The organism is Cupriavidus sp. 86D6 (assembly GCF_057815095.1).
This window is the reverse complement of sequence record NZ_JBYPSB010000010.1, coordinates 1-57,671: the sequence shown is the minus strand read 5'-3', so window position 1 is coordinate 57,671 and position 57,671 is coordinate 1. Positions and strand designations below refer to the sequence as shown.

At 64.7% G+C, this 57,671-nt stretch carries 44 protein-coding genes and 3 pseudogenes (1 of these 47 running past the window's edge); 30 read left to right on the top strand and 17 right to left on the bottom strand.

All coding sequences use genetic code 11. The annotated features are described in order from the left end of the window. The 6 genes from AC3G88_RS20560 to AC3G88_RS20535 form a co-directional block, all read left to right on the top strand. Positions 1-4,413, top strand: partial view of an AAA family ATPase gene (locus tag AC3G88_RS20560; RefSeq protein ID WP_488773825.1) — the 3' portion only. 1,170 nt of this gene lie to the left of the window's left edge; the window shows 4,413 of its 5,583 coding nt (coding positions 1,171-5,583); its start codon lies beyond the left edge, outside the window; the stop codon is at positions 4,411-4,413. 138 nt (positions 4,414-4,551) lie between these two features. Next, a complete protein-coding gene (poxB, locus tag AC3G88_RS20555; protein ID WP_488773826.1) occupies positions 4,552-6,285 on the top strand; it encodes a ubiquinone-dependent pyruvate dehydrogenase in 1,734 nt (577 codons plus the stop codon). Positions 6,286-6,536: 251 nt separating this feature from the next. Beyond that, the gene (locus AC3G88_RS20550; protein ID WP_488773827.1) at positions 6,537-7,769 is read left to right on the top strand and encodes a cytochrome c; all 1,233 of its coding nucleotides are present in this window, start codon (positions 6,537-6,539) and stop codon (positions 7,767-7,769) included. Further along, positions 7,766-8,254, top strand: coding sequence for a (2Fe-2S)-binding protein (locus AC3G88_RS20545; protein ID WP_488773828.1), 489 nt, complete (start codon positions 7,766-7,768; stop codon positions 8,252-8,254). Before AC3G88_RS20550 ends, AC3G88_RS20545 begins: the two co-directional genes overlap by 4 nt. Beyond that, the gene (locus AC3G88_RS20540; RefSeq protein WP_488893822.1) at positions 8,254-10,527 is read left to right on the top strand and encodes a xanthine dehydrogenase family protein molybdopterin-binding subunit; all 2,274 of its coding nucleotides are present in this window, start codon (positions 8,254-8,256) and stop codon (positions 10,525-10,527) included. The genes AC3G88_RS20545 and AC3G88_RS20540 overlap by 1 nt, the downstream gene beginning before the upstream one ends. A 58-nt stretch (positions 10,528-10,585) precedes the next feature. Continuing rightward, positions 10,586-11,752 (top strand): FAD binding domain-containing protein, encoded by a 1,167-nt coding sequence (locus AC3G88_RS20535; protein WP_488773829.1) that lies wholly within the window; start codon positions 10,586-10,588, stop codon positions 11,750-11,752. A gap of 27 nt (positions 11,753-11,779) precedes the next feature. On the opposite strand, the gene AC3G88_RS20530 is transcribed toward AC3G88_RS20535, so the two are convergent. Both AC3G88_RS20530 and AC3G88_RS20525 read right to left on the bottom strand, forming a co-directional pair. Next, a complete protein-coding gene (locus AC3G88_RS20530) occupies positions 11,780-12,472 on the bottom strand; it encodes a response regulator transcription factor (protein WP_488773830.1) in 693 nt (230 codons plus the stop codon). A 263-nt stretch (positions 12,473-12,735) separates the two neighbouring features. Further along, the gene (locus AC3G88_RS20525) at positions 12,736-12,975 is read right to left on the bottom strand and encodes a hypothetical protein (RefSeq protein WP_153947029.1); all 240 of its coding nucleotides are present in this window, start codon (positions 12,973-12,975) and stop codon (positions 12,736-12,738) included. A gap of 397 nt (positions 12,976-13,372) precedes the next feature. Between AC3G88_RS20525 and AC3G88_RS20520 the strand changes: the two genes are divergently transcribed. The 6 genes from AC3G88_RS20520 (at position 13,373) to AC3G88_RS20495 (ending at position 19,547) form a co-directional block, all read left to right on the top strand. Next, entirely contained in the window at positions 13,373-14,425 is a 1,053-nt protein-coding gene (locus AC3G88_RS20520) for an alpha/beta fold hydrolase (protein ID WP_488773831.1), read from the top strand. 10 nt (positions 14,426-14,435) lie between these two features. Beyond that, the gene (locus AC3G88_RS20515; protein ID WP_228770844.1) at positions 14,436-14,579 is read left to right on the top strand and encodes a MarR family transcriptional regulator; all 144 of its coding nucleotides are present in this window, start codon (positions 14,436-14,438) and stop codon (positions 14,577-14,579) included. A 238-nt stretch (positions 14,580-14,817) separates the two neighbouring features. Beyond that, a complete protein-coding gene (locus AC3G88_RS20510; protein WP_488773832.1) occupies positions 14,818-16,086 on the top strand; it encodes an SfnB family sulfur acquisition oxidoreductase in 1,269 nt (422 codons plus the stop codon). A 1-nt stretch (position 16,087) separates the two neighbouring features. Further along, positions 16,088-17,338, top strand: a complete 1,251-nt coding sequence (locus AC3G88_RS20505; protein ID WP_488773833.1) for an SfnB family sulfur acquisition oxidoreductase — start codon at positions 16,088-16,090, stop codon at positions 17,336-17,338. 5 nt (positions 17,339-17,343) lie between these two features. Beyond that, positions 17,344-18,711, top strand: a complete 1,368-nt coding sequence (locus tag AC3G88_RS20500; protein WP_488773870.1) for an LLM class flavin-dependent oxidoreductase — start codon at positions 17,344-17,346, stop codon at positions 18,709-18,711. A 23-nt stretch (positions 18,712-18,734) separates the two neighbouring features. Continuing rightward, positions 18,735-19,547: a MetQ/NlpA family ABC transporter substrate-binding protein gene (locus tag AC3G88_RS20495; RefSeq protein WP_488773834.1), complete on the top strand. Its 813-nt coding sequence runs from the start codon at positions 18,735-18,737 to the stop codon at positions 19,545-19,547. 58 nt (positions 19,548-19,605) lie between these two features. On the opposite strand, the gene AC3G88_RS20490 is transcribed toward AC3G88_RS20495, so the two are convergent. Next, on the bottom strand, positions 19,606-20,592 hold the full coding sequence (locus AC3G88_RS20490) for a chemotaxis protein CheB (RefSeq protein ID WP_488773835.1): 987 nt from the start codon (positions 20,590-20,592) through the stop codon (positions 19,606-19,608). A 75-nt stretch (positions 20,593-20,667) separates the two neighbouring features. Beyond that, complete coding sequence (locus AC3G88_RS20485) at positions 20,668-24,843, bottom strand: chemotaxis protein CheB (RefSeq protein WP_488773836.1); 4,176 nt, start codon at positions 24,841-24,843, stop codon at positions 20,668-20,670. Between the two features lie 237 nt (positions 24,844-25,080). Between AC3G88_RS20485 and AC3G88_RS20480 the strand changes: the two genes are divergently transcribed. Further along, the gene (locus AC3G88_RS20480; RefSeq protein ID WP_488773837.1) at positions 25,081-25,326 is read left to right on the top strand and encodes a hypothetical protein; all 246 of its coding nucleotides are present in this window, start codon (positions 25,081-25,083) and stop codon (positions 25,324-25,326) included. Between the two features lie 30 nt (positions 25,327-25,356). Here the strand turns inward: AC3G88_RS20480 and AC3G88_RS20475 are convergent, their stop codons facing one another. Then, positions 25,357-26,448 (bottom strand): Bug family tripartite tricarboxylate transporter substrate binding protein, encoded by a 1,092-nt coding sequence (locus AC3G88_RS20475; protein ID WP_488893813.1) that lies wholly within the window; start codon positions 26,446-26,448, stop codon positions 25,357-25,359. A 179-nt stretch (positions 26,449-26,627) separates the two neighbouring features. On the opposite strand from AC3G88_RS20475, the pseudogene AC3G88_RS20470 reads away from it, so the two are divergent. Beyond that, positions 26,628-28,082, top strand: a pseudogene (locus AC3G88_RS20470) (serine/threonine protein kinase); the annotation flags it as partial. Between the two features lie 426 nt (positions 28,083-28,508). On the opposite strand, the gene AC3G88_RS20465 reads toward AC3G88_RS20470, so the two are convergent. Further along, on the bottom strand, positions 28,509-28,940 hold the full coding sequence (locus AC3G88_RS20465) for a hypothetical protein (RefSeq protein WP_488893812.1): 432 nt from the start codon (positions 28,938-28,940) through the stop codon (positions 28,509-28,511). A gap of 229 nt (positions 28,941-29,169) precedes the next feature. Between AC3G88_RS20465 and AC3G88_RS20460 the strand changes: the two genes are divergently transcribed. Beyond that, positions 29,170-31,857, top strand: a complete 2,688-nt coding sequence (locus AC3G88_RS20460) for an ATP-binding protein (protein ID WP_488893811.1) — start codon at positions 29,170-29,172, stop codon at positions 31,855-31,857. Between the two features lie 23 nt (positions 31,858-31,880). Here AC3G88_RS20460 and benD read toward each other — a convergent pair whose 3' ends face one another. From benD to catA, 5 genes are all read right to left on the bottom strand, one after another. Next, positions 31,881-32,657: a benzoate diol dehydrogenase BenD gene (gene benD, locus AC3G88_RS20455; protein ID WP_488773840.1), complete on the bottom strand. Its 777-nt coding sequence runs from the start codon at positions 32,655-32,657 to the stop codon at positions 31,881-31,883. Next, positions 32,654-33,676 carry a benzoate 1,2-dioxygenase electron transfer component BenC gene (gene benC / locus AC3G88_RS20450; RefSeq protein WP_488773841.1) on the bottom strand — a complete coding sequence of 341 codons (1,023 nt, stop codon included), beginning with the start codon at positions 33,674-33,676 and terminating at the stop codon, positions 32,654-32,656. Before benC ends, benD begins: the two co-directional genes overlap by 4 nt. Positions 33,677-33,714: 38 nt before the next feature. Further along, positions 33,715-34,203, bottom strand: coding sequence for a benzoate 1,2-dioxygenase small subunit (gene benB / locus AC3G88_RS20445; RefSeq protein WP_153947017.1), 489 nt, complete (start codon positions 34,201-34,203; stop codon positions 33,715-33,717). Beyond that, complete coding sequence (locus tag AC3G88_RS20440) at positions 34,200-35,558, bottom strand: SRPBCC family protein (RefSeq protein WP_488773842.1); 1,359 nt, start codon at positions 35,556-35,558, stop codon at positions 34,200-34,202. The genes benB and AC3G88_RS20440 overlap by 4 nt, the downstream gene beginning before the upstream one ends. Positions 35,559-35,659: 101 nt before the next feature. Further along, complete coding sequence (gene catA, locus AC3G88_RS20435) at positions 35,660-36,595, bottom strand: catechol 1,2-dioxygenase (RefSeq protein ID WP_488773843.1); 936 nt, start codon at positions 36,593-36,595, stop codon at positions 35,660-35,662. Positions 36,596-36,769: 174 nt separating this feature from the next. Here catA and AC3G88_RS20430 point away from each other — a divergent pair, with 174 nt between their 5' ends. The 4 genes from AC3G88_RS20430 to AC3G88_RS20415 all read left to right on the top strand — a co-directional run bounded on the left by AC3G88_RS20430 (position 36,770) and on the right by AC3G88_RS20415 (position 41,309). Then, positions 36,770-37,693: a LysR family transcriptional regulator gene (locus AC3G88_RS20430; RefSeq protein ID WP_488893810.1), complete on the top strand. Its 924-nt coding sequence runs from the start codon at positions 36,770-36,772 to the stop codon at positions 37,691-37,693. Positions 37,694-37,783: 90 nt separating this feature from the next. Beyond that, the gene (locus tag AC3G88_RS20425) at positions 37,784-38,884 is read left to right on the top strand and encodes a branched-chain amino acid aminotransferase (RefSeq protein WP_488773845.1); all 1,101 of its coding nucleotides are present in this window, start codon (positions 37,784-37,786) and stop codon (positions 38,882-38,884) included. Positions 38,885-39,294: 410 nt separating this feature from the next. After that, the gene (locus tag AC3G88_RS20420; RefSeq protein ID WP_488773846.1) at positions 39,295-39,738 is read left to right on the top strand and encodes a cupin domain-containing protein; all 444 of its coding nucleotides are present in this window, start codon (positions 39,295-39,297) and stop codon (positions 39,736-39,738) included. 794 nt (positions 39,739-40,532) lie between these two features. Beyond that, entirely contained in the window at positions 40,533-41,309 is a 777-nt protein-coding gene (locus AC3G88_RS20415; protein WP_488893809.1) for a J domain-containing protein, read from the top strand. A 182-nt stretch (positions 41,310-41,491) separates the two neighbouring features. On the opposite strand, the gene AC3G88_RS20410 is transcribed toward AC3G88_RS20415, so the two are convergent. Beyond that, positions 41,492-42,106: a TetR/AcrR family transcriptional regulator gene (locus tag AC3G88_RS20410; RefSeq protein ID WP_488773847.1), complete on the bottom strand. Its 615-nt coding sequence runs from the start codon at positions 42,104-42,106 to the stop codon at positions 41,492-41,494. Between the two features lie 110 nt (positions 42,107-42,216). Here AC3G88_RS20410 and AC3G88_RS20405 point away from each other — a divergent pair, with 110 nt between their 5' ends. From AC3G88_RS20405 to AC3G88_RS20365, 9 genes are all read left to right on the top strand, one after another. Then, positions 42,217-43,509 carry an NAD(P)/FAD-dependent oxidoreductase gene (locus tag AC3G88_RS20405; protein WP_488773848.1) on the top strand — a complete coding sequence of 431 codons (1,293 nt, stop codon included), beginning with the start codon at positions 42,217-42,219 and terminating at the stop codon, positions 43,507-43,509. Beyond that, the gene (locus AC3G88_RS20400) at positions 43,506-44,264 is read left to right on the top strand and encodes a DUF1365 domain-containing protein (RefSeq protein ID WP_488773849.1); all 759 of its coding nucleotides are present in this window, start codon (positions 43,506-43,508) and stop codon (positions 44,262-44,264) included. The genes AC3G88_RS20405 and AC3G88_RS20400 overlap by 4 nt, the downstream gene beginning before the upstream one ends. A gap of 115 nt (positions 44,265-44,379) precedes the next feature. Continuing rightward, complete coding sequence (locus AC3G88_RS20395; RefSeq protein WP_488773850.1) at positions 44,380-45,537, top strand: class I SAM-dependent methyltransferase; 1,158 nt, start codon at positions 44,380-44,382, stop codon at positions 45,535-45,537. Between the two features lies 1 nt (position 45,538). Then, positions 45,539-46,078, top strand: coding sequence for a chalcone isomerase family protein (locus AC3G88_RS20390; RefSeq protein WP_488773851.1), 540 nt, complete (start codon positions 45,539-45,541; stop codon positions 46,076-46,078). Next, positions 46,075-47,373 carry an MFS transporter gene (locus AC3G88_RS20385; protein ID WP_488773852.1) on the top strand — a complete coding sequence of 433 codons (1,299 nt, stop codon included), beginning with the start codon at positions 46,075-46,077 and terminating at the stop codon, positions 47,371-47,373. The genes AC3G88_RS20390 and AC3G88_RS20385 overlap by 4 nt, the downstream gene beginning before the upstream one ends. Beyond that, the gene (locus AC3G88_RS20380; protein ID WP_488773853.1) at positions 47,370-47,906 is read left to right on the top strand and encodes a DUF3833 domain-containing protein; all 537 of its coding nucleotides are present in this window, start codon (positions 47,370-47,372) and stop codon (positions 47,904-47,906) included. Before AC3G88_RS20385 ends, AC3G88_RS20380 begins: the two co-directional genes overlap by 4 nt. A gap of 10 nt (positions 47,907-47,916) precedes the next feature. Continuing rightward, positions 47,917-48,705 (top strand): SDR family NAD(P)-dependent oxidoreductase, encoded by a 789-nt coding sequence (locus AC3G88_RS20375; protein WP_488773854.1) that lies wholly within the window; start codon positions 47,917-47,919, stop codon positions 48,703-48,705. After that, positions 48,702-49,163 (top strand): nuclear transport factor 2 family protein, encoded by a 462-nt coding sequence (locus AC3G88_RS20370; RefSeq protein ID WP_488893808.1) that lies wholly within the window; start codon positions 48,702-48,704, stop codon positions 49,161-49,163. Before AC3G88_RS20375 ends, AC3G88_RS20370 begins: the two co-directional genes overlap by 4 nt. A 68-nt stretch (positions 49,164-49,231) precedes the next feature. Next, complete coding sequence (locus AC3G88_RS20365) at positions 49,232-49,609, top strand: response regulator (RefSeq protein WP_488773856.1); 378 nt, start codon at positions 49,232-49,234, stop codon at positions 49,607-49,609. Between the two features lie 92 nt (positions 49,610-49,701). On the opposite strand, the pseudogene AC3G88_RS20360 reads toward AC3G88_RS20365, so the two are convergent. The 3 genes and pseudogenes from AC3G88_RS20360 to AC3G88_RS20350 all read right to left on the bottom strand — a co-directional run. Further along, positions 49,702-50,691 (bottom strand): annotated as a pseudogene (locus tag AC3G88_RS20360) (cation:dicarboxylate symporter family transporter); the annotation flags it as partial. A 157-nt stretch (positions 50,692-50,848) separates the two neighbouring features. Beyond that, positions 50,849-51,841: a tripartite tricarboxylate transporter substrate-binding protein gene (locus tag AC3G88_RS20355; protein ID WP_488773857.1), complete on the bottom strand. Its 993-nt coding sequence runs from the start codon at positions 51,839-51,841 to the stop codon at positions 50,849-50,851. A 33-nt stretch (positions 51,842-51,874) separates the two neighbouring features. Beyond that, entirely contained in the window at positions 51,875-53,041 is a 1,167-nt protein-coding gene (locus AC3G88_RS20350; protein ID WP_488773858.1) for a mandelate racemase/muconate lactonizing enzyme family protein, read from the bottom strand. A gap of 112 nt (positions 53,042-53,153) precedes the next feature. On the opposite strand from AC3G88_RS20350, the gene AC3G88_RS20345 reads away from it, so the two are divergent. Continuing rightward, positions 53,154-54,086: a LysR family transcriptional regulator gene (locus AC3G88_RS20345; RefSeq protein ID WP_488773859.1), complete on the top strand. Its 933-nt coding sequence runs from the start codon at positions 53,154-53,156 to the stop codon at positions 54,084-54,086. A 538-nt stretch (positions 54,087-54,624) separates the two neighbouring features. On the opposite strand, the gene AC3G88_RS20340 is transcribed toward AC3G88_RS20345, so the two are convergent. Beyond that, positions 54,625-54,831, bottom strand: coding sequence for a hypothetical protein (locus AC3G88_RS20340; RefSeq protein ID WP_488773860.1), 207 nt, complete (start codon positions 54,829-54,831; stop codon positions 54,625-54,627). 188 nt (positions 54,832-55,019) lie between these two features. Beyond that, positions 55,020-56,264: an alkaline phosphatase family protein gene (locus AC3G88_RS20335; RefSeq protein WP_488773861.1), complete on the bottom strand. Its 1,245-nt coding sequence runs from the start codon at positions 56,262-56,264 to the stop codon at positions 55,020-55,022. 544 nt (positions 56,265-56,808) lie between these two features. Between AC3G88_RS20335 and tnpC the strand changes: the two are divergent. Beyond that, positions 56,809-57,518: pseudogene (tnpC, locus tag AC3G88_RS20330) on the top strand (IS66 family transposase); the annotation flags it as partial. Between the last annotated feature and the right edge of the window lie 153 nt (positions 57,519-57,671).

The window sequence follows — 57,671 nt, the reverse complement described above, 5'->3', positions numbered from 1 at the left end:
GATGCCTTCCGCATGCTGGTTCATCAGATCCTCGGCCTGCCCGAAGAGGCGGTGCGGATGTGGCAACTGCGGCTGGCGCAGGGCCTCGGCAGCTACGGGCAGGTTGCGGCGCGCATCGCGCCGGCCTTGCGACTGCTGGTCGCCGATTTTCCGGCGCCGCCCGCCGCGCAAGGCGCCGATGCCGATGTGCACGTCGGCATCGCGATGCGCCAGCTGGTGCAGGCGTTTGCGCAGCCAGACCTGCCCTTCGTGCTGCTGATCGACGATATCCAGTGGATCGACCAGCCGTCGCTGCAGCTTCTGGCGCGCCTGGCCGATGCCTCGACGCCGCTGCCCATGCTGCTGGTCTGCAGCGCGCGCACCGCTGACGCGTCGCCGCTGGCCGCACTGCGCCAGCGGTCCGCCGTGCGGGACATCGCCGTGCCCAACCTGTCGGTGGCATCGGTCGCCACGTTGCTCGCCGAGGCCCTGCGCATGCCCGAGCCGGCCGTGCAGACCCTCGCGCAGCGGGTCCACGCCAAGACGCTGGGCAACCCGTTCTTCGTCAGGCAGTTCCTGCGGACGCTGGCCGACGAACGGCTGATCCACTGCTCGCCCCAGGGCGACAGCTGGCAGTTCGACCTGGTGGCCATCGAGCAGCGCAGCTACACCGACAACGTGGCCGAACTGTGCCTCCAGCGGCTGCACCGGCTGCCGGCGGAAACGCGCGACTGCCTGCGCGGCATGGCGTGCCTGGGCAGCCATTCTCCGGTCGCACTGCTTTGCGACATCTTCGACCTGTCCGAACGCGCACTGCATGCGCGGCTGGCGCCGGCGCGCGCCGCGGGGCTGCTGATGCTGGCCGAGCAGGCGTACTTCTTCACGCACGACCGCATCCAGGAAGCCGCACACGACGGCCTCGACGCGACCGCACGCGCCCGGCTCAGCCTGCGTGCAGGACGCCTGCTCTCGCAATCGACCGGGCGCGATGGGCGCGACGACCTGCTGTTCCGTGCCGCAGACCTGCTGATGCACGGCGAGACGCAGCAGACGTCGATCGACGACGCCCGTGCGATTGCCACGCTGTTTCTGGACGCCGCGCGGCGCGCTCGCAGCACGGCCGCCTACGCCGCGGCGCTGCAGTACATCGACAGCGGCCTGCGCCGCGCGTGCGGGCCGGGCATGCCGTCCGCTGCCGCAGACGGGCTGGTGTTCTCGCTGCGCGAGGAACAGGCCCACTGCTGGTTCCTGCAAGGCCGGCTCGACGAGGCGCTGGCGCTGGCCGCCGAACTGCTCCAACGGCCGACCGGCCCATTGCGGCAGACCGGCGTATACCGGCTGCAGATCGAAATTCACATGCGACGGTCCGAGAATGCACTGGCGGTACAGCAGGCCATCGAGGGGCTGCATGGCTTCGGCATCGACCTGCCGCCGCATCCCTCCGATGCGCTGTGCGATGCGCTATATGCCGAGATCCGGCCGCAGCTAGACGCCACGCAGCTAGACGCCCTGCTTGCCCTGCCGGATGTGGCCGACGCCCGCATCGACGCCGCCATGGGCCTGCTGGCGGCACTGCAGATTCCGGCCAGCTTCACGGACCCGAACCTGGCGTTCGCCACGCTGTGCCAGATGATGCGGCTCACGCTGGCACGTGGCATGAGCGCATCGGCCACCGCGTCGCTGGGCTGGCTCGGCGTGCTGGTGTGCCATCGCTATGGGGCATACCACGACGGCTTTCGCTACGGGGAACTGGCGCGACGGCTGACCACACGTGCCGGCTACGCCGGGCACGAGGCGCGCACCCTGTTGCCGCTGGACCAGCTCAGCGTATGGACCCAGCCGCTGTCCTATTCGATCGAGTGCGCACGGGCCGGCTTTGCCGCGGGCGTGGCACACGGCGACATCACCACGGCCTGCTATGCGTGCTGTCATGTCGTGGCCGTCATGCTGGCGCGTGGCGATCCGCTCGACGAGGTCGAGGCCGAAATCGCGCGCGGCCTGCAGTTCGTACGCGCCGCCCGGTTCGGCGACGTGGAGGCCATCCTGCTGCTGCAACAACGGTTCGTCGAGGGGCTGCGGACGCTTGCGTGGCAGGCCGCCGGCGTGCCGACGGGTCAGGCGCCCGCCGAGGAACGCCTCAGCACGTTCGAGTTCTGGCAGGCCGTGTATCGGTCGAACGTCCTGCTGCTGGCTGGCCATGTCGATGCGGCCGCGCGGTGTCTCGACCACGCGGCCACGTTCGCATGGTCAGCGCCGGCCCATATCCATCAGCTCGACTTCCACCTGATGCGTGCGCTGACGCTTGCCGCCCAGCTCGACGCATCGCCGGCCGCGCCCGATGCGGCAGCCTGGCAGATGCTGCGTGCCGACGCCCGCAAGCTGCGCGACTGGGCGCAAACCAACCCGTTGACGTTCGCCGACAAGGCGCTGCTGGTGGAGGCCGAGTTGGCCCGGCTGGAAGGCGACGCGCTGACGGCCATGTCGCGCTACGAACGGTCCATCGCCCATGCCACCGCGCACGGCTTCGTGCAGGTTGCGGCCATGGCCCACGAGCGCGCGGCGCGGCTCGGCGACGCGCATGGGCTGGCATCGGCCGCCGCCGCGCATCGTCGCCATGCGCGCGACGCATACCTGCGCTGGGGCGCCGTCGGCAAGGCACGGCAACTGGAATCCGACCATCCGGATATCGTGGAGGCCACGCCACTGCGTACCTGGCATCTGGGCACCAGCGCGCAGACGCTCGATGCCGAGAGCGTGATCAAGGCATCCCGGGCACTGAGCGAGGAAATCCGTCTCGACCGCCTGATCGACAAGCTGATGACGATCGTGCTCGAGTACGCCGGCGCCCAACGCGGCCTGCTGATCCGCATGCGCCCCGAAGGGCCGGTCGTCGAGGCCAGCGCGGACACCACGGCCGATGGCATTCATGTGCGCGTCACCCAAGACCCGGTCACCACCAGCGCACTGCCCGTGACCATGCTCCATACGGCGGTACGCACGGGACAGGCCGCCATGGCCGGCACGTCGGCCGGCGCCAACCCGTTTGCGACCGACCCGTACTTCGGGCTGGCCGCCCACCGGGCGGAGCTGTCGGAGCCGGCGGAACTGGCGGGCATGGCGGACATCTCCGCGCTGTGCATTCCGATGCTGCGCCACAACGAGGCCATCGGCGCGCTCTACCTTGAAAACCGCCTGGTGCGCGACGCCTTCACGCTGGACCGCACGCGCGTGCTGGAGCTGATCGCCTCGCAGGCGGCCATCTCGCTGCGCACGGCACGGCTTTACGACGACCTGCTGGCCGAAAACGAACGCCGCCAGCAGGTGGAGCGCGAACTGCGCGCCAGCGAGGCATCGCTGGCCATGGGCGAAAGTGTCAGCCACACGGGCAGCTGGCGCTGGGACCTGAAGCGCGACCGCTTCACGGGCTCGGACGAACTGCGCCGCATCTACGAACTCGACCCCGACCAGCACGACCTGCCGTTCGCGGTCTTCCTGTCGCACATGCATCCCGAGGACCGCGAGATGGTGCGGCACGTCACCGAGACCCATGTCGCGCGGCAGGCCACCGTCCGCGTGGAGCACCGCATCGTGCGGTCCGACGGATCGATCCGCTACCTGGCCGCCATCGGCAAGCCGTTGCCCGGCGACGATGGCGAACTGGACTACGTGGGCACGGTGACGGACATCACCGCGCGCCGCCAGGCCGAAGACGCGCTGCGCAGCGCCCAGGCCGACCTGGCCCGCGTAGCGCGCGCCACCACGGTGGGCCAACTGACCGCGTCGATCGCGCACGAGGTGAACCAGCCACTGATGTCGATCGTGTCGAATGCCGGCGCCAGCCTGCGCTGGCTGGCCCGGCCCACGCCCGACATCGCCAATGCGCGCGAAGGGCTGGAGGCGATCCGCAGCGAAGGCCAGCGCGCAGGCGACATGATCCGCAGCTTGCAGGCGCTGACGCGCAACGCCGCGCCGGTGCTGGCCCAGGTGGACATCCACCAGGCCATCCGCCATATCCTGGCGATTTCGCGCAACGAGTTCGAGCGGCGCCAGATTGCACTGAAACTGTCGCTCGATGCCGAACCCGCGCATGCCTTTGGCGACGACATCCAGTTGCAGCAGGTGATCCTGAACCTGGTGGTCAACGCCATCGACGCCATGGGCGAGATCCACGACAGGCCACGCTTGCTGCACCTCGCCACGCGCCTGGTCGATGACCAGTGGCTGGAAGTCAGCGTAGCCGACACCGGCACCGGCATCGGGCCGGACCTTGCCGAGCAGGTGTTCGAGCCGTTCTACACCACCAAGGTCAACGGCATGGGCATGGGGCTGGCCATCTGCAAGTCGATTGTCGAAGCGCATCGCGGCCAGTTGCGCGCCGAGGCGCTGGCGCCGCACGGCAGCCGCTTTGCCTTCTCGATTCCGCGCCAGCAGTAGCCGCCCCGGCGTACCGTGCGAATTCGAAAGTGCGGCCACCGGAATACAAGGCTGGCGGATCTGCCCGACGTAGGCTAGGTTGAATCTTTCGCTGCCTGGCTTATCTGACAGGCATCCCTTCCGGACAAGGAGCACAGCATGGCCACGGAAAATGCAGCCGATCTGATCACCTCGGTGCTGCACGGCGCCGGCGTTCGCCGCATCTTCGGCGTCGTTGGCGACAGCCTCAACGGACTGACCGAATCGCTGCGCCAGCGCGGCGACATCGACTGGATCCACACCCGGCACGAGGAAACCGCTGCCTTCGCGGCCGGCGCGGAAGCGCACCTGACCGGCAACCTTGCCGTGTGCGCCGGCAGCTGCGGGCCGGGCAACCTGCACCTGATCAACGGGCTGTTCGATTGCCATCGCTCACGCGTGCCGGTGCTGGCCATTGCCGCACACATTCCAAGCGCCGAGATCGGCCGCAACTATTTCCAGGAAACGCATCCCGAGCAGCTGTTCCGCGAATGCAGCCACTATTGCGAACTGGTGTCCAGCGTGGAGCAGCTGCCCGGCGTGCTCGAGACCGCGATTCGCGCGGCCGTGGGGCGTCGGGGCGTGGCGGTCATCGTCATTCCCGGTGACGTGGCGCTGCGGGCCGTTGCGACGGCAGGGATATCCGCACCGGCGTCGATGACGCTGCCCGCGCCCGTGGTGGTGCCCGACGCCGCTTCGCTGGACGCACTGGCCGAACTGCTGCGTGGCGGCCAGCGCACCACGCTGCTGTGCGGGCGCGGTTGCGCCGGCGCGCACGACCAGGTGGTGCGGCTGGCCGAGACACTGAAGGCGCCGGTGGTGCACGCGCTGGGCGGCAAGGAATTCATCGAATACGACAACCCCTACGACGTGGGCATGACGGGGCTGATCGGCTTCAGTTCCGGCTACCACGCCATGCAAAACTGCGACACGCTGGTCATGCTGGGCACCGACTTCCCGTATCGCCAGTTCTATCCCGAACGAGCCCGCGTGGTGCAGATCGACGTACGGCCGGAAAACCTGGGGCGTCGCACGCGGCTGGATCTCGGCCTCGTGGGCGATGTGGCCGCCACGCTCGACGCGCTGCAGCCACGCCTGACCCCGCAGGCCGACACCGCCTTCCTCGATGCGAGCGTGCGCCACTACCGCGACGCACGCAAGCAGCTGGACGACCTGGCCACCGGCGACAGCGGCCGGCGCCCGATCCATCCGCAATACCTGGCCCGGCTGGTCAGCGAGCAGGCCGCCGACGATGCGATCTTCACGTTCGACGTGGGCACGCCCACCATCTGGGCGGCACGCTACCTGCACATGAATGGCCGGCGCCGGCTGATCGGATCGCTGGCGCACGGGTCGATGGCCAACGCGCTGCCGCAGGCCATCGGCGCGCAGGCCGCCTTCCCCGACAGGCAGGTGGTGAGCCTGTCCGGCGACGGTGGCTTTGCCATGCTGATGGGCGACTTCCTCACGCTCGTGCAGCAGGGGCTGCCGGTCAAGGTGGTGATCTTCAACAACAGCGTGCTGGGCTTCGTGGCGCTGGAGATGAAGGCATCGGGCTTTCTGGAGAGCGGCACCTCGCTGCAGAACCCGGATTTCGCTGCCATGGCTCGCGCGGTGGGCGTGCACGCGCAGCGCGTGGAAGACCCGCGGCTATTGCCGGATGCCGTTGCGTCGATGCTGGCGCACGATGGGCCGGCCCTGCTCGACGTCGTGACCAACACCCAGGAGCTGGCCATGCCGCCCGCGCTCAAGGCGGAACAGGTCAAGGGTTTCAGCCTGTGGGCGCTGAAGGCCGTCATGAACGGCCGCGCCGACGAACTGGTCGAACTGGCGAAAACCAACCTGCTGCGCTAGGCGCCCGCTGCCGCGCCTGACCTGGCTGACTCCCCTCGCCCACACGGCCGAGGGGAGTCAGCCATTGCGCCCGCCACCACACGCCTGACCGCTCCCATCTCATACCTTCGTTTAGCGCGTCACCGACCACGCGGCAATTGAAGCCACCCTGCCCTGACTTCTACGATGCCTGTCAACAAGACACAGGAATCCACGGGAGCCCCCAGATGCCGTTGCCACGCCGATGGTTATCCATCCTCCTCATTGCCGCCATGCTGGCCATCGCAATGGCCGCGTACCTGATGTGGGAGCCGGCTATCGCGCCGGTGGCACCACCGGCTCCGGCATCGTTCGACCGGCAACGCGTGCTGCGCGGCGCCCAGGTGGTGGCACAGGGTGATTGCGCGGTATGCCACACCGCCAGGGGCGGCAAGCCGTTTGCGGGCGGCCTGCCGCTGGCCACGCCGTTTGGCACGATCTACTCCACCAACATCACGCCCGACCCGGAAACGGGCATCGGCAACTGGTCGCCCGAGGCATTCACGCGCGCCATGCGCCGTGGTATCGCCCGCGATGGGCACCAGCTCTACCCGGCCTTTCCGTATATCCATTTCACGCGCATGTCGGACGACGATATCGCGGCGGCCTACGCGTACCTGATGCGGCGCGATCCGGTACAGGCCCGCACGCCAGCCAACGCGCTGGTGTTCCCGCTGAATTTCCGCCCGCTGGTGGCGTTCTGGAACGTGCTGTTCCTGCGGCCCGGCCCGCAGGCCCCCGATACCTCGCGCAGCGCGCAATGGAACCTCGGGCGGTACCTGGTTGACGGCCCCGGCCACTGTGCTGCGTGCCACACGCCGCTGAACCTGATCGGCGGGGAGAAATGGAGCCAGGCGTTCGAAGGCGGGGTGATCGACGGCTGGGAGGCACCGTCGCTGGCCGCCCTGGCGCATGGCCCCGTGCCGTGGACAGCGCCGGAACTGGTGACCTACCTGCGCACCGGTGTCTCGTCGGCACATGGGGCCGCGGCCGGGCCGATGCTGCCCGTGACCCGCGAACTGGGCACCGTGCCGCAGGCCGATGCCGAAGCCATTGCCGCCTATCTGCTGGGCCTGCGCAAACCCGCCCCCCGGCAGGCCGGCCCCGGCAGCGCACCCGTCGATACGCAGGCCGTCCAGCGTGGCCAGGTGCTGTTTGCCGGCGCCTGTGCGTCGTGCCACGGCGATCGGTCGCCCATGCAGCAATTCGGCGACCGGCCAAGCCTGGCCACCAGCAGCGCCATCCATGCCACCACGCCGCGCAACGCCATCCAGATGATCCTGCAAGGCGTGCCATGGGAAGGCGAGGACGCCCTGCACTTCATGCCCGCGTTCCACCAGGCCCTGGATGATCGCCAGATCGCGGACCTGACCGTCTATCTGCGGGCCACCTATTCCCGCCTGCCGCCGTGGAACGACGTTGCGCAGGCCGTTACCGACATCCGCAAGGGAGATGCCCCGCAATGATCCAGCTCACCGTCAACGGCACCACCCATTCCCTCGACATCGATCCCGCCACGCCGCTGCTCTATGCCTTGCGCGAAGACCTGCGGCTCAACGGCGCGAAGTTCGGCTGCGGCCTGGGCCAATGCGGCGCCTGTACCGTGATCGTCGATGGCCAGCCGACTTTCTCGTGCCTGCTGCCGGTGTCGGCCGTGGGCAAGCGCCCGGTGCGGACCATCGAGGGCCTTGGCAGCGCGCGCAAGCCCGGCGCGCTGCAGCAGGCGTTCATCGATCACCAGGCGGCGCAATGCGGCTATTGCATCGCCGGGATGATCATGCGCGCCCAGGCGCTGCTCGATCGCAACCCGCATCCGGACGATGCCGAGATCCGCGCGCACATGGAGCCCAACCTGTGCCGTTGCGGCACGCATATGCGCATCCTCGCAGCCATTCGCGCAGTGGCGGATGCCGGCAAGACCGGCATCAAACCCGCCACGGAGGCCGCATGATGGATCCCGTAGACGACATCGCGAACGTGGCCAATCCGGGCCGGCGCGCCTTCATGGTGTCCGGCTCGCTGCTGGTGGGCTTCTCGCTACTGCCGGGCAGGCAGGCGCTGGCGCAGATGGTGCTGGCCGACGAAGGCGCGGCCATTCACGTGGGCAAGGGGCTCGAAAAGCTGCCCGGCAGCCTGAAGACCAACCCGTATCTGGACGCCTGGATCCGCGTGGCACCTGACAACGCCGTCACCGTCCATACGGGCAAGGTCGAACTCGGTACCGGTATTCGCACCGCGCTGCTGCAGGTGGCCGCCGAGGAACTGCAGATCGATCCGCGCCGCATCACGTTCCTGACGGCCGACACCGTGCGGCTGCCGGACGAAGGACTGACCGCCGGCAGCCATACGATGGCCGACAGCGGCAGCGCGCTGCTGCATGCCGCAGCCCAGGTACGCGGCCTGATGACCGATGCCGCCGCGCGCGTGCTGCGCGCGGACCCGGCCACGCTGACCGCGCGCGACGCGCGCATCGCGGCCCGCGATGGCCGTTCGGTCACGTTTGCCGAACTGCTGCCGCATGTGAACCTGCACACGATGGCCACGCCGACGTCGCCGCTACGCGATCCGGCATCGTTCACCGTGATCGGCACCGCCATGCCGCGCCTGGATATCCCCGGCAAGGTAACCGGTGGACCCAGCTACGTGCAGGACCTGAAGATGCCTGGCATGGTGCATGCCCGCGTGGTCCTGCCGCCGGCCTACGAGGCGCCGCTGCTGTCCGTGGACGAAGCCGGCGCGCGCGCCACGCCCGGCTTTATCGCCATCGTGCGCGACGGCAGCATGCTGGCCGTGGTGGCCCAGCGCGAATGGCAGGCGGTGCAGGCCCAGCGCGCGCTGTCGGCCGGGTGCCGCTGGGGCAAGGGCCGCGCCCTGCCCCAGCCAGACCAGGTGGCGGCGCAGTTGCGCCAGATCGCCACGGAGCGCATCGTGATTGCGGACACCAGGGCGCCGATGCCGCCGGCGGCGAAGACACTGGAGGCCACCTGCACGAAACGCTACCTGATGCACGGATCGATCGGCCCGTCGTGCGCGGTGGGTCATCTGCAGGACGGCAAACTGACCGTCTGGACCCATTCGCAGGGGGTCTACCCGCTGCGCGACGGCCTGGCCGAGATGCTGTCGCTGCCCAAGGATGCCGTCCGCTGCGTGCATGTGGAGGGCTCGGGCTGCTATGGCCACAACGGCGCCGACGACGTGGCCGCGCACGCCGCGCTGCTGGCCCGCGCCCTGCCGGGGCGCCCGGTGCGCGTGCAATGGATGCGCGACCAGGAACACATGTGGGACCACTTCACACCGGCCATGGTCACGCACGTCAAGGCATCGCTGTCGGCCGACGGCACGATCGTCGATTGGGACTATGCGCTGTGGAGCAGTTCCCACAACGAACGGGTGGTCAACGCCGGCCGGCTGCTGCCTGCCACGCAGCTCGCGCGGCCGTTCAAGCCGGCGCCGTCCACGCCGATGCTGCAACCCGAGGGCGGCGGCGACCGCAACGCGATTCCGCTCTACCGGCTGCCCGCGAGCCATATCGTCAACAACTTCTCGCCGACCATGCCGCTACGCACGTCGGCCATGCGGTCGCTGGGCGCGCACATGAACGTGTTCACCATCGAGACCTTCATGGACGACCTGGCACGTGCGGCGGACACCGACCCGGTGGCATTCCGCATCCGCCACATGGACGACCCCCGCGCGCTCGACGTGATCCGTCTGGCGGCACAGCGGTTCGGTTGGCCGCGCCGCCAGCGCAAGCCCGGACACGGCGTGGGTTTCGCCTTCGGCAAGTACAAGAACCTGATGGCCTACGTGGCGATGGCGGTGGAAGTGGCCGTGGAACGCGATACGGGCCAAGTTCGGCTGACACACGCCGACGTGGCGGTGGACTGTGGACAGATCGTCAATCCCGATGGCGTGCGCAACCAGATCGAGGGCGGCATCCTGCAATCGGCCAGCTGGACGCTCTACGAGCAACTGCGCTTCGACGCCAATGGCGTGCGCAGCTTCGACTGGGGCAGCTATCCGATCCTGCGCTTTTCCGCGGTACCCGCGCAGGTGCGCGTGCATCTGGTGGATCGCCCCGGCACCCCGTTCCTGGGTGTGGCCGAAGCGGCAATGGGCCCGACCGCCGGCGCCATCGGCAATGCCCTGTTCGATGCCACGGGCCAGCGCCTGCGCGACATGCCGCTGGCCGGCGAGCGGCTGCGCCACCTGATTGCGCCCTGAGCCGCTTTCCCGTCCCCCGTCCCCATTTCACATATCTCGTTTCCACCCGGAGTCAACCATGCGCACACCACCACGCCCCCGCGCCCTCGTCATCGGCGGCTCGCTTGGCGGCCTGTTCAGCGCCGTCTGCCTGCGGGCAGCCGGCTGGGACGTCGTCGTCTTCGAGCGGTCTCCCCAGGAACTGGACAGCCGTGGCGGCGGCCTGGTGCTGCAGCCAGCGGTTATCGACGCGCTCGACTTCGCCGGAATCGATCCGGGCGCCGATTTCGGCGTGCCGTCGCGCGACCGCGTGTTCGTGGACCGGAACGGCGCCGAGCGACGCGCGTACATGCCGCAGACCCAGATCGCCTGGAACGGCCTCTACCTGCGCTTGCGCCGCGCCGTGGACCCCGCCACGCTGCGTGCCGGCGAAACCTTCACGGCGTTCGCGCAGCATGGCAGCCGGGTAACGGCGCGCTTCGCGTCGGGCCACGCCGAAGAAGGCGACCTGCTGATTGGCGCCGACGGCCCACTGTCGGCGGTGCGCGCACAGCTTCTGCCCGGTGCCCGGCCCACCTACGCCGGATATGCGGCGTGGCGCGGCGTTCTGTCCGAAACGGCGCTCCCGAGCGTCAGCGAGCCGTTGCTGCGCAACAGCTTCGTGTTCCAGGACGGCCGGGCGCACCAGTTCCTGTCGTACCGGATTCCGGGCGAAGACGGCAGCGTGCGGCCCGGCGAGCGCCGGCAGAACTGGGTCTGGTATCGCAAGATCGCGCAGGGGCCGGAACTCGATGCGCTGCTGCAGGACCGCGTGGGCCAGCGCCACAACTATTCCCTGCCGCCCGGCGCCATGCGCGACGCCGAGATACGCAACCTCCAGATGGGCGCGCTGGATGTGCTGGCGCCCGCGCTGGCGGGGCTGGTCACCGCCACGCCCGATCCGTTCCTGCAGCTGATTCACGACTACGAGGTCCCGCGCATGGTGTTCGGGCGCGTGGTGCTGCTGGGCGACGCGGCGTTCGTGGCGCGCCCGCACACCGGCGCCGGGGCCGGCAAGGCCGCGGCCAACGCCGTGGCGCTGGCGCGGGCGCTGCAGGGGCGCGCCGTTGACAAGGCGGAGGGTGCGGACGGTATCGACGCGGCGCTGGCTGCATGGGAACAGGACCAGCTGCCGGCCGACCGGCGCCTGGTCAAGTGGGGGATCGCACTGGGTCAGCGGATCATGGGCGCGGCGCAGCCCGCCTGAACGGTGCTGGCCGCCATGACTCGCCCGTCAGTCCGCGTCGGCGTCGGGGCCGCCGTCGCCGCCGGGGCCTGTGCCCGGCGTCACCATGCCCAGTGCCTGGGCCATCAGAATCAGTTCGGCAAAGGTTCGCGCCTGCATCTTGCGCATGGCCTGCCCGCGGTAGATCTTGACGGTGGCCTGGCTGATGCCGAGTTCGTCCGCCACTTCCTTGTTCATCAGGCCGTGGACCAGCAGCTTCATGACTTCGCGCTCGCGGCCGGTCAGGGTATCGAGGCGCTCCCGCAGCAACTGGGTCTGCGAGCTGGCCTGGCGGCGGTCGCGGTCGCGCTGCAATGCCTCGTTGACGGCATCGAGCAGATCCTGTTCGCGGAACGGCTTGGCAATGAAATTGACGGCGCCCGCCTTCATGGCGGCCACGGTCATCGGCACGTCGCCGTAGCCCGAGATGAACACGATCGACGCGCTCTTGCCGGCGCGGTTGAGATGACCCTGCAGGTCCAGCCCGCTGGCGCCGCGCAGGCGCACATCGAGCACGATGCAGGTGGGTTGGTCCGGAAATTCGTGGGCCAGCAGTTCCTCGCCCGAGCTAAAGGACTCGCTGGCGAGCCCGACCGAGCGGAACAGCCCCGAGAGGGCGCGCCGCACGTCGAGGTCGTCATCGACGACCAGTACGACACCGTCGTCGGTCGGTTCCCGCATCAAGGCGGCACTGCTGTTCATCGTGGTTCTCACTATGCATGGACGTTCTGCCCGGGGCTTGCGGGGGCGACCCCAGGCGCTGCGCGTGACGCAGCAGAACGGACCGTGCCCCAGCCGGATGACCGAAGATGCACAAGGATTCGATGAAATTGCCGGGAAACGGCGCGATATCGACGTCGGCCCGCCCAACGCGAAGCGGAATTATCGACGCTTTCGATGAAATTGCAAACGACTGTGTGGTGCTGGCGCCGCAGAGGGGCCCCATGGCGCCCCTGCAACGACGGCTACACGGCTTCCAGCGCGCGGCTCAGCGCGTAGGCCGCGCGCACGGCGACATCGAAGGATCGGTCGCAGGCCAGTTCGCGCCCGGCGACGGTGATATGCCACCAGTCCCGGTTGCGTTCGCAAATGAGCCGGTGCTCTTCCATCTGGTCGGAAAACCAGCGCCACAGCCGTGCGTCCTGGCTCAGCGCGGACGCCGCCGCGCGCAGCCGGACCAGTTCGAGCCCATTGGCTTGATCCATGATGTCTCTCCCCAGGGCCAACACCCGCGTGCCCCGTGCGCACATGGTAGGCATGCCCGGCCCCGGTGTGCATTGCCCGTTGGTCCGACAGCCGTAGCGCATCGGCATGCCGGGGTCATACCAAAGACGTATGGGCGCGGATTTGAGCGGCGGATTTGTATCCGCATATCGAGCGGCCCGGGTCTGCATACACAGCGATACAAAAACGGGGCAGGCCGACACATGCGGCTTGCGGCACCTCCCTAGACTCGTGCCAACCCTCCAGCACGGGACGTCCGTCGAAGGCCCCTACCGAGCCCTTCGGCATCGCGATGTGGGAGGGCGCTTCGGCCCGATAGAAGCGAAATACAAGCCACCCTCGAAGTAGAACGCTAGCGTCAGACGCAAAGGAGAAAACATGAGCAAGACCATCGATTTGCCGCGCCGCAACTTTCTTGGCACCGCCGGCCTGGCGCTGGCTGCCGCCCAGCTTGGCGTGATTGGGTCCGCGCACGCGCAGTCGGGCGTGTCGAAGGCCGCGCCACTGGCGCCGGTCACGCCCGGCACGCATACGTCGTTCGCCACCATCAATCAGGTCAACGCCGGCGTGCTCAACGTCGGCTATGCCGAACTGGGCCCGGCCGACGGCCCGGTGGCCCTGCTCCTGCACGGCTGGCCGTACGACATTCACGCCTTCGTCGATGTCGCGCCCCTGCTGGCACAGCGTGGCTACCGCGTGATCATCCCGCACCTGCGCGGCTACGGCACCACCACGTTCCTGTCGCCGGAGACCAAGCGCAACGGCCAGCCGTCGGCCATCGCGGTCGACATGATTGCGCTGATGGACGCACTCAAGATCCGCACCGCCGTCGTGGCCGGCTTCGACTGGGGCGCCCGCACCGCCGACATCATGGCCGCGCTGTGGCCCGACCGCTGCCGTGGCCTGGTCTCGGTCAGCGGCTACCTGATCGGCAGCCAGGCTGCCGGCAAGCTGCCACTGCCGCCCGAGGCCGAACTGCAATGGTGGTATCAGTTCTACTTCGCCACGGACCGCGGCGCGGCGGGCTACACGAAGTACACGCATGACTTTGCCAAGCTGATCTGGAAGCTCGCGTCGCCGCAGTGGAAGTTCGATGACGCCACGTTCGCGCGCAGCGCCGTGTCGCTGGACAACGCCGACCATGTGGCCATCACGATTCACAACTACCGCTGGCGCATGGGCCTGGTCGAGGGCGAGTCGAAGTTCGACGACATCGAGAAGAAGCTCGCCACGGGGCCCACCATCGGCGTGCCCACCATCACGATGGAAGGCGACGCCAACGGTGCGCCGCACCCGGCGCCCAGCGCCTACAAGAGCAAGTTCACGGGGCGCTACGAGCATCGCGACATCACGGGCGGCATCGGCCACAACCTGCCGCAGGAAGCGCCCACGGCGTTTGCACAGGCCGTGCTCGACATCGACCGCAAGTAACCGGGCCACCATGCTGCATCGACTGCTGATACTGGCCACCATGATGCTGTCGGCGCTGGCGTGCGAACTGGGTGGCGGTGGCGACCGCTGCGCCTGGAAGGGCATGCCCGGCCAGTATCGGGTGGATGCGCCAGGCCGCCGGCGCAAGGGCTAGCGCGGACGGCGCAGCCGCGCCACCAGGCCGGCCACCCTGCGCGCGGCATTGCCGCCCATCGACGGAATGCGCATGGCCTTATGCGCTCCGGTCGCGTTTGGATAGAAAAAACGCGTCGTTCGTGTACCGGACCCGCCGCAGTATGGTGTCGGAACCATGCCGCGCCGGGGCCCTGGCTGATGACACCGCACAGGGCGGGCGGTCCGCCAGCCCGCGCCGCGCATTCCATCGATACGCCATGACCGACCTTTCCGACATTCACGCGGTGGCGCCCGCCACCACAGGCCGGCGCGAGCCGCGCCTGCCCGACCCGTCCCGCGTGCGACGCATCCGCACCGACGCCGAAGCCATCGAAGCCGCGCATACGCTGGCCGGCATCTATCGACAGGGTGCATCGGCCCGCGATCGTGAACGTGTGCTGCCGTGGGACGAGCTGGATCTGTGGTCCGAGAGCGGTCTGGGCGGCATCACGGTGCCCAAGGCCCATGGCGGCGCCGACGTGTCGTTCGCGACGCTGGCCGAGGTCTTCGCAATCCTCAGCGCGGCCGACGCGTCGCTGGGCCAGATCCCGCAAAATCACTTTGGCCTGCTTGGCGTACTGCGTGAAGCCGGGACCGATGCGCAGCAGCGACGCTTTTATGCCGAAGTACTGGCCGGCCAGCGGCTTGGCAATGCCGGCCCCGAGCGGCGTTCGGCGGGCAGCCGCACCATCCTCGACGGCACCACGCGCCTGCAGCGGACAGCCCAGGGGTTGCGGCTCAGCGGCAAGCGTTACTACTCGACGGGGGCGTTGTACGCGCATCGCGTGCCGACGCGCGCGCTGGACGACGATGACCGCCCCGTGCAGGTCTGGGTGCCGCGCGACGCCGCCGGCCTGACCGTGATCGACGACTGGTCGTCCTTCGGCCAGCGCACCACCGCCAGCGGCACCGTGGTATTCGACCAGGTATCCATCGCGCCCGATGACGTGATCCCGCTCTGGCAACTTGCCGGCAAGCCCGGGCTCTATGGCCCCAACTCGCAACTGATCCAGGCCGCCATCGACCTGGGTATCGCCCAGGCGGCCTTTGACGATGCGGTGGCCTTCGTGCGTGAACACGCCCGCCCCTGGGTCGATGCCGGCGTGGCACGCGCCAGCGATGATCCCCACCTGATCGCAGACGTCGGCCGGCTGGCCATCGACATCGAAGGCGCCCGCGCCGTGCTGCGCGAAGCCGGGCTCACGCTGGACGAGATCGCCGCACAGCCGCTCACCGACGCATCGAGCGCCCGCGCGTCGGTTGCCGTGGCCGAAGCCAAGGTTCTGACCACCGAGGCCGCGCTCCATGCGAGCGAGAAGCTGTTCGAGCTGGCCGGTTCGTCGGCCACGCGGGCGAGACACAACCTTGACCGCCACTGGCGCAATGCCCGCACTCACACGCTGCACGACCCGGTGCGCTGGAAGCTGCATCTGATCGGCAACTATCACCTGAACAACGCGCTGCCCAAGCGGCATTCCTGGAACTGACATGTCGTTGCTACTGACCCCGCCCCCCGCAGATGGCCGGGTGGCCCCCGCCGCCGCGCCCACCGCCGCGCCCCATGTCGTTGCGGACGATGCCGAGGCCATTGCGATCGCGCACCGGCTGGCCGCGCAATTCGCGCCCGGCGCCGCCAGACGGGACCGCGAGCGCCTGTTGCCGTGGGACGAACTGGACGCCTTCAGCGCCAGCGGCCTGTGGGGCATCACCGTACCCCGCGCGCACGGCGGTGCGGGGGTTTCCAGTGTGACGCTGGCGGAGGTCATTGCCATCATCGCCGCGGCGGACGGATCGCTCGGGCAGATCCCGCAGAACCATTTCTACGCGCTGGAGGTATTGCGCGTAGGCGGCACGCCTGCCCAGCAGGCCTTCTTTTACCAGCGCGCGCTGGCTGGCGACCGTTTCGGCAATGCGCTGGCCGAAATCGGCCACAAGGATTTCAGGAGACGCACCCGGCTGACGCGCGATGGCGACGGCTTCCGGGTGGACGGCCAGAAGTTCTACTGCACCGGCGCACTGTATGCGCACTGGATTCCCACGCTGGTGGTGACCCAGGAAGACGGCCGCGACGTGACATGGCTGGCCTTTGTCCCCCGCACGGCCGAGGGCGTCAGCATCACCGACGACTGGGACGGCTTCGGCCAGCGCGTGACCGGCAGCGGGTCGGTCACCTTCGACAATGTGCGGATCGACGGCGACTGGGTGGTGCCCTTCCTCGCATCGTTCGAGCGGCCCACGACGATTGGCCCGTTCGCCCAGTTGCTGCACGCGGCCATCGATCTGGGTATCGGACGGGGCGCGTTTGCCGCCACGCTGCCGTATGTGCGCGACCACGCGCGGCCGTGGATCGATGCGGGCGTGGCGAGCGCATCGCAGGACCCGTTGACCATCCATCATGTTGGCGACGTCCAGGTCAGGCTGCGGGCGGCCGAAGCCCTGGTGCGCCGGGCCGGCCGCGCCACCAATGCCGCCCAGGCGGCGCCCGACGAGCAAAGCGTGGCGCAGGCATCGCTGGCAGTGGCTGCCGCCCGCGCATCGACCACCACCGCGTCGCTGCTGGCGGGCACGCGGCTGTTCGAGCTCGGCGGCACATCGGCCACCCTCGACAACCAGGGGCTGGACCGCTTCTGGCGCAACGCCCGCACGCATACGCTGCACGACCCGGTACGCTGGAAATACCACGCCATCGGCAACTTCCACTTGAACGACACGCTGCCGCCCCGGCATGGAGCCATCTGATGGTGATGGACGATGGTTCGCAACGGCGGCACATCCTGCTCAACGCCTTCGACATGAACTGTGTCGGGCATATCAACCATGGCCTGTGGACGCATCCGCGGGACCGGTCTGCCGACTACAACACGCTCGAATACTGGATCGACCAGGCGCGTACGCTGGAGCGTGGCCTGTTCGACGGCCTGTTTATCGCCGATATCGTTGGCGTGTACGACGTATATCGCAACAACGTCGATGTGTCGCTGCAGGAATCGGTGCAGCTTCCCGTGAACGACCCGCTGCTGATCGTGCCGGCCATGGCCGCCGCCACGCGGCATCTTGGCTTTGGGGTCACGGTGAACCTGACGTACGAGCAGCCGTACCTGCTGGCGCGCCGGTTCTCGACGCTGGATCACCTCACGCGCGGCCGCGTGGGCTGGAATATCGTGACGGGCTACCTCGACAGCGCCGCGCGCGCGATGGGACTGGACGCGCAGCTTGCCCATGACGAACGCTACGACCGCGCCGACGAATATCTGGAGGTGCTCTACAAGCTCTGGGAAGGCAGCTGGCAGGACGACGCCGTGCGGCGCGACAAGGCCGCGCGCGTCTTCGCCGATCCGGCCAGGGTGCGCAAGGTGAGCCACCACGGCCGGTACTACAAGGTGGACGGCTACCACCTGTCCGAGCCGTCGCCACAGCGCACGCCGGTACTGTTCCAGGCCGGCAGCTCCGGCCGGGGGCAGCGATTTGCGGCACGCCATGCGGAATGCGTCTTCATCTCGCCGCCCAGCAAGGACACGGCGCGCAAGACGGTGACCGCGTTGCGCGAGCAGCTTGTGGCTGCCGGCCGTCATCCGGACGACGTGAAGGTATTCATGGGCGCGGCGGTGGTCACCGGCCGCACCGAGGCGGAAGCCCGAGAAAAACATGCCGAATACCGCGACTACGCCAGCCGCGAAGCCGGGCTCGCCCACTTTGCCGCCAGCACCGGCGTGGACTTTGGCCGCTATGGCCTCGACGATCCCGTTGACTACGGCGGCGGCAACGCCATCGAATCGGCCACCCGCACCGCCGCGCAGCACGGCTGGACGCGCCGCAAGCTGCTGGACCTGTTCACGCTGGGCGGACGTTATCCGGCCATCGTCGGTGACGCGTCGCAGGTAGCGGACACGCTTGCCGAATGGGTCGACGAGACCGGCATCGACGGCTTCAATCTAAGCCGCACGGTGGCGCCCGAAAGCCACCAGGACTTTGTGGACCTGGTCGTTCCCGCGTTGCAGGATCGGGGCCGCTACAAGACCGCGTATGCCGAGGGTTCGCTACGGCACAAGCTGTTTTCCAGCGGCGACCGGCTGCCCCAACGGCATGCCGCCGCCGCGTTCCGCCAGTTCTGATATCACAAGAGAAAAGGAGCCACATGTTCATCAAGACCGGGGTCAAGCTGGTCGCCGCGTTGCTGGCGTTCGGTATCGTGCAGGGATCGCAGGCCGCAGACGCCGACAGGAAGGAAATCCGCTTCGGCGCCACGGCGGGGCCTTACGCGGACCAGGTGCGCTATGGCATCAAGCCGATTCTGGAAAAGCGCGGCTACAAGGTGACGATTGTCGAGTTCAGCGACTACGTGCAGCCGAATCTCGCGCTGGCCGACGGCGCCATCGATGCCAACGCCTTCCAGAACTCGGTGTATTTGAAGAAGTTCTCGGCGGATCGCAAGCTTCAACTGTCGGCGCTGATCCAGGTGCCCACGGCGCCGATCGGCATTTACAGCCACAAGCACAAGACGCTGGGCGAAGTGAAGCCCGGCGCCACCGTATCGCTGCCCAACGATCCGACCAATCTGGCGCGCGCCGTCGCCATCCTTGCGCAGATCGGCTGGGTCACGCTCAAGCCCGGCACCGATCCCGTGCGGGCAAGCGAGCGCGACATCGACGGCAATCCGCACAGGCTCAAGCTGATCCAGCTGGAGGCCGCCCAGTTGCCCCGCTCGCTTGATGACGTGGACTACGCCTTCGTGAATGGCAATTTCGCGCTCGCGGCCGGGCTCAAGCTGACGTCGTCACTGGCGCTGGAGAAGGTGCCCGACTACTACATGAACCTGGTGGCTGTCAGGACCGATGACCTGAACAAGCCGTTCGTGTCCGACATTCGCGATGCCTACCGGTCCGCCGACTTCAAGGCCGTGACGCAACAGCGTTTTGCGGGATTCGTCGCGCCGCCCTATCAGCAATAGCGCAGCGAGTGTTCGCCGGGACGCTGGCTGCAAGCCGCTGACGCGTTGCGTGTCGCGTTCAGCTCATGCGCGTGCCGGCGGCCGCGCGCAACAGCTCGGCGAGTTTCTCGTTCTCGTCTATGCGTGACTGTTCGATCGCCACGTCGGTGTGGTTGCCCACGCGCCTGGCCCATTGCTGCCGTTCCTGGGCGAATATGATCCGTTCATGGACGGCCCGAAGCGCCCCCCAGATTGCATCGGCAGTCTCCTGGGCGTTCGCGGCGTCGAGCGACAGCGCGGAGAAGGCGTGGCCCGTGTGACAGCGGTATCGCAATGGCCGATCGTCCCGCAACCGCCACAGCACGCCGTGACATGTCGGGCAAGTCAGTGCCGAGCGATCCGCGATAGCGTCCAGTTGCCGGGGTTCCGCAACGCCGCTGTCCCCAATCCGCTCCTCGCGATCCAGGTCTGTCAGGTTGCTCATGATTGACTCCTTTTGCCGTGCCGCCCCGTTGACGGCAGCCCGCAGCGCATCGGCGAGCCCATCCTGCCCGACAATGGCGTCGGCCCCCGCCGCGGCGATTGCGCTGCGAGGCATGGAGGACGCCTCGCAATCGTCCGGATCCTGGACGATCCGATAGCCGCCGCGTGCCTCGATCGCCGCAAGGCCCGCCGCACCGTCGTCGAGTTCGCCGCTCATCACAATGCCGACCACACGCTCCTTGTATTGTGCGCTGGCCGACCGGAACAGCGGATCGGCGGCTGGCCGGCAGAAATTCTCCGGTGCCGTCTCCAGCAGGCACACGGTGTCGCCACGCACGACCATGTGTCGATCCGGCGGCGCCACGTAAATTCTGCCGTGTTGAATTGCTTCGCCGTGCTGGGGGTGGTGCGCCGGGAAGCAGCCCCACTTCGACAGCAGTTCCGGCAGGATGCTGCGGTGCCGTCCAATGTGCAGCACCACAAGCATGACAAGCTCCAGGTCCCTGGTCAGGCCTTCGACGAGCGTCTTGAGGACCGGAAGTGCGCCCCGGGATGCAGCTACAACGACAATATCTCTGCGCATGGCTTTTCCTTTTTACGGGAAAAGCAAGTTCCGCACCCGTGGCACAACAGGCGCGGAAGGCTTGTGCCGGCCGTCTCAGTCGGGCTTGGCGCCGTCCTGCCGGGGCACCAGATCGCTCAGCGCGCCGAGCAATTCCTGGAAGTCGAGCGGCTTGGCAAGATGCTTGTTGTATCCGGCTTCCCGGGCGGCTCTGGCATCCTCCTTGTGATCGCGTCCGGTCAGGGCCACCGACCAGATATTCGCCCATCGGGCGTCCTGGCGGATATTGCGCATGAGCGCGTAGCCGTCCATATCGGCCAGCCCGATATCCGAGACGATGGCGTCGATCGGCACGTCGGCCAGGATCTCCAGCGCCTCGGCACCGGACGTTGCCACGCTCACGGTTGCCCCTTCCACTTCCAGGAGCTCGGCGAGTGCGGCGGACGTGTCCCGGTCGCCTTCCACCAGGAGAATCCGCAGGCCGGCAATGCTCTGCATGCCGTCCGCGGCGTCCGGGTCCGATGCGTTATCGGCGGGCGCGGCGGGCAGCCATACCGTCATGGTCGTACCGTGGCCGGGGCCTTCCGATCTGGCGGTCACCCTGCCACCGTGCATCCGGGCAAGCTGCTTCACCAGCGCCAGACCAATGCCGAGCCCGCCCTTCGCCCTGTCGCGACCGCCTTGCCGGTACATGTCGAACACGTACGGCAGCAGGGCGGCATCGATGCCCTGACCGTTGTCGCTCACCTCGATACGCAGCATCCCGCCTTCCCGAGACAGCCGCAGATCGATCTGCCCATTCGCCTCCGAGAACTTCAAGGCATTGGAGACGAGGTTCCAGATGATCTGCTCGCAGCGCACGCGGTCCACCAGGGCGATGGCCGGACGATCCGGCAGCGCCAGCCGCATGGTGATGCCGCGGTCGCCGACATCCTGCTCGCAGGTCCGCGCAACGTCCACCAGCATCGCCGACAGATCGACGCGCGACACGTCCAGGGCCAGCTTGCCGGTCTGCACGCGCGAAAGATCGAGCAGATCGTCGATAATCTGCGCCTGGCTGCGCACGGCCTGGCGGATGGCGCCGGCCGCTTCGCGGACCGCGGCGACATTGCGCACCTCGGGCAGTCGCGGAAGCATTTCCGCCTTGACGCCAATCAGGTTGAGCGGGTGCTTCAGTTCGTGCGAAAGCACGGCAATGAACTCGTCCTTGAGCTGGCTGGCATTGAGCGCCTGCTCGCGCGCGGCCTGCTCCTTGGCCAGCGCATCGCGGCTCGCATCCTCATGGAGCTTGCGGGCCGTGAGGTCGCGCACAATCTTGGCGAAGCCGCTGAACGATGTGTCCGTGATGGGGGTGACCACGCCGCTGCAGTAAATCCGTCGGCCGTCCTTCGTGCGATACCACCGCTCGTCGTCCGCCCGACCTTCCTTCATGGCCGTGTCCCGCTCATGGGCGGGCACCGATGTCTGCCGATCGTTGACCTCGTAGATTGCCTCCACGCTCTTGCCGATGAGCTCGTCTTCCGTATAGCCGAAGATCCGCTCCGCCCCGGCGTTCCAGCTGACGATCAGCCCTTCGCGGTCCTGGATGATGATGGCGTAGTCCTTGGTGGACTGCGCCACCAGCCGCAGCCGCTGCGCCCCCGCACGGGCGGCTTCCTCGGCCTGATGGCGATCCGTCACATCGATCAGCGTGATCACCGCCCCGTCGATATGGTCGTCCGCCGTGCGATAGGGCAGGAGCCGCATCAGATACCACCGCCCCGCCTCGCTCTGGATCTCCCGCTCGGTCAGCCTCAGCGACTGGAACGACTGCCTCACGTCATCGACCAGGGTCGGATAGCGCAGCGTATGCGTGATGTGGAACAGAGAGCGGCCAAGATCGGAGTCGATCAGGTTGAAAATGGCGGTCGCGTTCGGCGTAAACCGCTTGATCCGGATTTCCTTGTCGACAAAGACCGTGGCGATCTCGCTGGAGGCAATGATGTTATGCAGGTCATCGTTGGCCTTGGCCGTATCCTCGATCCGCGCCTGCATCTCGGCATTCGCCGTGGTCAGCTCTTCATTGACCGACTGCAGTTCTTCCTTGCTGCTTTCAAGCTCTTCGCTGGTCGAACGCAGTTCCTCGTTGATGGCCTGCAACTCCTCGTTGGATGCCTTCAGCTCCTCCACCGACGTCTCGTACTGCTCGATGATCGTCGCCAGCTGCTCCCTGCTGTGCTGCAGTTCCAGTTCGAGCTGCGCCAGGACCGGGTCCTGCCCGGAAGCGGCGGCCAGCTCCTCTTCGGTCATGTGACCGGCCACCTCATCGAAGACGACCAGCAGGAAGTCGGCATTGGCAACCTTGTCGTGAAACGGCCGCACCGTCATGCTGATCCACGACACTTCGGGGTCATGATCCCACTTGACCTTGCGCGCCTCCACGCTGGTGCCGGTCTGCAACGCCCGGAAGATCGCCGTGCGCAAGTCGAGCCGCAGCTCGGGCAGCACCAGCGTCATGATGTTCGTGGTCAGTTCGCCCCCCACATGCCGCAGGAACCTGCCCGCATTGTCGGACAGGTGAACGACGTTCGACTCGCGGTCGATGATGACGCTTGGCGGGGAATACGTCTCCAGCGCGCGCTGGTGCAGCTCCGTCAGCGAAAAACTGCGCTGGGGCGAACTGGTCGTGGTACGCAGCGGCATGGTAACGGCCGGCCGGTCGTCGGCCATGCTGGTGTCGGCCGGCGTCAGGACCGGGAAGCCAATCGGCGGCTTGGCGCGCTGCGACACCGCGCGTGCGCGATAGACCCGCCACTTCTTGTCCACCACCGCAAACAGGTCATCCGCGGCGTCGGCCGATTCCGCCGTCCCAAGGAACAGCAGCCCGTTGGGCCGAAGGGCGAAGTGGAACAGCTCCAGGATCTGCCGCTGGACCGCACGTTCCAGATAGATGAGCACGTTTCGGCAAGAGATCAGATCCAGGTGCGAGAAAGGTGGATCGCGCAGCAGACTGTGCGGCGCGAACAGGATGCGCTCGCGCACCGCCTTGCTGATGGCGTAGTGCGCGCCCTCGCGGGTGAAGTAACGCTGCAGGAGAGCCGGCGGGACATCGTTGGCGATGGACAGCGGATACGACCCCGTGCGCGCCCGGCCGATGGCCGCCACGTCGATATCGGTCGCAAACACCTGGATGGGTCGGGCCGAGGCCGCCGTCTCGCGGGCCTGGGCCAGCAGGATCGAAATGGAATACGCTTCCTCGCCAGTGGCGCAGCCGGCCACCCACACCCGCACCTGATCGTCGTCGCTGAGCTTGCCGTCGAACAGCGTCGGAATCATTTCCTGTTCGAGAAACTCGAAGGCCTCGCCATCCCGGAAGAACTGCGTCACGCCGATCAGCATGTCGCCCAGCAGCGCGCTGGCCTCGTCCGGGGTTGCCCGGAGGAAATCGCGATAGGCCGCCAGGTCGCTCTGGCCATTGAACTGCATGCGCCGCTCGATGCGACGGAGCACCGTGGCGCGCTTGTAGAAGCGGAAGTCATGCCCCGTGCGCACACGCAGATGCATCAGGATTTCGGACAGCGCCCGTTCCCCGCTCGTCTTGGGCGACTGGCCGGGTTCCTGCAAGTCGTCGTCTTCAAGCACTGCATCCTGCGGCTCGATGCGCTGGATGTTCTCCCACAGTTCCATGAGCCGCTGCGGCATCTCGGCCGCAGGCAATACGATATCGACCCAGCCCGCGTGGATGGCGGCGCGCGGCATCTCCGGATGTTCGGCGTCGTCCGGCGACTGCGCCAGGGTCAGGCCGCCGACCTCGCGGATCCGGCCCATTCCGATCGTGCCATCGGACCCGGAGCCGGACAGCACGATACCAATGGCCCGCCGCTCGTGAGCATCGGCGAGGGTACGGAAGAAATGATCGATCGCAAAGGGCCGCCCAAAGGTATTCGGCTGTTCCACGACCCGGAGACAGCCATCGGACATCTCGAGATGGGTGCCCGGCGCCACCACATAGATGTGATTCTCCTGGATCGGCGTCGTGGTACGGACTTCGCTGACGGGCATGTTCGTGACACGCTGAATCAGGGCCGCGACCTGGCTTTCGAGGTCCGGCGCCAGGTGCAGCACCACGACGAAGGCCATGTCCATCTGTTCCGGCGCATGCTGGAACAGCGTCTGCAGGGCCCTCAGGCCGCCTGCGGAAGCGCCGATGCCAACGACAGGGAAACGCAACGTACTCTTTACCGCGCCCGCCGGATTTCCCACCTTCTTCTCCTTGAGTTTCTTCCGCGCCATGATTCCTCCCATCCCACACTCGTCGCAGCGGCTGGACGAGGCATCCGAAGGCACAATCGGGGCTCATTGTAGCGTCCCGGGCGCAGGAAATACGCCGCCGGGCCAGGCGATCGGCGGGTTGGCGCATGCCAGGCGCCCACGTCCCGGCCGCCAGGGGCGGAAGCGCCGGTATCTGGCGATCATCAGCACTTGCCGATGCAGCGCAGCAGGCCTACCTTTAGGAGTACAGAGGCCATCATGCAGCATCCCTCATCCATCCTCAAAGAGCTTGCTACCGCTCGTCAACACGTCACCCGCTGCCGGCAACTGGTGCGGCGGCAGATCGAGATTGTCCGGCTCTGCCAGTACCGCCACCGGGACGAACTGAATTCCGTGAATCTGCTTTGGGAATTGCGCGAAGCACTCGCCATCGGACGCCACCACATGCATGTGGTGGAACAGGAACTGGGGCGTAACAACTGGTTCCACAGGCGAAGGCGATAGCCGCCGCCTGCCCAACCGGGGCGCCCGCGGCTACCGGCGTGTGCCGCCAGTGGGCTTTTGCGCGGGGGCATCGATCTGCTCGGGGACGATGTGCCGGTCCACGATCAGCCGCTTCCACCGCGCCAGCTCCTGTTCGATAAACGTCTGGAAGTCCGCCGGGCCGGCATGCAGCACCTTGAAGCCGTAGCCGGCCAGCATCTCGTTGAGCGTCAGTTCCGCAAGCGCCTGGCGGATGGCGAGGTCGAGGGTCTCGATCCTGTCCCCGGGGGTGCCTTTCGGCGCCAGAACGCCATACCAGCCGGTGACGAACATATTGCGCACGCCGGCCTCGACAAAGGTGGGCGTGTCGGGAGCAATGGGCAGCCGGACATCGGCGGCCACGGCCAGCGCGCGCAATTTGCCCGAACTGACGTATCTCAGGCTATCCGCACCGGCGAACACGGCATCCACATCGCCACTCATGGCGGCCGCCACGGACTGGACGCCGCCGTGATACGGGACATGCATCACCCGGATTCCGGCCGCCTGCGAAAGCAGCTCGATGGCCAGGTGGCTGGTATTGCCATACCCCGACGACGCCACGGTCACCCTCTCGGGATTCGACTTTGCACGCTGGATCAGGTCGGCGACCGAATGAAACCGGGAATTCGGCCCGACATAGAGCACCAGCGGCTGCTTTGCCACGAGCGAGACCGGCTGGAAATCCTTGATGGGATCGTAGCCGGCCGACTGGCTGACGAGCGGACCGATGGCGTAGGCGGCAAGGGCAAGCACGAGGGTATAGCCGTCGTTCCTGGCCCGCTGCACATATCGCAGCGCAATCTGTCCGCCTGCCCCCGGCTTGTATTCCAGCAGTACTGGCGTCCCAAGCCGCTTCTGCAATGCGGCGCCCAGCGGACGCGCGACCAGGTCCGCCGGGCCGCCCGGCGGATACGGCACGATGATCGTGACCGGCTGTTCGGGGTAGGCGGCCCACGCCGGATGAACCGTGACGAATGCCGCAGCCAGCAGCACCCCGGCTTGCCGGGCAATCGTGCGACGCAATATCCGCAGCCCGGCCGGCGCTGCCTGCCTGATCCGGGTGAAGATGCGTCCGGTGGCCGCGGGAGGTTCAAATCGCATGCTTTTCTGGGAAGGGCTGGAACGCGCGATGCGCCGAGGTCCAGGTCAGGTCACCGGGTGGTTTTCCGGACGAGATCATACCCCTGGCCGCCCACGGCTATTTGATAATATCTGGCCTGCCTGCAGCGCCCCCCTCTTGAATCCTCGGGTGTTACCTCCGCCCCTTCGTCAGCATAGCGATGTCTTCCATGTACTTCCCCCGGGCCGGTGTCGGCCTCGGTTTCGATTCCACGTGGGATGCAGGCGACCGCCGGTTCGGACGCGGCTGGCTCTTGCGGGAGGACGGCGGCAAGACACCCGCGCTCGGCGTCTGGGCCGCCGACGGGCATCGCACACCGGCCACCCTCGACCGCCTTGTTCACGAATACGCGCTGCGCGACGACATCGACGCGGACTGGGCCGCCCGCCCGCTGACCTTGCTGCGCGAGCGCGATACCGCCGTGCTGCTGCTTGACGACCCGGGCGGCGAGCCCCTCGCCCCGATGCTGGGCTCGCCGATGGCCGCAGCGGCGTTCCTTGATATCGCCATCGCCATGGCCAGCGCCGTTGGCAAGCTTCATCAGCGCGGCCTGATTCACAAGGATCTGAAGCCGGCCCACTTCCTGGTGGCGGCGGACCGCACCCGCGCCTGGCTGATCGGCTTCGGCATCGCGTCGCGGGCGTCGCGCAGCGCCGAGCCGCTGCCTGAGGCCAGCGAAATCGCCGGCACGCTTGCCTATATGGCGCCCGAGCAAACCGGCCGGATGAACCGGGCCATCGACGCGCGCAGCGACCTGTATTCGCTCGGCATCACTTTCTACCAGATGCTGACCGGGGCGCTTCCCTTCGCCGGCGTGGACCCCCTTGACTGGGTCCACGCCCACCTGGCGCGCTTGCCGGCGCCACCGACCAGCCGCGTGGCCACGGTGCCCGCGATCCTGTCGGATCTGGTCATGAAGCTTCTGGCAAAGGCGCCCGGGGAACGCTACCAGACAGCGGCCGGCCTGCTGCGCGACCTGCGGCACTGTCGCCAGACGCTGCAGGCGCACGGCGACATCGCGCCGTTCGGGCTTGGCCAGGGCGACCATTCGGACGTCTTCGCACTGCGCGAACACCTCTATGGCCGCGAGCAGACCGTGGCAACGCTGGTGGATACCTTCGACCGCGTTGCCGCCACGGGCTGCAGCGAGATCGTGATGGTGTCCGGGCATTCGGGCGTCGGCAAGACGTCGGTCATGCAGTCGTTCGCGCGAACCGTCGCCGGGCGTGGCGGCCTTTGCGCCACCGGCAAGTCGGATGCCCCGGCCGATGCCTCGACCGAGGGCCCGGCCGATGCCGGCGCGCGGCTGCCCTATGCCACGCTGGCGCAGGCGCTGCGGGGCCTGCTCCAGGAACGGCTGGCCCGCGATCCGGCCGACGTGGCGTCATGGCGCACCGTCATTACCGAAGCCCTCGGACCGAACGCCGGGCTGCTGGTATCGCTGCTGCCCGAACTCGAAACCATGCTGGGTCCGGTGCCTTGGGTGCCCGACACGCAGTCGCGCGAGGCCGGGCCACGGCTGCAGCTCGCCTTGCACTGCCTCACGGCGGCCCTGGCACGTGCCGCCGGGCCGCTGACGCTGTGCTTCGACGACATCCAGTGGCTCGACAATGAAACCACGGCGCTGCTGCACCAGTTGTTGACCGATCCGGCCACGACGCACCTGCTCGTGGTCTGCGCCTATCGCAGCCAGGAAGTGGACGATGGCCACACGGTCACGCACTGCGTCGGGGCGTTGCGCGCCGATGGTGCCAGCGTGGCCCATATCGAACTGGGCTGTCTCGATGCATCGGACCTGCATCGGCTCGTTGCCAAAACACTCCATTGCGACGCCACGGCCAGTGCGCCGCTGGCACGCCTGGTGATGGAGAAGACGGCTGGCAACCCGTTCTTCGCCACGCAGTTCCTGAGCGAACTGGCGACCGAAGGCCTGCTGCGCTTCGACCACAACGCAGCGTGCTGGACCTGGGACCTTGACCAGATTGCGGCAAAGGGTTTCACCGACAATGTCGTGGCATTGATGGTCGGGCGGATTGGCCGGCTATCCGCCCGGACCCGTGCGGCGCTGAAGCTTCTGGCCTGCCTGGGCAACGACACCCCAGTCGAAACACTGGCGCGCGCCTGGACGCGCGAGCCCGGCGAACTGGACCCGGCGATCCGCGAAGCCGTGCATGCGGGCCTGGTCTCGCGCAAGGATCACGTGCTGCGCTTCCGGCACGACCGCATCCTCGAAGCCGCCTATGCGGGCATTCCCGAGCCGGAGCGGCAGGCGTTCCATCTGCACCTCGGCCGCCTGCTGCTGGACCGCACGCCAACGGAAGAGATCGATGCCAACGTCTTTACGATCGTCGGCCAGTGGAACCGGGCGGCCAGCCAGATCGACACGCAGGACGAACGCGACAGGCTCGCGGAACTGAACCTGGCCGCTGGGCTGCGCGCCAAGTCCACCTGTGCCAACACCGCCGCGCTTCACTATCTTTCAACCGGTCTCGCGTTGCTTGGCGACGACGCCTTTGCGCGATGCGAAGCGCTCGCGTTCTCGCTGACGCGGCATATGGCCGAATGCGAATTCCTGACCGGGGATTCCGCGCGTGCCGAACCGCGGCTGGCGGCGCTGGCTGCACGCACGTCGTCACTGACAGCGCTGGGGGTTGTCACGCAACTCCAGCTTGGCTTGCTGCTGACGGGCGGGCGGGCGGCGCGTGGAAGCCGTGACGATTGGCCTGGCCTACCTGCGCCGCGCCGGTATCGACTGGACCGCCCAGCCTGCTGCGTCGGTCGTGGCGCAGGAAGAGGCGTTGCTCACAGGCCTGCTCGATGGCCGGGACATCGCCAGCCTCAGCACATTGCCGCCCATGACGGACACCGGCGGGCTTGCCACGATGCGCGTGCTGACAGCGCTGCTGCAGCCGGCCTGGTACACCGACGATCACCTGCGCACGCTGGTCATCCTGCGCATGGTCAACCTGAGCATCTCGCTGGGGAACAGCGAGGAATCGTGTCTGGCCTATGCATGGCTGGCGATGCTGCGCACTGCGGCGGCGCCGGACGGGACGGCCGGCATCGCGTTCCAGCGCCTGGCACTGACCGTGGCCGAGCAGCAAGGCGTCGAGCGGGTGCGCGCCCGCGTGTACCAGGTGGCGGGCGGCAACCTGCTGCACTGGACGCAACCCCTGCGCGTGGCACGCGCCCTGTTGCGCCAGGCGCTGGCGCTGACGGCACAGATCGGCGACCTCACCTACGCCGCCTACATCCACAGCAACCTGATGACCCACGCGCTGGCGGTTGGCGACCCGCTGGGGCGCGTGCAGCACGATGCGGATACGGGCAGCGTGTTCGCGTGGGGACCGCGCTTCGCGCTGGTGGCGGACCGCCTTGCCGCGCAGCGCCAGCTGGTGCGGACCTTGCGCGGACTAACCCCCGTGTTCGGACGCTTCGACACGAGGGATTTCAGCGAGGCAGCGTTCGAGGCGCGGCTGGACAGCGACGTGGGGCTGCGCCTTGCGTCGTGCTGGTACTGGATCCGCAAGCTGCAGGCGCGCTATCTGGCCGGCGAAGCGGCGCAGGCGCTGGATGCGGCCGAACGGGCCCGCGCGCTGCTGTGGACGTCTCCCGCCTATTTCGAACAGGCCGAGTATCACTTCTACGCGGCGCTGGCGCGCGCGACATGCTGCAATCCCGCCGTCGCGGACGACCTGGCCATCCACCTTCCCGTGTTGGCCAGCCACCATCGGCAGCTGGCCCAGTGGGCCCGGCGCTGTCCGGCCACGTTCGCGCACCGGGCCCTGATGGTCGAGGCGGAAATCGCCAGGCTGGAGGGGCGCGACATCGACGCGATGCGTGGCTTCGAAGCCGCCATCGGATCGGCACGTGACAGCGACCTCATCCACATGCAGGCGCTGGCCAACGAGCTTGCGGCACGTTTCTACCTGAGCCGGCGGCTCGACAACGTGGCGCTGGTCTATCTGCGACAGGCGCGCCATGGCTACCTGCACTGGGGCGCCGACGCCAAGGTCTGGCAGCTCGACCGGCAGCATCCCGCCCTGGCTGCCGATGCCAATGCCGTTCCCGCTTCGACGCCGTTGATGGGCACCATCGGCGCACCGCTTCAACACCTGGACCTGGCTACGGTCATGGCGATCTCCGAGGCGGTATCCGGCGAAACCCGCCTCGATCGGTTGCTGGCCACCCTGATGCGCACGGCCATCGCGCACGCGGGGGCATCACGCGGGCTGTTGATCCTGCCGCACGGCACGGGGCATCGCGTGGCAGCCGAAGCTGCCGTTCGCGACGACACCACCGCCGTGGCGCTGACGGACTTGCCGCTCGACGCCGCTGAGCTACCGCTGTCCATCGTCCGGCACGTGCTGGAGTGCCACGAGCATGTGGTGATCGACGATGCCGCGGCCCAGCCATCCTTTTCGGCCGACCCTTACATACGTCAGCGCCGGACGCGCTCGATGCTGTGCCTGCCGCTGCTGAACCAGGGCAAGCTGACGGGCGTGCTGTATCTGGAAAACGGGCTGGCGCCGGGCGCGTTCGTGCCGGCACGGATCGAGGTGATCAAGCTGCTGGCGTTCCAGGCGGCCAGCGCCATCGAGAACAGCCGGCTTGGCGAGCAGCGCCGGGAAGCCGACGAAGCGTTGCACCGGGCCCAGGCCGAACTGGCGCACGTCAGCCGCGTCATGACGCTCAGCGCGTTGACGGCGTCCATCGCACACGAGGTGAGCCAACCTGTGGCCGCGCTGACCATCGAAGCCAATGTCGCCCTGCGCTGGCTCAAACGCGAGACACCCAACGTCGCCGAGGCCGTGGAATCGCTCCACAGCATCGTCCAGCAGGGTCAGCGCGCGCGCGATGTGATCGTCGGCATGCGGGCCATGTTGCGCAAGGCCGGACCACAGGCGCAACGGATCGACCTCAATGCGATGACCGCCGAGACTCTGCCGCTTCTGGCCGGCGAGCTGACGCGCCACCGGGTCATGCTCAGGACCGAACTGCTGCCGGCGCTGCCCATGGTGTCCGCCGACAAGGTTCAGCTTCAGCAGGTGTTCCTGAACCTGGCCGTCAATGCCATCGAGGCCATGCGCGGCATCGATGCGCATGTGCGCGAGCTGACGGTCCGTTCGGCGGTCAACCCGGCGGGTGAGGTGCTGGTGACCGTGCATGACGTCGGCGTTGGCCTGCCGCCCGATCCCGACGAACTGTTCGAGGCGTTCTACACGACCAAGCCCGAAGGCATGGGCATGGGCCTGTCGATCTGCCGCACGATCCTGGAGGCCCACGGCGGCAAATTGCAGGCGTGGCCGAACCGTCCGAAGGGAGCGGTATTCGGATTCAGTCTGCCGGCCGACGGCACGGCGGGGACAGGCGCGGCACCACGCCGATGACCATTTTTTGATGCTGGCGGGAGCTAACCGTTGTCGCCGCCTGCCACCGGCAGCACGGCACCGGTGATGTAGCCGGCTTCATCGGACGCGAGGAAGAGAATCGGCGAGATCTGCTCGTCGAGCGTTGCGTATCGCCGGAAGAAGGTCGACTCGGTGACCTGCTTGACCGCCTCACCCATCCAGAGCCGTTCTTGCTCGGTGTCTCCTGCCGCATTGCGGGGGACGCGTCGCGGCGGGGCCTGGGTGCCGCCCGGCGCTGCCGCGACCACGCGAATATTGTGTTCGCCATACTCCATGGCCAGTGACTGTGTCAGGGCATTCACCCCGCCCTTCGCCGCCGAGTACGGCACGCGGCGGATACCACGAGTGGCGTTCGACGAGACGTTCACGATCGTGCCGCCGCCTTGCGCCAGCATATGCGGCAGGACTGCGTGGCAGCCGTACAAGGTGGGCATGAGCGAACGGCGAATCTCCGCATCGATCTGGGCGGGCTCGAATTGCGCAAACGGCCGCATCCGGATCGCCCCGCCCACGCCGTTGATCAGGATGTCGATGCGACCGAATACCTTTATCGCGAAATCCATCGCAGCGGCTGCCCCCTCGTAGGTCTCAAGGTCAGCCATGAAGGCGGCCGTGTCAGCCCCCGCCGCCTCGGCCGCGACCTCCGAGACGAAGTCGGCGCGATCGACCAGCAGGACCTTCGCACCTTCCGCCGCAGCGCGCAGTGCCACGCCCCGCCCGATGCCCTGGGCAGCCCCGGTGACCACCATCACCTTGCCTTCGAATCGACGGCCGCTCATGGCGTCACCGGCGCCGCGTTGGGCGTGAACTTCTCGTAGTGGAAACTGGCGGGCTTCACGCCGTTGTCGTCGAAGAACTTGCGCACGGCATCGACCATCGGCGGGGGGCCGCACAGGTACACGTCAACATCGCCGCCATTCAGGCATTCCGCAGGCATATGCTGGGTCACCCAGCCCTTGCGCGGGTGATTCGATTGCCCATCCGCGACCACGGTGCTGAACGTGAAATTGGGCAACCTGTCGATGTAGGATTCGATTGCCTCGACCTGCACCAGATCGAGGTCTCGCGTCACGCCGTAGATCAGGTGCACCTTCTGCTGCGAATTCGCGTGAACCAGCACTTCGAGCATCGACAGGAAAGGGGCCAGGCCCGTGCCGCCCGCCAGAAACAGCAAGGGACGTTCCACGGCCCGGAGGTAGAAGCTGCCCAGGGGGCCGGTCAGTTGCACCTTGTGCCCGGGGCGGGCCGACTCCAGCCAGGTGCTCATCACGCCCCCGGGTATCTTCTTGATCAGGAAGCTGACCTTCGATGCGCCTGGCGGGGACGAGAACGAATACGACCGATGCTGGCCGCTACCGGGAACATCGATGTTGACGTACTGGCCAGCCAGGAAGACCGGGGGAATGCTGTCCACGTCCAGTTCCAGCACCACGGCTGCGTCGTTGTGCTGTTCGAGCTTCGTGACCGTCGCGGCGAATTTGCTTTGCCCCGTCTTGCACATCGCCGACGATGCCGGGACGGCGATGACGCAGTCGCTCTGCGGCACCATCTGGCATGTCAGGACCAGCCCGCCCGCCTTCTCGTCGTCGCTCAGCGCGTCTTCGATGTATTCGTCGCCCAGGTCGTAGCTGCCGCTCTCGGCGCGGCACTTGCAGGTGCCACACACGCCGTCGGAGCAATCCATCGGCAGATTGATCCTGGCGCGAAATGCGGCATCGAGGACCTTTTCCCCGGCCTTGCATTCGACGAAGCGGGTGACACCGTCTTCAAAATTCAGTGCAATGTTGTAGCTGGACATGTTGCCTCCTGCGTCCTGTCTCGATCCGATCCGCGCGCTCAGACGTGGTAGACGTCGAGCACCTGGCGGATATAGTCATTCTTGAGCGCGATCTTCTTGCTGGAAATCAGCAGGCGATCGCCCACCTTGCGGAAGGTGAGGTAGACCGTGCCGAAGTACTGGTCCGTCACCTTGTAGCGGTGGCTCAGCGTGTGGAAGTTGTAGCGAACGTCGATTTCGTCATCACGTTCGGCCAGCACTTCGACGTTGGTGACGTTGTGGCTCGTGCGCGGCTCCGGCATCGATGCGCTGCTGCGCTCGGTCCGGATACGGAACACCCGGTCTTCCAGGCCGCCACGGTCCGCGTAGTACATCAGGGAAATCTCGCGCTGGGGATCTTCGGTGAGCTTGTCATCGTCATCCCAGGCGGGCATCCAGTACGTGACGTCGTCCGCGTAGCACGCCAGCCATTCGTCCCACTGACGGTCATCCAGAAAGCGCGCCTCCCGGTACAGGGCATTGCAGATGGTTTGATGGTCGATCGTCATACCGCTGCCTCTGCCTGTTCCTTGCGCAGGGCTTCGCGCATCACCCGCATCCAGTATTCGTGCTGCACCACGAAGAGACCTTCGTCCTCGCTTCGCTCGCCCGAGATGCGCGGATTCAGCCCCATGCCCTTCGCGTTCGCGTCGGGTCCGTTCACCCACAACGGCGCACCGCGCGACATGTCGTTCCACATCGACGTCGTGCCGGCGTAACCGGCCTGGCAGGCACGGAACTCTTCGAGGTCATCGCTGGTGCCCATGCCCGACACGTTGAAGAAATCCTCGTACTGGCGAATGCGAATGGCGCGGCTTTCGGCGCTCTCGCCCTTCGGCGCGAAGCAGAAAATGCTGACTTCGGTCTTGTCGACGCCAAGCGGACGGACGACGCGAATCTGGGTGCTGAACTGATCCATCAGGAACACGTTCGGATACAGGCACAGGTTCCGCGTCTGGTTGACGATGTAGTGCGCCTTGTCCTCGCCAACGCGCGCCGCAATCTCTTCGCGATGCTGATGGACCGGCCGAACTTCCGGGTTCATCGTGTTGGTCCACAGCAGGATGTGGCCATGTTCGAAGCCATACACGCCCGCGACCGATTTGCTCCAGCCGTTCGCATCCACCGCCTTCGTGCCCTCGACCCTGCGCCGGCCCATCGTTGCGGCGTAGTTCCAGTGCACGGTGCTGACGTGATAGCCGTCGCAACCGTTCTCCATCTGCATCTTCCAGTTGCCGTCGTAGATGTAGGAGGAATTGCCGCGCAGCACTTCCAGCCCTTCCGGTGCCTGCGACACGATCTGGTCGATGATGATCCTGGTCTCGCCGAGGTAATCCTCCAGCGGCATCACGTCGGCGCTCAGGCTGCCGAACAGGAAGCCACGATAGTTCTGGAAGCGCGCAACCTTCCGCAGGTCGTGCGAGCCGTCCTTGTTGAACTGCACCGGATATTCGGTGGTTTTCTCGTCCTTCACCTTCAGCAGCTTGCCGGCATTGGAGAACGTCCACCCGTGAAACGGACACGTGAAGCTGCCTTTGTTGCCGTGCTTGCGCCGGCAGAGCATGGCGCCCTTGTGCGCGCAGGCATTGATGACCGCGTGCAGTTCCCCAGCCTTGTCGCGCGTGATGACGATGGGCTGGCGGCCGATCCAGGTGGTGTAGTAGTCGTTGACGTTCGGGACCTGGCTCTCGTGGGCCAGGTACACCCAGTTGCCCTCGAAGATGTGCTTCATCTCGAGTTCGTACAGATCAGCGTTGGTGAAGATGTCGCGGCGGCAGCGGAACACGCCGTTCTCCTTGTCGTCCTGGACGGCGTTGCTCAGCAGATCGTCCAGTTGTCGTGCCTTGTCGATGGTTGCGGACATGCGTTGTCTCCCTATGCCGGCTTCGTGGCGAAGCCGGGCATTGGTGCAGAGGATTCGTGCGGAAGGGGGAGCGGCCTGGTCAGCCAGGCCGCAGCGCGGGGTTACGCCGTAGCGGCGGCACGCAGGCGGTTGACGAGCTGGTTGTCCTTGCCTTGCACCAGCGGCGTCAGGGCAATGTCGAACGCGATTTCCTTGTACGCGTCGGCCTTGAGGCCCAGTGCAATGCCGCCGGTCTTTTCGACGACGTGCGGCACCAGCTCTTCACGGGTTGCATACGCAAAATCGTCCCAGATCAGCGGATCGCCTTCGATGTTGATCTGCGTCGTCAGCTTGCGCGACTTGTCGCTGGTCACGAAGAAGTGCACGTGTGCCGGGCGGTTGCCGTGGCGGCCCAGTGCATCAAGCAGTTGCTGCGTCGCGCCTTGCGGCGGACAGCCGTAGCCGACAGGCATCAGCGTGCGGAATTCGTACTTGCCGTCAACGCCCGTCCTCACTGCGCCGCGAAGGTTGAAGTCGTCCTGGGCGCCGGTCGGATCGAAGTGCGAATAGAAGCCCTTGGAATTGGCGTGCCAGCATTCCACCACGGCATTGGCCACGGGCTTGCCGTCCGGGCCGGATACCGTGCCCCGGATGACGAGCGGCCCCGCCGCCTCATCGGCATTGATGTCGATCCGCGAGACGCCGTCGCGCACCGGGGCGCCGGCGACATACAGCGGGCCTTCGATGGTGCGCGGCGTGCCGCCATGGATGTCGGCCGCGCGGTCCGCTGCATCCATGCGGATGTCGAGATACTTTTCGAGACCAAGGCCGGCTGCCAGGAGCGCCGCCTCGCCGTCCTCGCCAAGCTTGTTGAAGTAGTTCACGCCGGCCCAGATCTCGTCGGGCGTCATGTCCAGGTCGTCGATGGCCTTGAAAAGGTCGCTCAGCAGACGGTGCGTGATCTGCCTGGTGCGCGCATTGCCCGCGTCGCTTCCCAGATTGGCAGCGGCCTTCAGCAGGTCCTGCACTTCCTTGGTGTCGAATACTTTGGGACTCATGTCTGCTCCTGACTTTCTGTGTTTTCTGGTGGGGTTAACCCTCGTTTCAAGCCAATCCGAAGCTACTCGAAAGGTATAATCTGGCGGCGAAACTGAGCGTAAAAGCAGAATAGAGGCGCAAAACGGGGGAGTCCAACACCGTTTTAGTATCGGGCTATATCCTGGAGGTATTGTATGGAGCTACGGCATCTTCGCTATTTCGTAGCGGTGGCCGATGAACGGAACTTCACGCGCGCGGCACGCCGGCTCCATATTGCGCAGCCGCCGCTCAGCCGCCAGATCCAGCAGCTCGAAGAAGCCTTGGGCGTGCAGTTGTTCGAGCGTAACTCCCGGCCGCTCAAGCTCACCGAGACGGGCAAGTTCTTCTACTCCCACGCGGTGCATCTGATCGCCCAGACGAACGAGCTGGAATCGATGACGCGGCGCGTGGGAAGCATCGAGCGCAGCCTTTCGGTCGGCTTTGTGGGCTCCACGCTTTACGGCATGCTGCCGAAGATCATCCGGCGGTTCCGGGACGAGAACAAGTCGGTCGAACTGAGCCTGCACGAGATGTCGACCATGGATCAGCTTCGCGCGCTAAAGGACGGCCGGATCGATATCGGGTTCGGCCGGATCCGGCATGAGGACCCCAACATCCGCCGCGTCGTGCTTCGCGAAGAGAAGATGATTGTCGCGCTGCCGGTCGGCCATTCGCTATCGGTATCGAAACCGGTGCTTTCGCTTCGGGATCTGATCTACGAAACGCTGATCGTCTTCCCCAAAGCGCCCAGACCCAGCTATGCCGACCAGGTGCTATCGGCGTTTCAGGAACGCGCCCTCACGCCGCGCCGCATCTACGAGGTGCGCGAGTTGCAGATCGCATTGGGACTCGTGGCCGCCGGAGAAGGCATCTCGGTCGTGCCGAGCAGCGTCTATGGGCTGAAGCGCGATGACGTGAGCTATATGGCGCTGGATGACACGACGCTCACGTCGCCCATCATCATGAGCATGCGCGCCATGGACGAATCGCGGGACATCAAGGAAATGCTGGAAATGATTTATCGGCTTTACGAGGAAGAGCGGATTGCCTACGTCCCGCCCACGGACAAGGGCCAGTAACATGGTCGTTACTCACCACAAAACACCGCGCATGGCGCAAAATTCGGGGTCTGGGCGCGTGGCGCCCCCCCTGCATCCCTAGGAGACTGTATGAATACCGCTGTCGGATCCAACCTGTCGATTGCGCCGAGCGCGAGCCCCCTGCCGGCGGCCGAGCGCGAGCGCCTGCTGGAGAGCCCGGCGTTTGGACGCGTCTTTACCGACCACATGGCCACCATCCGCTACACCGAGGGCAAGGGCTGGCACGACGCGAAGATCGGACCGCACGGCCCCATCCAGTTCGATCCGTCCACCCTGGTGTTCCATTACGCGCAGGAAATCTTTGAAGGGCTGAAGGCGTACCGGCTGCCGGACGGCGGCGGTGCGCTGTTCCGTCCCGATGCGAACGCACGCCGCTTCCAGAACTCGGCCCGCCGCCTGGCGATGCCTGCGCTGCCCGAAGCGCTGTTCCTGGAATCGGTGCGGGAACTGGTCCGCCTGGACCGTGCGTGGATTCCCTCCGGGCAAGGCTCGGCGCTGTACCTGCGCCCGTTCATGATCGCCACCGAAGTGGTGCTGGGCGTCAAGCCTGCCGCCGAATACCTGTATTGCGTGGTCGCGTGCCCGGTGGGCGCGTACTTCAAGGGCGGCGCCTCGGCGGCGGTCACCTTGTGGGTGTCGGACACCTACACGCGCGCCGCACCCGGTGGCACCGGCGAGGCCAAGTGTGGCGGCAACTATGCCGCGAGCCTTCTCGCGCAGGCGGAAGCCACCCGCGAGGGCTGCGACCAGGTGGTTTTCCTCGACGCCGTGGAGCGGCGCTGGATCGAGGAACTGGGCGGCATGAACGTCTTTTTCGTCTTCGACGACGGCACCCTGCAGACACCACCGTTGACCGGCACGATCCTGCCCGGCATCACACGCGATTCGCTCATCACCCTGGCACGCGACCTTGGCCTGACCGTGCGCGAAGAGCCGTACGCGATCGACCAGTGGCAGGCCGATGCACAGAGCGGGCGCCTGCGCGAAGCGTTTGCGTGCGGCACCGCGGCGGTGGTGACGCCCATTGGCAAGGTGAAGGGGCGCGCGTACAACTTCACCATTGGCGACGGCGGGGCGGGCGAAATCACGACGCGCCTGAAGGGCGCACTGGTCGACCTGCAGCAAGGCCGCGCGGCGGACCCGCACGGCTGGCTGGACCGCCTGTTCTGACCGGCGGCCACGGCGCACGGTTGAGTCGTGCAAATTAACTTCTGACAAATTTTGTCGTAAGTCGGTCGGCCCGAAACAGGGCCGAAGCGCACCCTCCGCAGCCCCGCTAAGGTAGGAAGCCGGCAAGCCCGGGCGCGGCTATACGGGAACCGGAACCGGCTCGGACATCACCTCCGATGCCGGCAAGCCGCACACCACGCTGACCGGGGGGCGGAGGACGGCCATGACGAGTCGTTCTTTGAACAGCCGAATAACCGCAGTCGTCCGCAGATTTGACGCTGGGCGGGCCACGCGATCGGCGTCCCAAGGCGCGGCACGTCTGTCCTTGGCAATATGCGTCGCCTACACTCAGCACATGTCCCCCACGGACTCGCGCTGACCGGGATATTGAAACCTGACGGGAGCCAAGCATGAAGCCGGAACCGTTTGCTGTCACTCCTGCGGCATATCCGCGTGCCTTCAATGTCGTAGGTGAAAAAATCACGGTCCTGGCGTCCAGTGCGGCCACGCAGGGATACGAAGTCTTCCTGCAACAAGGGCAGGAAGGTAGCGGCCCCCCTCCTCATTGCCACGATTGGGATGAATCGTTTTACGTGACCAAAGGGGTGATAGAGATTGGATACGGCAAACAGGTTCTGACTGCGAGCCCTGGCACATTTGTCCATGTGCCAGCCCAGACCATCCACTACTTCCGGTTCGGCCCAGGCGGCGGCGAAATGATCTCGGTGACGAGCCATGGTGGCAACGCGTCACGCCTGTTTGCGCAAATCGACGAAGCCGTCCCCGCCGGCACCGTGGACCTGCAGACATTGCTAGGTGTTGCAAATGAATGCGGTGTGACAATTGTGGAGTGATGCGCCGCCCCGCTTTTTCTCACCCGCTTTTACGCTGCGCACACTTTCGAGCAATATCGCTGCACCCCGCCACGGCGGCTAAGGCCGTCTCGGGCAACTCCATTTCCCATCTGGTCACGCGTCGAGCGTGCGACAAATTAAACGTGATCCGGCGGTGTTGCTGGCCTGATGCAGCACAGTTGCATCCGGGACACCAATTTTCCGGTCACAAGTATCCTCTGAGCCAGTTTCAGATTCGCATCGTGATTCGGAAAGAATGACGCTGCCAGAGACACCCAAGGCCTTTTCCATTGCAAGCGTCGGCACCTCATGGCGCAAGCGCCACGCGGCCAGCCATCGACACAGCGATGCTCCGCGAAACTGGCGTCTCTGAGCGCGCTCTTATTGGCCCCGCTACTGACAGGGTGCTTCCCATCACGACGAGCGTTCGGAACCGCACGAAGCGTCGCGGTTTTGCAGACGTAGACTTTCCCTGCTCGGTTGGGCGGAAGCTCCCTCGTGTCACGCTGAACCGGGAGAAGCAACCTGCCTTGTCCGGAAGGATTCTCCCAACCTCGGGCAACGCTCTTCAGGAAACTGCGACCGGTCTCGGACCGACCCTAAGCCGCCGTCGGGTAGGTCAACCCGCTGCGAGCGTTCGCTATCGTACATTCGCGGTTGTATTGCCGGACAAATCACGAGCAATTGCGGGTCGGAATCTTTCCGTACTAGTTAGTCGAGGCGGCCCGAGGAGGCATATCCGTGCCAATGGCCAAATCATCGAGTCGACGTGACGTGTTGCTATTCGGCCTGCCATGCTAAAGCGAATAACAGACCTTCTGCTCGTCGTGGCTCTGGAGCACGTGCCAGGGTCATGGTCAGTTGTGATTGCTGTGTCTTTGTCGAGTCAATCCGCCATTGCCGGCAATATCTATGCTTGTCACCAACCAAATGGCTCAACTGAGTTTCGTGATTTTCCTTGCCAGGCCGCCGTACGACCAGGTCCGCGAAAAGCCAAGAAGGGGACACATCTGCGGCCTGTGGCAGAGGTTAGTGACATGGACCAACGCGATCAGGCCCTGACCGAGCCAATGCGACGCCAGGAAACTTGCAGTTCGGGGGATATCATGGACGCGCCACGCTTCTCGGCAAATACAAGCGATCCAGCGAGAGTTTTGGTTGCTCAAAATAGGTGGGCAGACGGTTCACTATCATCTGGACCATCGCCACGAGGATCTGAGGCGGCCTCCAATCCACATATGTTTGGCACGCCAACCTTTGCATGGCTTATCGACGCCGTCGTCGGACTGTCCATCCTTGCATTTTCGGCGATTAGCGTGTGGCATCGTAGTAAACGCCGCCGTTTAAAACGTGGAAGCCCACCGGCTTCGTCGTGTTGGATGGTGCTTGGCGTCACACCGATCGCATCGGAAGAGGAAATAAAGCAAGCGTATAGGAGGCTCGCGTCTCTTTACCATCCTGACAGGGTGGGGCATTTAGGGCCAGCACTGAGAGAACTCGCGGAAGAAAAAATGGCGGAAATAAATCGCGCGTACAAGATCGCTGTGAGCTTCCGGTTCCCCCACAAATAGGTATGCCCTCAGCAGATTATTTGACGAGCCTCTGCTGTTCGAACAAGAGCCGACCCTAGTTCGGCTTTCTTGATTGGCCCAATGGCGCTCGTCCCAAATCGTCTGGCGTCGACTGGAACGACGGTCAAGCGCCGAAGCAGAAGCAACGGCTTAGGGCACAGTGGAAAGCGAGACGACCCGCATTATCGACGCGTGGCGATGCCATGAAAACACACGTCGAGCATATGGGAAACGATTTGCTCGTCGTCCATCTTGCCATATAGGCGCAAGTAGTCGACCGCCGGGTCGCACGTACGCGAGTAATAGGAAAAAAGGATGACGTCATCGGGAAGCCCCGCGTCCAAGTCACCTGCCTTCTTTGCTTCGCCCACCAGCCCCTTCAGAACGCCGTTCAGCTTGAGCACGCGCGTCACATAGTGCAAATTGCGCGTGAGCATATCGCGAACGCTTGGGCTCGTTGAAGGCAGGAACGGCAATCCGCCCTCCAGGCGGACTCGCAACGCCCACGCCAGGAGCGCACGCAAGCGAAACGCCGCAGTTTGCTCTTTCGGCAATCCATCCAGAAATTCCAGCGCACCGTCGATCAAGCGAATCATTGCCGCCCCCACAAGGTCGTCCTTTGACTTGAAGTGCTTGTAGAGGATGGGCTTTGAAATTCCCACCTCGCCCGCGACGTCGTCCATCGTCATCAGGTCGAACCCCTTCCCCGCCAGGATGCGTGTAGTGGCATCCAGGATTGCGTCCTCGCGCAACCGGAAGGTTTGGTCCTTGAAGCTTAGCTTGCCCAGAATACCCATTTGTAAATTTCGTTACTATGCAGTAACCTTCTTTCCGAGACAGTAGGGCTATGGTAGCACCCCGGTTAGACGGCGCATCAATAACTGCAAAAAAACTAGGAAGGTGGCTCGTGAGCGCTTCTTCAGTCACTCAAACGGGATGGCGAATTGCTGTGGTTGGCGCCGGGATCTCAGGTTTGGCCAGCGCCTGGATGCTGGCACGGGATCACGCCGTCACGCTTTTCGAGGCGGGCAACTATCTTGGCGGTCACTCCAACACAGTGGACGTGTCCCTTGATGGCCACCTTTGTCCGGTAGACACCGGCTTCCTGGTATTCAACGAACGCACCTACCCGAATCTGGTAGGGATGTTCGAGGCGCTTGGCGTACGGTCTCATGCGAGCGATATGTCTTTCGCGGTCTCACTCGATGAGGGACGTCTTGAATGGGCTGGCACGAATTTGAGCACCGTCTTTGCCCAACGACGCAACGCCTTTTCACCAACCTTTCTCGGCATGCTGCGCGACATCGCGCGATTTAACAGTGCCGCCCAACGCCATCTCACGTTCGCCGAGCGCAGCGGCTGTTCAGTGGGTGACCTGTTGACGGCCGGCCAATATGGACAGCCCTTCCGTCACCATTACCTGCTGCCCATGGCCTCCGCCATCTGGTCGTGCGCGACAACCGACGTCCTGCGCTTCCCGGCGGCCACCTTCCTGCGCTTTTGCTTGAATCACGCGCTTCTGCAAGTTCGCAACCGCCCGCAGTGGCGCACGGTCGCTGGCGGCGCGCGCGAATATGTCAGACGCATCGCCGCGCATCTCGACGACATCCGGCTGGGCGTTGCCGTGCGTGCGGTACGCCGGGACGAAACCGGCGTGACGGTTATGACCGACGAAGGCTCTGCGCGGTTCGATGCCATCGTGCTCGCATCGCACGCCCCGGATACCCTCAGAATGCTGGCGGATGCGACACCAGATGAACGAGCGGTGCTTGGCAGTGTGCGCTACGCCCCGAATGTCGCTATCTTGCACACCGATGCAACGCTGCTGCCCAGGCGCTCCCGTGTATGGTCCGCCTGGAATTACCTCGGTCGCCGCCATGACGATGCCGAGCGTGCAGTGTGCGTGAGCTACCTTCTCAACCAGTTGCAACCGCTGCCGTTTCGCTCGCCCGTCGTGGTGACGCTCAACGCCTACCGGGACCCGGCTCCCGGCACGGAGTTGCGTCGCTTTCACTACGAGCATCCTCTCTTCGACCTCGCTGCCATTGCAGCGCAGCGGCAACTACCCGCGTTGCAAGGCAAACGACGGACGTGGTACGCCGGCGCCTGGACAGGCTACGGCTTTCACGAAGACGGCCTGAAATCGGCGCTGAGAGTGGCTCGCGATTTTGGCGCCTTGCCGACCTGGTCAAAACTATGAAGCCCCCTGCATTGCTCTTGCGCTGCCGCGTCATGCACGACCGCCTGCGCCCGGCGCGGAACCGCTTCGTTTACCCCGTCTTTTGCCTGCGCGTCGATATCGATCAGCTGCCAGCCTTCCAACGCTGGTGGTTCGGGGTGGACCGTCAGAGACTTTTCAGCCTGCATACGCGCGACTACGGTCCGCGCGATGGCACAAGCCTGAGCGATTGGATTCGCCCACGTCTGGCAGCCCTGGGGCTGCCCGATAACGGACCGATCTGGTTGCAGACCACCCCCCGCATCTTCGGGTATGCCTTCAATCCCGTGAGCTTCTGGTATTGCCACGACAAGGCTGGCGCACTGCGGGCGCTTGTCGCTGAAGTGAACAACACGTTCGGCGATCATCACGCTTATCTTGTTACGGCACCGGACCTCGGTGCCATCCATGCGCGCACAGTGCTCGCGACCCGCAAGCTTCTGCATGTGTCGCCCTTTAACACCATGCAGGGCCACTACGCGTTTCAAGTGCGCGAGACGGAAAGCACTGCCTATACCGGCATTGACTATTTCGACGACGGTGGCCTGTTGCTTCGCACCTCGATAGGCGGTCGCAAGTTCCCGCTCACCCTGCCGCGCATGCTGATGGCCTTGGCAACGCAGCCCTGGGCGGCAATCGCCGTCATCGTGCGGATCCACTGGCAGGCGTTTCGATTGTGGCGGATGTCCGTTCCCTTTCATGGCAAGCACCCGCCTTCGGTACCTCCCGTCGGCTAACACCCACTCCTGTCCGGCAATATCCGCTCATATGACCCGCCTTCCTGACCAACGTGCACTGCTACAACCTTGTATCCCAGCCCTGCTGCCGTCACGAACGTCCGTATTTGCCCGGATGTTCCTGGCCGCGCTCGAGCGCGTGGCCGTGGGCCATCTGGTGCTCTTACGGCCGGACGGGGAGGAGGCGATTTACGGCGATCCGCATGAAGCGCCGGGGGCTCGGCTGACGTTGCAAGACTGGCGCGCCTGCGAGGCCATCCTGCGCGCCGGCGACATCGGTTTTGCCGAGGCCTATCGTGCCGGCTGGATCGATACCCCCGATCTGGTCGCCGTGCTTCGCCTGGCCCTTGAGAACGAATCGGTCTTGTCAGGCGCCATTGACGGTGCATGGCTGGGCCGCCGCTGGTATCAACTGCGACAGCTCTTCCGCAGGAACACACGGCGCGGCAGCCGACGCAATATCCACGCGCACTACGATCTGGGCAATGCTTTCTATGCCCTGTGGCTCGACGAGACGTGGAGCTATTCCGCCGCGTACTTCGACGGCCACAACGAACGGCGCCTGGCAGAGGCACAGGAAGCCAAGTACGCGCATATCTTCGACACGCTGGGGCTGCAGCCGGGGATGCACGTCCTTGAGATTGGGTGTGGTTGGGGCGGCTTTGCCATGCACGCGGCCAGACGCGGCGTGAACGTGCACGGCGTCACGATTTCCGCCGCCCAATTGGCGCAGGCACAGATCCGCATTGAGCAGGCGGGCATGACCGACCGTGTCAGGCCGGAATTGCGCGATTATCGCGACCTGCAAGGCCAGTACGACGCCGTCGTATCCATAGAGATGTTTGAAGCGGTGGGGCAGGCCTATTGGCCCGTTTTCTTCGATCAGGTCTGCCGCAGGCTTCGCCCGGGCGGTCAGGCCGTCGTGCAATCGATCACCATCGACGATGCACGCTTCGATGCGTATCGGTATGGCAGCGACTTTATCCGCGAGTACATCTTTCCGGGCGGAATGCTGCCAAGTCCGGAGAGATTTGCACAAGCCGCCAGCCGAGCCGGGTTTTCAAGCCGTCAGGTATTGGCCTTCGGCAAGGACTATGCCGAAACGCTTCGGCGATGGCGTGAACGTTTCGAGGCCCAGACCGGAGCAATCCTGACGCTTGGCTTCGACGACGCATTCGTACGCATGTGGCGGCTATATCTGTGCTACTGCGAGGCAGGATTCGATGCGGGTCGCATCGACGTCATGCAGTTCCTTCTCACGCGCGGCGACTAGCATGGGACCGCACCTGGCAGCCTGGACGCTTGCGCTGGCAACTCTCCCGGGTATTGCGGCCGACTCCTGGCGCGACGTCCTGCCGCAAGCGCATATGGTCGGGCAAGGTGAATACCGGTGGCTGGGGATGCGCATCTATGAAGCGCAGCTTTGGAGAGACCAGCCTCCCATCCCCGGGGACCCGGCGGGCGTGCTCGACGAGCCGTTCGCGTTGCGCCTCATCTACGCGCGAGACATCGGTGCACAACGCCTGGTGGACACCAGCATTGAAGAAATGCAGCGCATCTACGGAAATGCGTTGTCCGAATCCACCGTTGAACAGTGGCGACAGGCGCTTTCACGTGTGTTGGTCAACGTGCGTGCGGGGGATCGCTTGACTGGCGTGTACACGCCAAAGCTGGGCGCGCGCTTCTTCGCCAATGACCGCGAGACCGGCCAAATCGCCGATCCGGTGCTTGCCCGTGCATTCTTCTCCATCTGGCTTGGGCCCTCGACTCGGGATCCAGCACTACGCCAGAAGCTCCTTGGGTTGGCCCGATGACGATACGCTCGACGCAGCTCATCGCCTACGGTGCCCTGGGCCTCCCGCTCGCCATGGTGGCGCTGCCCGTATACGTGCAGGCCCCGGCCTACTACACCTCTCGCCTTGGCATGCCTTTGTCCACGGCTGGCCTGATCTTGTTTCTGGCCCGGCTTGTCGATACCGCACAAGACCCGTTTTTCGGGCGCTGGGCAGATACTCTGGCGCGCACTGGCCGGCTTCCTGCGGCCTTGTGGATCAGTGCTGTGTGTCTTGCCGCTGCGTTTGCGGCCTTGTGGAAGCCGCTAGCAGCAGGCACGGCACTGGCCGTCTGGTTTGCCGCCGCCGTTGTTGCGGTATACGCTGCCCACAGCTTCATGAACATTGCGTACCTCGCGTGGGGTGCCAAGCTAGGGGACGATAGCGATGTATTGACTCGGGCGGCGGCCTGGCGCGAAGGCGCTGGCCTCGTGGGCGTCCTCATCGCCAGCGCGGGCCCCTCATGGCTACTGGCAGGCGAAGCGTCGGCGCAGGGGGACGCCATGTCCCCGTTCATTGTGCTTTTCTCCGTTCTGCTAATTGGAGCACTGTGGGCGCTCCGCTTTGCACCGCCCTGGCAGGCAACACGCCTGCCGCGACTTAACGCCGGGCGCTGGCGAGCAGACCGCTCCATTCTGAGTGTATGGAGTGCCGTGCGCGGCAACGGCTCGTTCCGCAAGATCCTGGTGCCCTACTTCTTGAACGGGCTATCTGTCGCCATACCGGCCTCACTGGCAGTTTTCTTTATCGAAGACCGGCTGGGCGCCATGCAGTGGGTCGCTCCCAGTCTTGGTCTGTATTTCCTGGCTGCGGCCATCGGGCTGCCGCTATGGGTCCGGATTTCCCGGCGCGTCGGTCCCCAGCGTGCCTGGGGCATCGCAATGAGCCTCGCGATCATGGCGTTCGTGTGGACCGCGACGCTAGGGCCGGGAGACCTCGTACCGTTCCTCGTGGCCTGCGCCGGATCGGGATTCGCACTCGGGGCGGATCTTGCATTGCCGGCCGTCCTGCTGGCCCAGTGCATACCTGATCGCGAGGGGTCGGGCGCGTACTTCGGCATCTGGACCCTGACCGGCAAGCTATGCCTGGCCCTGGCGGCCCTGATGCTCCCAGGGCTAGCCTGGCTAGGCTACCAGCCGGGCACCCCCGCTCTCGGCGCGCCGGGCATGGCGCTCGCCCTTGCCTACGCTGGCCTTCCCTGCCTGCTCAAGTTCGGAGCCCTTATGGCACTGCGCTGGAGTTCGCCCACCGCAACCGTCACGAAGGAACACCAATGAAGCCGCTCGTCGCGATGATCTTAGGCGCCGCTACGATTCTCGGCACGGCCTGCACGACGCCAGATGTCAGCCTGTATGCACAGGAGCAGCCAGTTTTGGACGTGACCCAGTTCTTTGCAGGCAAGACCGAAGCCTGGGGAATGTTCCAGAAACGCAGTGGCGAAATCGTCAAACGATTCCATGTGGCCCTCGACGGTCGCATGTCTCAGGATCAATTCGTCCTGCACGAGGCGTTTCGCTACAGCGATGGCACAACACAGGAACGTACCTGGACGCTCCAACGTGGGCCCGACGGCGACTGGCGTGGCGAAGCCCCGGATATCGTTGGCACGGCGAGAGGAGAATCTGCTGGCAATGTCCTCCGGTGGCGCTATACCTTGCACCTTCCGGTCGAAGGGAAGGTCTACGACGTCCAGTTCGACGACATGATGGTCCTTATCGACCCGCAAACGATGATCAATCGCGCCCGTGTCACCAAATTTGGCTTCGAAGTCGGACAGGTAACGCTCGTTTTTCGTCGCCCGGCGCCGTAGGAGCACGAACATGATCCTCGGTTGGCACCTTAACCCCCGCTTGCGCGACTGGCATGGCAAGCGCGTCTGGCTGGTCGGCGCCTCGAGCGGGATCGGGGCGGCACTCGCCAGGGATTTGCTTTCGAAAGGGGCATGGGTCGCAGTGTCGGCGCGTCGCGCCGGCGCACTGCTGGCGGTGGTCGAAGGCCATCCCAATGGCGTCGTGCTGACCATGGATGTGCGCCAGCCTCAAGATTGGAAAGCGACCCACGACGCGCTTTGTGAAGCATGGCAAGGGCTCGACCTGGTGGTCTTCTGCGCGGCGGATTACCGCCCCCTAAGCCCTTGGGAATTGAATGCGCCAGAAGCGCACGACACGATAGAAACCAATGTTTGCGGCGTGTATTACGGGCTGAGCGCCGTTCTGCCTGCGATGCGTTTGCGGCGCTCGGGCGGTATCGCCATCGTGGCAAGCGTCGCAGGCTACGTCGGCTTACCCAACGCCACGCTATATGGACCGTCCAAGGCGGCCCTGATCAACCTGGCAGAGCTCCTGTACGCGGAACTCCGTGCCCACGGCCTCGGCGTGTATCTGATCAACCCGGGCTTCGTCAAATCGCGCCTGACCGCACGCAACGCCTTCCGCATGCCGGCGCTCATGACGCCAGAAGCCGCAGCCGAAGCGATTGTCGAGGGGTTGGAACGAGGCCGATTCGAAATCGCATTCCCGCAACGGTTCACGCGCCTGGTTCGCCTCGTCAGTCTGCTGCCCTACCGGTTTAGCCTGGGCCTGCTGCAGCGACTAACCCGTGCATCATGAACGCTTCGTCCGACATGCCCCATCAAGATACCCCGACGCCCCATGCCCTCTCCCAGTTATTGACGTGGTACGAGGGGCTATCGCCCGCCTCGCTCGCGCATCTGGAACACTATTACGCGCCGCATGCGCGCTTCTGCGACCCGTTTAACGACGTCTGCGGAGTCGCCTCGATCCGGGCGGTCTTTGAGCATATGTTCGAGAGTGTCGAGACGCCGCGTTTTTCGATCCAGGCACGCGCGACCAGCGGGCGTGAAGCGTTTGTTGCCTGGAGGTTCACGGGGAAAGTGCGACGGCATCCCTTCGACGTACCTGGCTGCACCCAGCTTTCCTTTGATGACGACGGTCTTGTAGCACGCCATCAAGACTTCTGGGACGCTGCCACACTGTGGCGTCAGTTGCCGCTCATCGGCGCTCCCGCAGCGTGGCTGTGCAAACGCTTTTCAGCAACAGCTGCATGACAGATGCGTCCGAGTGGGCTCTGTCGTACCGGCATGCCCCGCTCAGACGTCTGGCGAATTTCCGAACCATGGTCACCATTGTTGTCATCGACGACGAGCCAATGAATGCCGATGTGATGGCCTTCATGCTTTCGGCGGAGGGGTTTTCAGTGCGAACCGCCGCCGATGGCGAATCAGGTCTGCGTTTGGTGGTAGAGACTCATCCGGACTTGATCATCACGGACTTTATGATGCCTCTTATGACGGGGCTTGAACTTGCGCAGGAGCTGCGAGCCCACGCCACCACCGCCCATATTCCCGTCGTGCTATTGACTGCTGCTCAGGCAGAGTTCGGCCGCCGTTATCCACACCTGTTTGACGCCGTCTTTGCAAAGCCTTGTCTTCCCTCAGACATTATCGGCGCGGTGTCGCGACTACTGAAAAGCCAAACCAGTCGTCGAATATAAGGCATTCATGACTCGACAATGGCTGATGCTTGGGCAGCCAATCTGAAAACACGCAGTCAGCCAAACCCATCACGGAGTTTGCCCCGTCTCCCAATGCCAACATGGTTCTCCACGCAGGGAGCCACAAAAATCGTCGCCATCGTGAGATAAATCGCGGTGCCGTCTGCGTTGAATGTGTATCCCGTAGGCAGGACCATGCCCACCACTGGCCGGGAACATCCGAGCTTCTCCAGCTTAACCAGCATCTGAGGAAGGACTGCCTCGGTCGATGCCGTGCCTAGCGTCACGAAAATCTCGTCCTTGATATAGCGAAGGAACTTCCAGAGTGACAATCCGCATACCCGCATCACGGTGCCCAAGGCCAGCACGATGAAAGCGGTGGAAGTCAGGTACAGGCATAGCATCAGTTCGCCGTAAGAGGCCAAGGTCCCGATGCCGTACTTTGCAACCGTAAAGGCCATGCCGCCGAAGGCACCGATCGGCGCCACATGCATGACGATCCTGACCACACCGAACATCGCGTGGAGGAACATGTCTAGCATGTCAACGAAGGGAGCCGCTTTCGGGCCGAGTCGAGCCAGGGCGATTGCCAGCAGCATCGAGAAGAAGATAATGGGTAACATCTCTCCATTGGCGAAGGCACCAACGACAGTGTTGGGCACAATGCTCATCAGGAAATCGAGCAACGAGTGATGTTCGGCCGCGCTCGTGTATGCCTTGATGGCGCCGCCATCGAGGTGCGCGGGATCAATGTTCATACCGTGACCAGGCTTGAACACGTTGACCACGATTAGGCCAATCGCCAGCGCTACGGTAGACGCAATTTCGAAATAGATGACGGCCTTTACCCCGACACGCCCGGCTTCATGAATATCGTTCATGCGCGCAATACCAACCACCACTGACGCGAATATGATGGGAGCCAGCAACATGCGGATGAGCTTGATGAAGAGGTCTCCGAGCGGCTTCAGTTGCTCCCCAATGCCCGGTGCGAAATGACCGAGCAGAATGCCGGCCACGATGCCGATCAAGACCTGGACGTAGAGCTTGGAGAGATGTTTTTTGAGGGTGGATGGCCGCACTGCGTTGTCTCCTGCTTGTGCGATTCGAAAATGCAATCGCCAGACTTCGGACGCACGTGGCCCTGCAGCGGCCGCATGGCTGCAGCCGCTTGGCGATTGTTGAGATTAGTAACCAGAGTTGGCGCAGGCTCGGCGCCACAGTAGCGAAGTCGCTACATCACTCGGGCTGGATTCCTGCGTCCTTGATGACCTTCGTCCAGCGGACGACCTCGTCATCGAAGAACTTCTTGTGCCCTGCTGGCGAACGTCGATCATCGGCGATGACCGTGATGCCGAGCGCCTCCTCGCGCTTGATCAGGCCGGGGTCCTTCAGCGCTGCGCGAAGCGCCTTGTTGATCTTCTCGAGCACAGCCGGCGGCGTCGCTTGAGGTGCGTAGATACCATGCCAGACCGTGAAGTTAAAGCCGGGGAGCCCCGCCTCACTAAGCGTGGGAATGCCTGCCAGCGCGGGCACTGCGGAGCGGTGAGCGCTGGTGACTCCGTATGCCTTCACCTTCTTGGCTTCGATTTGCGGCGTGCTGTTGGTCGCCTGCTCGCACATCAGATCCACCTGCCCGCCCATGATGTCCGACATTGCTGGTGCGGTTCCCTTGTATGGGACGAACGTCATGTCGCTCTTGAGCATGCTTTGCAGCAGCAGGCTACAAAGATGTGAGGCCGAACCCACGCCCGCATTCGCCAGGTTTAGCTTCGCGCCACTGGCGCTGATGAACTTCCGGAGATCCGCGAAGTTGTTCGGCGTCAGCGTTGTCTTTCCGATGAGCGTCGAAGGCGCCTCGTTGATGAGGCCAACAAAGGCAAGATCCGAGGTCTTGTATCCGAGCTTTTTGTAGAGTGCGGGTGCGGTAGCCAAACCAATGTGGTGGACAAGCAGCGTATAGCCATCAGGCGCGGCGCGAGCCACACGGGCTGTGCCAATGGTGCCACCCGCCCCCGCCGTGTTCTCGACGACCACAGTGGTCCCAAGCGTCTTGCGCAACGCCTCGGCAACGTCGCGCGCAATTTTGTCGCTCGGGCCACCAGCCACGAACGGGACAACCAAGGTAACCGGCTTCTCTGGATATTCGGCGCAGGCGTAACCCGCTCCAAGCATCAAGCCACTGACTAGGCAAAGGGTTGCGGCCCGTGCGGCCGCTTGTCTGATCCACATGGTTGTCTCCGTTTATGTCTTATTGTCTGCCGGTTATGCCGACAGTTGCTGCATCACGCTGTACAGATCGGATTTGCCTTCGAAGCCAATACCCGGCAGATCTGGCATCGTGAGATAGCCTTTCTCGACCTTGACGCCATCGGGGAAGCCACCGAACGGCTGGAAGAGATCGGGATAGCTTTCGTTGCCACCCAGGCCAAGGCCGGCCGCAATGTTGAGCGACATCTGATGGCCGCCGTGCGGGATGCAACGGCGCGCCGACCAACCGTGCTCCTTGAGCATGTCCAGCGTGCGGAGGTACTCCACCAGGCCGTAGCTCAGAGCGCAGTCGAACTGGAGCCAGTCGCGGTCAGGACGCATGCCGCCATAGCGGATGAGGTTGCGAGCATCCTGCATCGAGAACAGGTCCTCGCCGGTCGCCATAGGCTTGTCGTAGTAGTTGCGCAGTGTGGCCTGCAGCTCGAAGTCCAGCGGGTCGCCCGGCTCTTCGTACCAGAACAGGTCGTATTGAGAGAGCGCCTTCGCATACTGGATCGCGGTATCGAGATCAAATCGGCCGTTGGCGTCGACTGCAAGCTTTTGCCCGTCCTGCAACACGCTCAGGACGGAATCGATACGACGCAGGTCCTCGTCGAGCGAGGCGCCGCCAATCTTCTTCTTGACGACCGTATAGCCGCGGTCGATGTAGCTGCGCATCTCGTCCTTCAGCTTGCCGTGGTCCTGGCCCGGGTAGTAATAGCCGCCCGCCGCGTAGACGAACACCTTGCGGTCCGCCTGGCCATTGCCGTATCGATCAGCCAGCAGTTGGAACAGCGGCTTGCCCTCGATCTTGGCCACGGCATCCCAAATCGCCATGTCGATCGTGCCGATGGCGACAGACCGCTCGCCGTGGCCGCCGGGCTTTTCATTCTTGAACATGGTGTCCCACACCTTGTGCGGGTCCAGGTTGTTTCCGGTGCTGTCGACGAGCGATTCCGGATCTGCTTCCATGATGCGGGGAATGAACCGTTCGCGCATCAGGGTGCCCTGTCCATATCGACCGTTGGAGTTGAATCCATAACCCACCACCGGCTTCCCGTCGCGGATCACGTCGGTGATCACGGCAACCAGGCTGAGGGTCATCTTGCTGAAGTCGATGTAGGCGTTGCGGATGGGCGAGCTGATGGGAAAGGTCTTCTCGCGGATTTCTACGATTCTCACAGTGTGTCTCCAAATTCACTAAACACGCACGTCCAGCGGCGTGGTAGTGCGTAGCATAGGTGCGGGAGACTGTTCTAAAATTGAATCAGAGTCACAACATTATTAAGTCAAAGTGAAAACTGATCTCGCTTCGGAACTTGAGTTCTTCGTCCTTATCGCCAAGCTGGGCACGCTCTCTGGCGCCGCGCGCGAACTCGACTTGACGCCGCCGGCAGCGACCAAGCGCCTTGCGCAAATGGAGAGCCGCTTGGGTGTGCGCCTAGTCAATAGGACGACGCGAAGTATCAGCCTCACGACGGAGGGCGAGACCTATTTGTCGTACGCGACGAGAATTCTGGCTGACCTTCAGGAGATGCAGAACGTTGTGTCCAGCAGTGGGTCAGAGCCGAGGGGGCTTCTGCGCGTAAATGCGACGCTCGGCTTCGGTCGCACGACGATCGCGCCTCTCGTGTCCGAGTTTGCAAAACGCTACGCGCATGTCGAAGTCCAACTGGAGGTGACTGATCGACCGGTCGATCTTGTTGAAAGCGGGATTGATCTGGCCATCAGATTCGGCTCCCTCCCTGACCGCCGACTGTCTGCCCGCCGAATCATGTCAAACCGGAGGTTTGTCTGCGCGTCTCCGGGCTACTTGGATCGGTTCGGCACCCCCAAAACGCTTGCCGATCTCACACACCATCGCTGCATCATCCATCGGCAGAACGACAGTGCCTACGGCGTCTGGCGCTTTGAGCACGATGACCATCAGGAAACCATAAAGGTGGACGGCGCTCTATCCAGCAATGATGGAGACATCGTCCTGGGATGGGCTCTCGATGGCCACGGCATCTTGATCCGCTCTGAGTGGGATCTGGCCAAGTATGTAGAAAGCGGTCGTCTTAGAATTCTGCTGCCAGAGTACAAGCTGCCTTCCGCCGATTTGTTCGTGTACTACTCTCAGCGGCGAAACCAGACAGCGCGAGCTCGGGCGTTCATCGATTTCCTTACGGAAAGGCTCAAGGCGACAGGCGTCAAGAGAAAGTCAGCGACAGACCGTACAAGCTGACATCCCGACCCGCACGCCATGCACTTAACGAAGTCCGTTTAGACCGCGAAAACGGCCAATGGCTAGTAGCGAGCGACCGTCGCAGAAGGGTTGTCAGTTGGCCCCTGGGCTCCGCAAGAGCTGTTCGGGTGGGCCGAGGGCGGAGACCGGCCACGAATCGCCGCTGGTGGAGGGCTGGAGTAACCGTCCGAATGGCGGTTTCGTCGGCGGAAGCAGCCGCTGGTGTTTCGACGGTCGGATGTCTCAGACGGGTCGCGAGCCGCCGACTGGACTGAGCCGGCCTGCGGAACGTGGGCCGAAGACCGAATGCGGTCATGAAGCGCCATTGCGGCCGCATTTTCGAAAGACTGCTCTTGCGGTTGTTTGCGTCGTTGCTAGGTCACGCTGGGGTCGCCTGCTGGAGTGGACAAGCTTCACGCGCGCCAGGTCGGTGCTCGTTGTCCCACGTCTCAAGCCATTGGTCGCGGCATATTGTCCTCCCTGCGAAGGCGTCAATCGCAAAACCGTTCACAACGCAATAAAGGACGTTTTCGAGCGCTCAGCCGACTGGACCGAAGACAAGGGCGAGGAATACGTCGAGCATGCCGCCCATATTCGCGAAGCGTCCGCTCACTGGCTGCGACATACCGCTGCCTCGCACATGCTGGACAGCTAGAAGGATTTGCGAACCGTGCGCGACAATCTCGGGCACGATTCCATCAACACGACGAGCCAGTACGCGCACGAAGAAGACGATCGCCGTCACGCGAAACGACACAGATCCATCGTATGGACTGGGAATGAACTGAGAAAAATTGCGCGCAGCGCATTTTCATAAACTACCCTTCGCCGCCCGAGTGGGGAGCGAACTGTTCTTACGCCCAGCCATCGGCCAAGGCTACGGAACAATTCTGACTGGACTCAATATCGCGGGCCGAAGCTTCGAGCTATGCGTCAGTCTGCGAAAATATCAGAACCGAAAGCAACGAGGCCGAGCTGGCTGGCATAGCCAAGGTATTCGTTTACCTGAAAAATATTCTCGATACTCTTGAGCAGGGCGTAGTGGTTATAAGGAGTGTCGCTCACCGTGCCCGGTTTAATGAAGGGGGAGATCAGTACCGCCCCGGTCCGGTCGCCGCCGTAGCTTTGTTGCATCAGTGTATGCGCGAGGACGCTCCGCAGTGAGGACGGGCGTTTCGCGTTGGGGCCCATCTGCTGGCCACAGCATGCATCTCCTTTGAACGCCTCGCCCTCATCAAAGGTGATAATCAGCAATCCGTCCTGCCGGTAAGCGGATGACGCAATTATCTTAGGCACCCAGGTCTTGAGGAATTCGTCGGCCGAGGTTAGGCCGCCGGGCTTGCCGTCCACACAGCCCCTGCCAGGCATCCCGGTGCCGTCGCCGTCATGACCGTCCGAACACAGATTCGGCGTGATGAAGACAAAATTGGGTGTAGTCTCTATGTATGCTAAATCAGCTTCGAGTTCGTTTAGCGCCACCACATTCGTATTGCAGTCAGGCGAATCGATGATGGAGTGGAAGTACACAAAAGGATTGTGGCGAGTCGCATATTGATCGCCGCTCGGTACCTTTGCGCTCGGCGCAACTGCCATGTTGGTAAGGTCGGCGGTGCCGATCACCGGGTGCCCGCAGGTCGTGCTCTCACGCGCCGGATCGCTTCCCATGTCCTCCATATATCCCTTCCACGTCAGGTTCCTGGCCTTCAATTGATCGGGCAAGGTTTTGACAATGGGCGGATAAACGCAGCCATTGCCCACGGGAAAGCCATCTGAGGAAGTCCCCGTCTGAACAAAGTCCTTGAAGACCGGGCAGTCCTCCTGCGTATCTGCCGTCGCTGGCTGGCCGCTGATCATCGCGATGTAGTTACCCAGACTGGCATGAGCCGTACCATAGTATTCCGTTAGCTTGGCTCCCATTGCCGGTAAGGTCTTCTGCAGATATGGCGCCTGCGAGCTCGAATCGAAGGTCTCCTTATAGTCCTTGTTTTCCAGCACCACAATGAAAACGTGACGTATACGCAGCGCCCCCGACGGTATCACCGCGCTTGAAGGCCGGGGCGCTGGATCGGCGCTGCCTTCTTTAGTGCCCGCCCCCAGGAAGATCAATCCTACGCCCATCAAACCCGTTGCTAGCACGCTGACGAAGTAAATTTTGAGGTCAACTAGCTTTTTCGTCATCTCTCGCCTTCCGATCGGCGGCCTCAGAGCTCATATTACGACATGGTCGGCAGGCGCTGATAATGCCCCAACGCCTGCATGACAAGAGCATGCGACGGTCCGCAGGGGCGGACACGATCGCGGGCCGCGTGGCACTTGCAGTCTGTTATCCAAACATACGGTGGTATTTTTAGCTTACCGAAGCTTGGCCTGCGCCCTGCGTGCGCTGGATAACACAGGAGGCAAGCCAGCGCCCCGTTTCGCGCGAAGTCGCCAACGCGTACGGTGAAGGGAATCATGGCCACCTGCCAAAGGGCAGGTCTATGAGCACCGGTGTCGGGGATCTCGATTCTGCCTTCGGCCTCGCACGGCTTCTCGCAGAATTGTCGGTTTCTTGCGCTTGGTGCGCTAACCCGCTTTTGGGAGGGCTGCAATGCTGGAGAAGTCGAGATGCCAGCTTTCCGTTCTGCCGGAAGCGGCGCGGCGAAGTTCTGCCAGGGAAATGGGTACCCCTTCCCCGTCGATCATTGTGGCGCGCGCTACGGTCATCGACCATGGCGCGTCACCGGCGGTATGGCTTGCCTATTCGCCCGATCGCAAGGGCGAACATCCAATACACCATCTCAGGTCCTTCGCCGGCACCTTGCAAGCCGATGTCTATGCTAGCTTCACGCTGCCTATGACATGGGGCGAGTGCAAGAGGGCGCTTGCTGGGCTCACGCCAGACGCAAATTCTACGAGCTGCATACGGTGAGGCCCAATGCTGAGACCGTACAGGCGCTGACGCGCATCGGCGAACTCTATGACATCGAACGCGAGATGCAGGCAACCACCGGACCTGCGCCGGGAGATCCGGCAACGCGAGACTGTACGGCGACTAAAAACGCTCAAGACCTGCCTGGAAGAGACGGCGGCCCAGCTCTCGCGCAAGTCCGATACTACGGTGGCCATCCTTTATACGCTCAAGCGTTGGGAGGCGTTTACACGCTATGCGGACGATGGGTGCCTGGAGATCGACTACAACAGTGCAGAGCGCGCGCTTCGCGCTGTCGCTTTGGGCCGAAAAAACTGTATATCGCTGACGCTGATAGCGGTGGCGAACGGGCTGCCGCGATGTACCCCCTCATCGGCTGCGCCAAGATCAATGACCTCGACCCAGAGGCATACCTGCGTCAAGTGCTGCGCATTGTCGATCATCCGATCAACCGGAACGACGAATTCCTGCCTTGGGCCGTTGCGGCTGACCTGGCGTCCCCAGAGCCAAGGGTTCTGTGACCGCGCTGAACGTACGTACCAACTCGCAAGAGAGATGCTAGGTCCGCTGCAGAGTCGCCGACGCCTTCGCGTGAAGGCGCCGGCTGGACGGTGAGCAAGGGTAAACACTACCGTTCCGGAGCTTGGCTGCGTCCCTCTTCCGAACTACATTTA

Bases quoted from the DNA above. Each gene is read 5' to 3' on its own strand.
- AC3G88_RS20440 (WP_488773842.1), bottom strand. From the start codon at position 35,558: ATGTCCGCAACCATCGACAAGGCACGACAACTGGACGATCTGCTGAGC.
- benD (WP_488773840.1), bottom strand. From the start codon at position 32,657: ATGAGCGGCCGTCGATTCGAAGGCAAGGTGATGGTGGTCACCGGGGCT.
- AC3G88_RS20480 (WP_488773837.1), top strand. From the start codon at position 25,081: ATGCAGCATCCCTCATCCATCCTCAAAGAGCTTGCTACCGCTCGTCAA.
- benB (WP_153947017.1), bottom strand. From the start codon at position 34,203: ATGACGATCGACCATCAAACCATCTGCAATGCCCTGTACCGGGAGGCG.
- AC3G88_RS20370 (WP_488893808.1), top strand. From the start codon at position 48,702: ATGAACGCTTCGTCCGACATGCCCCATCAAGATACCCCGACGCCCCAT.
- AC3G88_RS20540 (WP_488893822.1), top strand. From the start codon at position 8,254: ATGGATCCCGTAGACGACATCGCGAACGTGGCCAATCCGGGCCGGCGC.
- AC3G88_RS20335 (WP_488773861.1), bottom strand. From the start codon at position 56,264: ATGACGAAAAAGCTAGTTGACCTCAAAATTTACTTCGTCAGCGTGCTA.
- AC3G88_RS20380 (WP_488773853.1), top strand. From the start codon at position 47,370: ATGAAGCCGCTCGTCGCGATGATCTTAGGCGCCGCTACGATTCTCGGC.
- AC3G88_RS20510 (WP_488773832.1), top strand. From the start codon at position 14,818: ATGACCGACCTTTCCGACATTCACGCGGTGGCGCCCGCCACCACAGGC.
- AC3G88_RS20550 (WP_488773827.1), top strand. From the start codon at position 6,537: ATGCTGGCCATCGCAATGGCCGCGTACCTGATGTGGGAGCCGGCTATC.
- AC3G88_RS20410 (WP_488773847.1), bottom strand. From the start codon at position 42,106: ATGGGTATTCTGGGCAAGCTAAGCTTCAAGGACCAAACCTTCCGGTTG.
- AC3G88_RS20430 (WP_488893810.1), top strand. From the start codon at position 36,770: ATGGAGCTACGGCATCTTCGCTATTTCGTAGCGGTGGCCGATGAACGG.
- AC3G88_RS20500 (WP_488773870.1), top strand. From the start codon at position 17,344: ATGGACGATGGTTCGCAACGGCGGCACATCCTGCTCAACGCCTTCGAC.
- AC3G88_RS20485 (WP_488773836.1), bottom strand. From the start codon at position 24,843: ATGGCGCGGAAGAAACTCAAGGAGAAGAAGGTGGGAAATCCGGCGGGC.
- AC3G88_RS20495 (WP_488773834.1), top strand. From the start codon at position 18,735: ATGTTCATCAAGACCGGGGTCAAGCTGGTCGCCGCGTTGCTGGCGTTC.
- AC3G88_RS20415 (WP_488893809.1), top strand. From the start codon at position 40,533: ATGCTAAAGCGAATAACAGACCTTCTGCTCGTCGTGGCTCTGGAGCAC.
- AC3G88_RS20355 (WP_488773857.1), bottom strand. From the start codon at position 51,841: ATGTGGATCAGACAAGCGGCCGCACGGGCCGCAACCCTTTGCCTAGTC.
- AC3G88_RS20545 (WP_488773828.1), top strand. From the start codon at position 7,766: ATGATCCAGCTCACCGTCAACGGCACCACCCATTCCCTCGACATCGAT.
- AC3G88_RS20365 (WP_488773856.1), top strand. From the start codon at position 49,232: ATGGTCACCATTGTTGTCATCGACGACGAGCCAATGAATGCCGATGTG.
- AC3G88_RS20375 (WP_488773854.1), top strand. From the start codon at position 47,917: ATGATCCTCGGTTGGCACCTTAACCCCCGCTTGCGCGACTGGCATGGC.
- AC3G88_RS20520 (WP_488773831.1), top strand. From the start codon at position 13,373: ATGAGCAAGACCATCGATTTGCCGCGCCGCAACTTTCTTGGCACCGCC.
- AC3G88_RS20425 (WP_488773845.1), top strand. From the start codon at position 37,784: ATGAATACCGCTGTCGGATCCAACCTGTCGATTGCGCCGAGCGCGAGC.
- AC3G88_RS20475 (WP_488893813.1), bottom strand. From the start codon at position 26,448: ATGCGATTTGAACCTCCCGCGGCCACCGGACGCATCTTCACCCGGATC.
- AC3G88_RS20505 (WP_488773833.1), top strand. From the start codon at position 16,088: ATGTCGTTGCTACTGACCCCGCCCCCCGCAGATGGCCGGGTGGCCCCC.
- AC3G88_RS20390 (WP_488773851.1), top strand. From the start codon at position 45,539: ATGGGACCGCACCTGGCAGCCTGGACGCTTGCGCTGGCAACTCTCCCG.
- poxB (WP_488773826.1), top strand. From the start codon at position 4,552: ATGGCCACGGAAAATGCAGCCGATCTGATCACCTCGGTGCTGCACGGC.
- AC3G88_RS20490 (WP_488773835.1), bottom strand. From the start codon at position 20,592: ATGCGCAGAGATATTGTCGTTGTAGCTGCATCCCGGGGCGCACTTCCG.
- catA (WP_488773843.1), bottom strand. From the start codon at position 36,595: ATGAGTCCCAAAGTATTCGACACCAAGGAAGTGCAGGACCTGCTGAAG.
- AC3G88_RS20535 (WP_488773829.1), top strand. From the start codon at position 10,586: ATGCGCACACCACCACGCCCCCGCGCCCTCGTCATCGGCGGCTCGCTT.
- AC3G88_RS20515 (WP_228770844.1), top strand. From the start codon at position 14,436: ATGCTGCATCGACTGCTGATACTGGCCACCATGATGCTGTCGGCGCTG.
- AC3G88_RS20525 (WP_153947029.1), bottom strand. From the start codon at position 12,975: ATGGATCAAGCCAATGGGCTCGAACTGGTCCGGCTGCGCGCGGCGGCG.
- AC3G88_RS20530 (WP_488773830.1), bottom strand. From the start codon at position 12,472: ATGAACAGCAGTGCCGCCTTGATGCGGGAACCGACCGACGACGGTGTC.
- AC3G88_RS20385 (WP_488773852.1), top strand. From the start codon at position 46,075: ATGACGATACGCTCGACGCAGCTCATCGCCTACGGTGCCCTGGGCCTC.
- AC3G88_RS20400 (WP_488773849.1), top strand. From the start codon at position 43,506: ATGAAGCCCCCTGCATTGCTCTTGCGCTGCCGCGTCATGCACGACCGC.
- AC3G88_RS20395 (WP_488773850.1), top strand. From the start codon at position 44,380: ATGTTCCTGGCCGCGCTCGAGCGCGTGGCCGTGGGCCATCTGGTGCTC.
- benC (WP_488773841.1), bottom strand. From the start codon at position 33,676: ATGTCCAGCTACAACATTGCACTGAATTTTGAAGACGGTGTCACCCGC.
- AC3G88_RS20420 (WP_488773846.1), top strand. From the start codon at position 39,295: ATGAAGCCGGAACCGTTTGCTGTCACTCCTGCGGCATATCCGCGTGCC.